The 51,143-nt window shown below is 62.6% G+C and carries 48 protein-coding genes (1 of these 48 only partly in view); 18 read left to right on the plus strand and 30 right to left on the minus strand.

Features of this window, described 5'->3' with window-relative positions; translation table 11 throughout:
- The 11 genes from pgi to dksA all read right to left on the minus strand — a co-directional run.
- A protein-coding gene (pgi, locus tag BHD08_RS21420; RefSeq protein ID WP_015275897.1) for a glucose-6-phosphate isomerase crosses the window boundary here: on the minus strand, positions 1 to 865 show its 5' portion. It extends 800 nt beyond the left edge of the window; 865 of the gene's 1,665 nt are visible here — the first part of the coding sequence; the start codon lies at positions 863 to 865; the stop codon falls past the left edge of the window.
- A 356-nt stretch (positions 866 to 1,221) separates the two neighbouring features.
- Positions 1,222 to 1,602, minus strand: coding sequence for an aspartate 1-decarboxylase (gene panD, locus BHD08_RS21425; RefSeq protein ID WP_015275898.1), 381 nt, complete (start codon positions 1,600 to 1,602; stop codon positions 1,222 to 1,224).
- An 83-nt stretch (positions 1,603 to 1,685) separates the two neighbouring features.
- Positions 1,686 to 2,546: a pantoate--beta-alanine ligase gene (gene panC / locus BHD08_RS21430; protein WP_015275899.1), complete on the minus strand. Its 861-nt coding sequence runs from the start codon at positions 2,544 to 2,546 to the stop codon at positions 1,686 to 1,688.
- Positions 2,543 to 3,343, minus strand: a complete 801-nt coding sequence (gene panB, locus BHD08_RS21435; RefSeq protein WP_015275900.1) for a 3-methyl-2-oxobutanoate hydroxymethyltransferase — start codon at positions 3,341 to 3,343, stop codon at positions 2,543 to 2,545. Before panB ends, panC begins: the two co-directional genes overlap by 4 nt.
- Before the next feature lie 123 nt (positions 3,344 to 3,466).
- A complete protein-coding gene (gene folK / locus BHD08_RS21440; RefSeq protein ID WP_015275901.1) occupies positions 3,467 to 3,994 on the minus strand; it encodes a 2-amino-4-hydroxy-6-hydroxymethyldihydropteridine diphosphokinase in 528 nt (175 codons plus the stop codon).
- Between the two features lies 1 nt (position 3,995).
- Complete coding sequence (locus BHD08_RS21445; RefSeq protein WP_015275902.1) at positions 3,996 to 5,390, minus strand: polynucleotide adenylyltransferase PcnB; 1,395 nt, start codon at positions 5,388 to 5,390, stop codon at positions 3,996 to 3,998.
- A 750-nt stretch (positions 5,391 to 6,140) separates the two neighbouring features.
- Positions 6,141 to 7,553: a sigma-54 dependent transcriptional regulator gene (locus BHD08_RS21450; RefSeq protein WP_125024836.1), complete on the minus strand. Its 1,413-nt coding sequence runs from the start codon at positions 7,551 to 7,553 to the stop codon at positions 6,141 to 6,143.
- Positions 7,554 to 7,614: 61 nt separating this feature from the next.
- Positions 7,615 to 10,569, minus strand: coding sequence for a sensor histidine kinase (locus BHD08_RS21455; protein WP_015275904.1), 2,955 nt, complete (start codon positions 10,567 to 10,569; stop codon positions 7,615 to 7,617).
- Positions 10,553 to 10,729, minus strand: a complete 177-nt coding sequence (locus BHD08_RS21460; protein ID WP_003284901.1) for a hypothetical protein — start codon at positions 10,727 to 10,729, stop codon at positions 10,553 to 10,555. The genes BHD08_RS21455 and BHD08_RS21460 overlap by 17 nt, the downstream gene beginning before the upstream one ends.
- A 108-nt stretch (positions 10,730 to 10,837) precedes the next feature.
- Positions 10,838 to 11,743 carry a tRNA glutamyl-Q(34) synthetase GluQRS gene (gene gluQRS / locus BHD08_RS21465; protein ID WP_015275905.1) on the minus strand — a complete coding sequence of 302 codons (906 nt, stop codon included), beginning with the start codon at positions 11,741 to 11,743 and terminating at the stop codon, positions 10,838 to 10,840.
- A gap of 89 nt (positions 11,744 to 11,832) precedes the next feature.
- A complete protein-coding gene (dksA, locus tag BHD08_RS21470; protein ID WP_003284903.1) occupies positions 11,833 to 12,279 on the minus strand; it encodes an RNA polymerase-binding protein DksA in 447 nt (148 codons plus the stop codon).
- A 191-nt stretch (positions 12,280 to 12,470) separates the two neighbouring features.
- Between dksA and BHD08_RS21475 the strand changes: the two genes are divergently transcribed.
- The 5 genes from BHD08_RS21475 to BHD08_RS22985 all read left to right on the plus strand — a co-directional run bounded on the left by BHD08_RS21475 (position 12,471) and on the right by BHD08_RS22985 (position 16,751).
- A complete protein-coding gene (locus BHD08_RS21475) occupies positions 12,471 to 13,643 on the plus strand; it encodes a pyridoxal phosphate-dependent aminotransferase (RefSeq protein ID WP_015275906.1) in 1,173 nt (390 codons plus the stop codon).
- Positions 13,643 to 14,350 carry a DNA/RNA nuclease SfsA gene (gene sfsA, locus BHD08_RS21480; protein WP_015275907.1) on the plus strand — a complete coding sequence of 236 codons (708 nt, stop codon included), beginning with the start codon at positions 13,643 to 13,645 and terminating at the stop codon, positions 14,348 to 14,350. The genes BHD08_RS21475 and sfsA overlap by 1 nt, the downstream gene beginning before the upstream one ends.
- Before the next feature lie 263 nt (positions 14,351 to 14,613).
- On the plus strand, positions 14,614 to 15,534 hold the full coding sequence (gene rfbD, locus BHD08_RS21485) for a dTDP-4-dehydrorhamnose reductase (RefSeq protein ID WP_125024838.1): 921 nt from the start codon (positions 14,614 to 14,616) through the stop codon (positions 15,532 to 15,534).
- A 114-nt stretch (positions 15,535 to 15,648) separates the two neighbouring features.
- On the plus strand, positions 15,649 to 16,548 hold the full coding sequence (locus BHD08_RS21490; RefSeq protein WP_125024841.1) for an AEC family transporter: 900 nt from the start codon (positions 15,649 to 15,651) through the stop codon (positions 16,546 to 16,548).
- A 41-nt stretch (positions 16,549 to 16,589) separates the two neighbouring features.
- Positions 16,590 to 16,751 (plus strand): hypothetical protein, encoded by a 162-nt coding sequence (locus tag BHD08_RS22985; RefSeq protein WP_015275910.1) that lies wholly within the window; start codon positions 16,590 to 16,592, stop codon positions 16,749 to 16,751.
- 64 nt (positions 16,752 to 16,815) lie between these two features.
- Here BHD08_RS22985 and BHD08_RS21495 read toward each other — a convergent pair whose 3' ends face one another.
- Both BHD08_RS21495 and BHD08_RS21500 read right to left on the minus strand, forming a co-directional pair.
- Positions 16,816 to 17,544 carry a VC0807 family protein gene (locus BHD08_RS21495; protein WP_305777732.1) on the minus strand — a complete coding sequence of 243 codons (729 nt, stop codon included), beginning with the start codon at positions 17,542 to 17,544 and terminating at the stop codon, positions 16,816 to 16,818.
- Positions 17,545 to 17,656: 112 nt separating this feature from the next.
- Positions 17,657 to 18,604: a YbhN family protein gene (locus BHD08_RS21500; RefSeq protein ID WP_125024846.1), complete on the minus strand. Its 948-nt coding sequence runs from the start codon at positions 18,602 to 18,604 to the stop codon at positions 17,657 to 17,659.
- Positions 18,605 to 18,879: 275 nt separating this feature from the next.
- On the opposite strand from BHD08_RS21500, the gene BHD08_RS21505 reads away from it, so the two are divergent.
- Positions 18,880 to 19,203, plus strand: a complete 324-nt coding sequence (locus BHD08_RS21505; protein WP_256678749.1) for a cytochrome P450 — start codon at positions 18,880 to 18,882, stop codon at positions 19,201 to 19,203.
- Positions 19,204 to 19,208: 5 nt separating this feature from the next.
- Here the strand turns inward: BHD08_RS21505 and BHD08_RS21510 are convergent, their stop codons facing one another.
- The 12 genes from BHD08_RS21510 to BHD08_RS21565 all read right to left on the minus strand — a co-directional run bounded on the left by BHD08_RS21510 (position 19,209) and on the right by BHD08_RS21565 (position 33,940).
- A complete protein-coding gene (locus BHD08_RS21510; protein WP_125024848.1) occupies positions 19,209 to 22,013 on the minus strand; it encodes a hybrid sensor histidine kinase/response regulator in 2,805 nt (934 codons plus the stop codon).
- Between the two features lie 116 nt (positions 22,014 to 22,129).
- Entirely contained in the window at positions 22,130 to 23,422 is a 1,293-nt protein-coding gene (gene purD / locus BHD08_RS21515; RefSeq protein WP_125024850.1) for a phosphoribosylamine--glycine ligase, read from the minus strand.
- 198 nt (positions 23,423 to 23,620) lie between these two features.
- Positions 23,621 to 25,225 carry a bifunctional phosphoribosylaminoimidazolecarboxamide formyltransferase/IMP cyclohydrolase gene (gene purH, locus BHD08_RS21520; protein ID WP_125024852.1) on the minus strand — a complete coding sequence of 535 codons (1,605 nt, stop codon included), beginning with the start codon at positions 25,223 to 25,225 and terminating at the stop codon, positions 23,621 to 23,623.
- A 76-nt stretch (positions 25,226 to 25,301) separates the two neighbouring features.
- Positions 25,302 to 25,622 (minus strand): DNA-binding transcriptional regulator Fis, encoded by a 321-nt coding sequence (gene fis, locus BHD08_RS21525; protein ID WP_003279911.1) that lies wholly within the window; start codon positions 25,620 to 25,622, stop codon positions 25,302 to 25,304.
- The gene (gene dusB, locus BHD08_RS21530) at positions 25,619 to 26,632 is read right to left on the minus strand and encodes a tRNA dihydrouridine synthase DusB (RefSeq protein ID WP_106157757.1); all 1,014 of its coding nucleotides are present in this window, start codon (positions 26,630 to 26,632) and stop codon (positions 25,619 to 25,621) included. Before dusB ends, fis begins: the two co-directional genes overlap by 4 nt.
- A gap of 197 nt (positions 26,633 to 26,829) precedes the next feature.
- Entirely contained in the window at positions 26,830 to 28,074 is a 1,245-nt protein-coding gene (locus BHD08_RS21535) for a DUF3426 domain-containing protein (protein WP_125024854.1), read from the minus strand.
- Positions 28,075 to 28,182: 108 nt separating this feature from the next.
- Positions 28,183 to 29,064 carry a 50S ribosomal protein L11 methyltransferase gene (gene prmA / locus BHD08_RS21540; protein ID WP_122098147.1) on the minus strand — a complete coding sequence of 294 codons (882 nt, stop codon included), beginning with the start codon at positions 29,062 to 29,064 and terminating at the stop codon, positions 28,183 to 28,185.
- Between the two features lie 147 nt (positions 29,065 to 29,211).
- Positions 29,212 to 30,561, minus strand: coding sequence for an acetyl-CoA carboxylase biotin carboxylase subunit (accC, locus tag BHD08_RS21545; RefSeq protein WP_015275919.1), 1,350 nt, complete (start codon positions 30,559 to 30,561; stop codon positions 29,212 to 29,214).
- A 17-nt stretch (positions 30,562 to 30,578) separates the two neighbouring features.
- Positions 30,579 to 31,037: an acetyl-CoA carboxylase biotin carboxyl carrier protein gene (gene accB, locus BHD08_RS21550; RefSeq protein ID WP_023446134.1), complete on the minus strand. Its 459-nt coding sequence runs from the start codon at positions 31,035 to 31,037 to the stop codon at positions 30,579 to 30,581.
- Positions 31,038 to 31,115: 78 nt separating this feature from the next.
- Positions 31,116 to 31,559 (minus strand): type II 3-dehydroquinate dehydratase, encoded by a 444-nt coding sequence (gene aroQ / locus BHD08_RS21555; RefSeq protein ID WP_106157760.1) that lies wholly within the window; start codon positions 31,557 to 31,559, stop codon positions 31,116 to 31,118.
- A 211-nt stretch (positions 31,560 to 31,770) separates the two neighbouring features.
- Positions 31,771 to 33,573, minus strand: a complete 1,803-nt coding sequence (locus tag BHD08_RS21560) for a protein-disulfide reductase DsbD (RefSeq protein ID WP_125024856.1) — start codon at positions 33,571 to 33,573, stop codon at positions 31,771 to 31,773.
- 31 nt (positions 33,574 to 33,604) lie between these two features.
- Positions 33,605 to 33,940, minus strand: coding sequence for a Rieske (2Fe-2S) protein (locus BHD08_RS21565; RefSeq protein WP_106157762.1), 336 nt, complete (start codon positions 33,938 to 33,940; stop codon positions 33,605 to 33,607).
- A gap of 187 nt (positions 33,941 to 34,127) precedes the next feature.
- Here BHD08_RS21565 and BHD08_RS21570 point away from each other — a divergent pair, with 187 nt between their 5' ends.
- The 3 genes from BHD08_RS21570 to BHD08_RS21580 are packed head-to-tail and all read left to right on the plus strand — an operon-like array spanning position 34,128 to position 36,774.
- Complete coding sequence (locus BHD08_RS21570) at positions 34,128 to 35,111, plus strand: iron ABC transporter permease (RefSeq protein WP_162557750.1); 984 nt, start codon at positions 34,128 to 34,130, stop codon at positions 35,109 to 35,111.
- Positions 35,111 to 35,878, plus strand: coding sequence for a heme ABC transporter ATP-binding protein (locus BHD08_RS21575; RefSeq protein WP_125024861.1), 768 nt, complete (start codon positions 35,111 to 35,113; stop codon positions 35,876 to 35,878). Before BHD08_RS21570 ends, BHD08_RS21575 begins: the two co-directional genes overlap by 1 nt.
- An 11-nt stretch (positions 35,879 to 35,889) precedes the next feature.
- Positions 35,890 to 36,774 (plus strand): ChaN family lipoprotein, encoded by an 885-nt coding sequence (locus tag BHD08_RS21580; RefSeq protein WP_125024863.1) that lies wholly within the window; start codon positions 35,890 to 35,892, stop codon positions 36,772 to 36,774.
- Positions 36,775 to 36,979: 205 nt separating this feature from the next.
- On the opposite strand, the gene BHD08_RS21585 is transcribed toward BHD08_RS21580, so the two are convergent.
- From BHD08_RS21585 to BHD08_RS21600, 4 genes are all read right to left on the minus strand, one after another.
- Entirely contained in the window at positions 36,980 to 37,777 is a 798-nt protein-coding gene (locus BHD08_RS21585) for a Crp/Fnr family transcriptional regulator (protein WP_125024865.1), read from the minus strand.
- 111 nt (positions 37,778 to 37,888) lie between these two features.
- Positions 37,889 to 38,152, minus strand: coding sequence for a TfoX/Sxy family protein (locus tag BHD08_RS21590; RefSeq protein ID WP_015275928.1), 264 nt, complete (start codon positions 38,150 to 38,152; stop codon positions 37,889 to 37,891).
- Positions 38,153 to 38,170: 18 nt separating this feature from the next.
- The gene (locus BHD08_RS21595) at positions 38,171 to 38,956 is read right to left on the minus strand and encodes a class I SAM-dependent methyltransferase (protein WP_125024867.1); all 786 of its coding nucleotides are present in this window, start codon (positions 38,954 to 38,956) and stop codon (positions 38,171 to 38,173) included.
- Between the two features lie 71 nt (positions 38,957 to 39,027).
- Positions 39,028 to 40,590, minus strand: coding sequence for a bifunctional aminoglycoside phosphotransferase/ATP-binding protein (locus BHD08_RS21600; protein ID WP_125024869.1), 1,563 nt, complete (start codon positions 40,588 to 40,590; stop codon positions 39,028 to 39,030).
- A gap of 160 nt (positions 40,591 to 40,750) precedes the next feature.
- Here BHD08_RS21600 and mrcB point away from each other — a divergent pair, with 160 nt between their 5' ends.
- The 3 genes from mrcB to BHD08_RS21615 all read left to right on the plus strand — a co-directional run bounded on the left by mrcB (position 40,751) and on the right by BHD08_RS21615 (position 44,159).
- Positions 40,751 to 43,063, plus strand: coding sequence for a penicillin-binding protein 1B (mrcB, locus tag BHD08_RS21605; RefSeq protein ID WP_125024871.1), 2,313 nt, complete (start codon positions 40,751 to 40,753; stop codon positions 43,061 to 43,063).
- A 65-nt stretch (positions 43,064 to 43,128) separates the two neighbouring features.
- Positions 43,129 to 43,839, plus strand: a complete 711-nt coding sequence (locus BHD08_RS21610) for a tetratricopeptide repeat protein (RefSeq protein ID WP_125024873.1) — start codon at positions 43,129 to 43,131, stop codon at positions 43,837 to 43,839.
- Positions 43,839 to 44,159 carry a YqcC family protein gene (locus BHD08_RS21615; protein ID WP_125024875.1) on the plus strand — a complete coding sequence of 107 codons (321 nt, stop codon included), beginning with the start codon at positions 43,839 to 43,841 and terminating at the stop codon, positions 44,157 to 44,159. The genes BHD08_RS21610 and BHD08_RS21615 overlap by 1 nt, the downstream gene beginning before the upstream one ends.
- Positions 44,160 to 44,196: 37 nt before the next feature.
- Here the strand turns inward: BHD08_RS21615 and BHD08_RS21620 are convergent, their stop codons facing one another.
- Positions 44,197 to 44,628, minus strand: a complete 432-nt coding sequence (locus tag BHD08_RS21620) for a DUF4124 domain-containing protein (RefSeq protein ID WP_125024877.1) — start codon at positions 44,626 to 44,628, stop codon at positions 44,197 to 44,199.
- A 407-nt stretch (positions 44,629 to 45,035) separates the two neighbouring features.
- Between BHD08_RS21620 and BHD08_RS21625 the strand changes: the two genes are divergently transcribed.
- From BHD08_RS21625 to msrQ, 6 genes are all read left to right on the plus strand, one after another.
- Positions 45,036 to 46,760, plus strand: coding sequence for an acetolactate synthase 3 large subunit (locus tag BHD08_RS21625; protein ID WP_125024879.1), 1,725 nt, complete (start codon positions 45,036 to 45,038; stop codon positions 46,758 to 46,760).
- 2 nt (positions 46,761 to 46,762) lie between these two features.
- Complete coding sequence (gene ilvN / locus BHD08_RS21630; protein WP_003279875.1) at positions 46,763 to 47,254, plus strand: acetolactate synthase small subunit; 492 nt, start codon at positions 46,763 to 46,765, stop codon at positions 47,252 to 47,254.
- A gap of 76 nt (positions 47,255 to 47,330) precedes the next feature.
- On the plus strand, positions 47,331 to 48,347 hold the full coding sequence (ilvC, locus tag BHD08_RS21635) for a ketol-acid reductoisomerase (RefSeq protein ID WP_015275936.1): 1,017 nt from the start codon (positions 47,331 to 47,333) through the stop codon (positions 48,345 to 48,347).
- 153 nt (positions 48,348 to 48,500) lie between these two features.
- Positions 48,501 to 49,340: a CDP-diacylglycerol--serine O-phosphatidyltransferase gene (pssA, locus tag BHD08_RS21640; RefSeq protein ID WP_125024881.1), complete on the plus strand. Its 840-nt coding sequence runs from the start codon at positions 48,501 to 48,503 to the stop codon at positions 49,338 to 49,340.
- A 55-nt stretch (positions 49,341 to 49,395) separates the two neighbouring features.
- A complete protein-coding gene (gene msrP / locus BHD08_RS21645; RefSeq protein ID WP_125024883.1) occupies positions 49,396 to 50,403 on the plus strand; it encodes a protein-methionine-sulfoxide reductase catalytic subunit MsrP in 1,008 nt (335 codons plus the stop codon).
- The gene (gene msrQ / locus BHD08_RS21650) at positions 50,403 to 51,023 is read left to right on the plus strand and encodes a protein-methionine-sulfoxide reductase heme-binding subunit MsrQ (RefSeq protein ID WP_125024885.1); all 621 of its coding nucleotides are present in this window, start codon (positions 50,403 to 50,405) and stop codon (positions 51,021 to 51,023) included. Before msrP ends, msrQ begins: the two co-directional genes overlap by 1 nt.
- The last annotated feature ends 120 nt before the right edge of the window (positions 51,024 to 51,143 follow it).

Here is a 51,143-nt window from a genome sequence, read left to right on the forward strand (position 1 = left end):
TGGCCAGGGCAATCGGCAGGCCGATCGCCGACCACAGCGAATAACGGCCACCAACCCAGTCCCACATCGGAAAGATGTTCTTCTCCCGAATGCCGAATTCCACCGCCGCCTGCTTGTTGCTGGTCACGGCGATGAAATGGCGGTAGAGCTTTTCTTCGGTACCGCCCTTGCCCAGGTACCAGGTGCGCGCGGCCTGGGCGTTCTTCAGCGTCTCGAGGGTGCCGAAGGTCTTGCTGGAGATGATGAACAGCGTGGTTTCGACATTCAGCTTGGCGGTCACTTCGCGGAATTCGCTGCCATCGATGTTCGCCAGGTAATGCGTGCGCACGCCGTGCTGGGTGAATGGCAGTAGCGCTTCGGAGACCAGTTGCGGGCCGAGGAACGAGCCGCCGATGCCGATGTTCACCACGTCGGTGATGGTCTTGTCGCTGAAGCCGCGCCACAGGTTGTTGTGAATGCGGGTAACGATATCGGTCATCTGCGCCAGGGCGGTGTGCACGTCGCGCATGATGTTCTTGCCGTCGACCATCACCGATTCACCCATCGGGCGGCGCAGGGCGGTGTGCAGCACGGGGCGGTTTTCCGAGGCGTTGATCCGCTCGCCTTCGAACATCGCGTGGGCGGCCTGCTCGACGCCGGCCTCGCGGGCCAGATTCACCAGCAGGGTACGGGTCTCGGGGGTGATCAGGTTCTTCGAGTAGTCGAGAAACAGACCGCTGCAGGAAACCGACAGGTCATCGAAGCGCGTCGGGTCGGCCTTGAACGCTTCGCGCATGCTGAAGTTCTGCATGTCCAGGCGGTGTTCTTCCAGGGCCTTCCAGGACGGCAGGCCGGTGACATCGAGCGGATGCTGGTAGTAGCTCATGGTGATGCGGCTTCCTTTGCTTTGACAGGCCGCTGAATCCTTGCGGGGGTGCATCGGGCGCGCTGGCCGCGACAGGATTCAGTGATATGTATGACCGTGCGGGCGCGCCGGCACTCGTCCTGAATGCTGCGGATGCTGGCCGAACCCGGCTTTGGCCGAGCCGGTAAAGGCACATCCTATGCCATCAGAGTCAGCTCTGACAGGGAAAACCCCTGCTGCGTTCCGGGCTATTTCTTCTATTCTGCCCGCGCAGACGCAATGCCCCAAGCATCCTGGCCGTCGCGGTGTCCGCACAACGAAAAAGCCCGAAGTGCGGACACTTCGGGCTTTCGTTCAGCGATGCCGGGTGGCTGAGGTCAGGCGACCTGCACCGGGATGGCGTTGCTGGTGTGGCTCAGTTCGCCGTCGGCACCCATGTAGAGCACGTGAGGCTTGAAGTTGGCCAGCTCGGCCTCGCTGTAGTGCGCGTAAGCGCAGATGATCACACGATGGCCAACGCCCGCCTTGTGGGCGGCGGCACCGTTGACCGAGATGATTTTCGAGCCTTCCTCGCCGCGGATGGCGTAGGTGGTGAAGCGCTCGCCGTTGTCGACGTTATAGATCTGGATCTGTTCGTATTCACGGATACCGGCCAGGTCCAGCCACTCGCCGTCGATGGCGCAGGAGCCTTCGTAATCGAGCACCGAGTGAGTCACCTGGGCGCGGTGCAGTTTGGCCTTGAGCATGATGGCGTGCATGGCAGGGTCCTCCGGGTGCGCAAGCGGCGCAGAGTTTGCCTTAAGCCTCGAACGTGATCAAGGCTGTGGGCAATTGACTGGAATCAGGCCGATGTGCGGATGTCGACGAGCAAATTATCGAGCAGTCGTGTCTTGCCGAGATAGGCGGCGACAAGGATGACTACTTCGCTGGAAGCGTCGCTCACCGGCTGCAGATCGATGGCGTTGCGGATCTCCAGGTAGTCCGGGCGCAGGCCGGCGGATTGTAGCGCGCTCAACCCCACGGCGATCAGTGCCGGATAATCGCGGCGGCCACCACGGATCGCCGTTTCGAGCTCTTTCAGCGTGCGGTACAGCACGGGTGCGGTGGCACGCTCGTCCGCAGTCAGGTATCCGTTTCGCGATGACAATGCCAGGCCGTCATCGGCCCGAACGATCGGCTCGGAAAGGATCTGCACCGGCATGTTCAGGTCGCGAACCATGGTGCGGATCACCGCCAGCTGCTGGAAATCCTTCTGCCCGAACACGGCGAGATCCGGCAGGACCATGTTGAACAATTTGGTGACTACTGTGGAGACGCCATCGAAGTGCCCGGGACGACTGCCGCCACACAAACCTTCCGATACACCGGGAACGCGCACGATAGTCTGCTGGGCCTGCCCGTGCGGGTACATTTCGTCCACGCTCGGCGCGAAGAGCAGGTGGCAGCCTGCTTCGAAGAGCTTGTCCTGATCCGCCGCGAGGGTGCGCGGATAGCTGTCCAGGTCCTCGTTGGGGCCGAACTGCAACGGATTGACGAAGATGCTGGCGACCACGAAGTCGGCACGCTGACCAGCCTTTTTCACCAGAGCGATGTGGCCAGCATGCAGGTTGCCCATGGTCGGCACGAAGCCGATGCGCTTGCCCTCGCTGCGCGCGCGGGCGACCGCGGCGCGCAGGTCGGCAATGGTCTTGACGATGTTCATGCGGAGAAACCGTGCTCGGCTGCGGGAAATTCGGTGGCCTTGACGGCTTTTACATAGCCGGCGATGGCGGAAGGGATGTCACCGTGCTCGCGCATGAAGTTCTTGACGAACTTCGGTACGCGACCACTGAGCGAAAGCCCGAGCATGTCGTGCAACACCAGCACCTGGCCGTCGGTGTCGCTGCCGGCGCCGATACCGATCACCGGAATCTGCACCGCCCGGGTGATGCGTGCAGCCAGTTCGCTGGGTACGCATTCGAGCAGCAGCATGGCCGCACCGGCTGCTTCCAGCGCTTTGGCGTCTTCCAGCATCTGCTGTGCCTGGGCTTCTTCGCGGCCTTGCACCTTGTAGCCGCCGAAGAGGTTGACCGCCTGGGGCGTCAGACCCATGTGCGCACAGACCGGAATGCCGCGCTCGGCCAGCAGGCGGATCGAATCGGCCAGCCACGCGGTGCCTTCAAGCTTGATCATGTGCGCGCCGGCTTGCATCAGCGCCGCGGAGTTGTTCAGGGTCTGCTCGGTAGTGGCGTTCGCCATGAATGGCAGGTCGGCGACGATCATCGCGCCACGGTTGCCGCGCTTGACGCTGGCGGTGTGGTAGGCCATGTCGGCGACGGTGACCGGCAGGGTGCTGTCGTGACCTTGCAGGACCATGCCGAGTGAATCGCCGATCAGGAGCATCTCGACGCCCGCGTCGCAGGCGGTCTTGGCGAAGGTGGCGTCATAGCAGGTGAGCATGACGATCTTCTCGCCCTTCTGCTTGAGCCCTTGCAGCGTGGTCAGGGTTACGTCTGGCATGAATGCCGTCCTCTTCGAGCCTCGGAGGTCAGGATTGCCGGGTGGCGCACCGCTGGGCAGCGGTCGTCAGTGGCAGAGGGCGCTTATAGTCCCGGCGGCGGCAGAGTAAGTCAATCGCGAGTGTTACCCGCACGTTACGTTCGTTACCGCGGCGGTGACACTGTCGCTGGATAGCCGCTCGAGGCCGCTGAACGGGCAGGCCGTGAGTAGATCGGCGAGCCGTCGACCGTCGGCGAAGACCAGTTCCAGCGGAGCGATCTCGGCCAATGGGTAGAGCACGAATGCACGGGCCTGCATGTGATAGTGCGGAACCGTGAGGCGTGGCTCGTCGATCAGCCTGTCGCCAAACAGCAGGATATCCAGATCGAGGGTGCGTGGGCCCCAGCGCTCGGCCTTGCGCTCACGGCCCTGGGCCAGCTCGATACGCTGCAGGGCGTCGAGCAGCTTCAATGGTGCAAGGTCGGTATCCAGCGCAGCGACGGCATTGACATAGCGTGGTTGGTCGGCTGGGCCGAGCGGGTCGCTGGCATAAAGCGACGAGACTGCTGCCAGACTGCTCTCTGAAAGCTCGGCCAGCGCTTGCAGGGCGCCGCGCAGTTGCTGCTGCGGCTCGGCCAGGTTGCTGCCCAGGCCGATATAGACGCGTTCCATCTTACTCGGCCGGGGCGGCGGTATTGTCGCCCGGAGCCCGGCGGCGACGCCCGCCACGGCGGCGCTTCTTCGCTGCGCCGGCATCGTCTTTATTGCTGAGCCCGCGAATCATGTTGCGCCGCTCGCTTTCGCTGGCCTCCTGGTAATCGGTCCACCAGTCTCCGAGCCCGCCGGTCTGCTCGCCGGCACTCTCGCGCAGCAGGAGGAAGTCGTAACCGGCACGGAAACGTGGATTTTCCAGCAGCTGGTCGGCACGCCGGCCCTGGCGCCGCGGCAGACGCTCCTGCATGTCCCAGATCTCGCGCATGGGCATGGTGAAGCGTTTGGGGATTGCGGTGCGCTGGCACTGTTCCCAGATGATGTCGTGCGCGGCCTCCTGCATCGCCGGGATCGGCGGCATGCCGCGGTTCTGCAGTTCCAGCACGCGGGCCGGCAGGGCAGGCCAGAGCAGGGCGGCGAAAAGGAACGCAGGCGTCACCGGCTTGCCCTGCTGGATCCGCAGATCGGTATTGGCCAGAGCGTTGCGGATCAGCGTGCCGGCATACTCCGGGTCGCGCTCCAGTGCTGCCGCGCTCGCCGGGAACAGCGGGGCGAAAAGGTCGTATTCGAGCAGCAGCTCGAAGGTGCGCTCGGCCTTGCCGCCGAGGAACAGCTTGAGGACTTCGTCGAACAGGCGGGCCGAGGGAATGCCGTCGAGCAGGTCGGCCAGTTCGACGATGGGCTCGGCGCTGTGCCGTTCGATCTCGAAGTCGAGTTTGGCGGCGAAGCGCACGGCACGCAGCATGCGCACCGGGTCTTCCTGATAGCGCTGCTCGGGGTCGCCGATCAGGCGGATCAGGCGATTGCGGATGTCGTGCACGCCACGGGTGTGATCGAGGATGCGCTCCGTGGTCGGATCGTAGTACAGCGCGTTGATGGTGAAGTCGCGGCGCTGGGCATCATCCTCGAGGGTGCCGTAGATGTTGTCGCGCAGGATGCGTCCGCTCTCATTGCGCGAGGCCAGATGGCTGGCGTCGTCGTCATCCTCTTCTGGATGATTGGCGCGGAAAGTGGCGACCTCGATGATCTCGCGGCCGAAATGCACGTGCACCAGCTTGAACCGTCGGCCGATCACCCGCGCGTTGCGGAACTCCGCGCGCACCTGCTCGGGCGTCGCGCTGGTGGCGACGTCGTAATCCTTGGGGTTCAGCTGCAGCAGCAGATCGCGCACGCAACCGCCCACCACATAAGCCTCGTAACCTGCCTGCTGCAGGCGCTCGACCACGCTCACCGCGTAACGGCTGATCTCGTTGCGGTGCAGGGAGTGCTGCCTGCTGGACAGAATTTCAGGTGTGCGGCGGGGATGCGGGATACGGCGCAGAGGAAGACGAAAAGACTGGAACAGCTTTTTCAGCATGGGGGGCAACTGTGTGGCGGAATGACGGGCCGGTGTCGCGAATGACCGCGAAACCTGCGCGGATTCTAGCACCGAGAGTGCTGGATGTTGAACGATGCGCGGGGAGGTGTCAAAAAGCATCTTGCGCAGCGTGACGGGGTATTGCTTGGTACGGCAGACAGGCCGGATGCAGGAGCGCCTGGTGCGCTGCAAGTGCAACGGGTTCACGGGTGGGTCGACAAAGCCCGGATAGCACAAAGGGGAGCCGAAGCTCCCCTTTGAATACTGTCGCGTGCTTTATTGTTATTAGTGGTTCAGGCGTTGCTGTTCTTGTTGTTCGCCTGTTCTCTTGGGCCGTAGCCTTCGAGAGCGCTCCTATAGTAGGAGCTAATAGCAAACGGATTTCTTTGGTCGCTGACTTTGCCTTGATCTTCGATCCAACCAGTGCGGGCCCTGCTTGCTGCAGTTTTTATTGTTCTCGGCCTGGTCGTGGGGCGAACCCCGTGGCAAGTCCTCTCCAAAAGAATCAGTTAGCTGCGCCTCCGCCTTCTTGTCGTTATTTTGCTGGAGCCGTTACGTCTTGTTCTTGTTATGGGAGCTGCTTGTTATTGTTGTTGTGCCACTTAGAAAGCATTTGCTGTGCCAGTTTATGAAAGTCATTATTTTTCAATGAGTTGAGTATTTTCCTCAGTCGCGCGGGCAAGAAAAAACCGGGAGAACGTTACCGTTGCTCCCGGTTTTTGTTACGAATCATGCTGACGCGGTAACAAACTACCCGGCCGCGCTACTCGACTTGCGCCGCGGAATGCCCAGGCGCTGGCGGCGTTCCCACAGACATTTACGGCTGATGCCCAGCTTGCGAGCCAGCTCGGTCTCGGTCATGTGGTCCTGATGCTCGAGCACGAAGTGCTGGAAATAGTCCTCCAGCGACAGATCCTCGGTCGGCTCATTGCTGCTGGCGATACCGCGGATGCTGCCGAGAGGCTCGTCGAAATCGTCGTCCAGCTCATCGAGCTCGATATCGATGCCCAGCAGCTCGGCATCGATCTCCGGGCTCTCACTCAGGATGGCAGCGCGTTCGATGGCGTTTTCCAGTTCTCGCACGTTACCTGGCCAGGAGTAATGACGGATGGCCTGTTCTGCGTCGCGGGAAAAATGCAGGTCGTCGCTGCTCATGCGCTCACCCTGGCGGGCGAGGAATGCCTTGGCGATCTCCAGCACGTCACTGCCGCGTTCGCGCAGCGGGGGTAGCTTGAGTGCGATGACGTGCAGCCGGTAGTAGAGGTCTTCACGGAACTGCCCGGTCTTGGCCAGGGTTTTCAGGTCGCGGTGAGTCGCGGCGATCAGGCGCACATCGACCTTCTGCGATTGCACCGAGCCAACCCGGCGGATCTCGCCTTCCTGCAGAACCCGGAGCAGGCGTGCCTGTGCCTCCAGAGGCAGCTCGCCGATTTCGTCGAGAAACAGCGTGCCGCCATCGGCTGCTTCGACCAGGCCGGCGCGCCCTGCGCTGGCACCGGTGAACGCGCCTTTTTCATGGCCGAACAATTCGGATTCGATCAGCGTTTCCGGGATGGCGGCGCAGTTCACCGAGATCATCGGCGCCTTGGCGCGGCGCGAGAGGTTGTGCAGCGCACGGGCGACCAGTTCCTTGCCGGTGCCCGATTCGCCCTGGATCAGCACGTTGGAATCGGTCGGGGCAACCTTGCGGATCTTGCCGAACAGGTCCTGCATGGGCGCGCAGTGGCCGATGATGCCGATGTCATCCCGACCCGATCCAGCTGGGGTGGCACTTGCACTGCGCGGGGGCTGCGCCTGTACGGCTGCACTTTGCTGATGGTCGCTGAGAATGCGTGCGACGGTCTGCAGCATCTCGTCGTGATCGAACGGTTTGGCGATGTAGTCGACCGCGCCCATTTTCATCGAGTCCACTGCCGAGCGCAGGCTGGCATAGCTGGTCATGATCAGCACCGGCGTGCCTTCGGCGAGCTTGATCAGCTCCGTGCCGGGTGCGCCGGGCAGTCTCAGGTCGCTGACGATGAGGTCGAAGCCCGGGATGCTGTAGCGCTCCTGTGCCTCTTGCACCGAGCCGGCTTCGCTGACCTCGTACTGGTTGCGTTCGAGAAGGCGTCGCAGGGCGGAGCGGATGATGGTTTCGTCTTCGACGATCAGAATGTGTGACATCAGTACTCTCTCGACGGTCTGGAGGCAGCGCCGGCACGGGGCCGGTACGGCAGTCGCCTCTTCAACTTACGGCATGGGACGCTTCGACATGCCGCGGCAGGGTGATGCGAAAACGGGTGCCGCGCTGTGTTTCCGGGTCGGCCGGGCTGTCGATATCGATCTGGCCATAATGCTCTTCAATGATCGAATAGACCAGCGCAAGGCCCAGGCCAGTGCCTTCGCCCGGATCCTTGGTGGTGAAGAACGGCTCGAACAGGCGGTCCTGAATGTCCTTGGGAATCCCGCTGCCTTCGTCTTCGACCACAAGGTACACGGTCTGCTCGGCAACTTCGCTGCTGATACGGATCACGCCACCTTGCGGCGATGCGTCGCGGGCATTGGAGAGCAGGTTGATCAGCACTTGGGCGAGGCGTTGCGGGTCGCCCTCGGCGACATGATCGGGGTGGCACAGGTTGATGAACTGCACCTCGGTGCGGTTGCGGTTGAGCGAGAGCAGGCCGATGGCGTCCTGGGTGACCTGAGCGAGGCTCACCGGATACAGCTGGTGCTGGCGCTCGCCGGCATGGGCGAAGCTCATCAGTGACTGCACGATGCGCGACACGCGTTTGGTCTGCTCGATGATTTGCGCACTGATCTCGACGATCTCGCCATCGTCTTCCCGCTCGTCCCGCAGGTTCTGCGCCAGACAGGCGATGCCGGTGATCGGGTTGCCGATTTCATGCGCCACGCCGGCTGCCAGGCGACCGATGCTGGCTAGGCGCTCGGAGTGCACCAGGCGGTCTTCCAGCTGCTGGGTTTCGGTCAGGTCCTCGACCAGCAGCACCAGACCGCTGTTGCCGGGCGCCAGCGGCTCGGCGATGGCTGCCTTGTGCAGGTTGAGGCAGCGGCGATGGCCGTTATGGGCCAGGCGCTGCTTGTGCAGGTGTTCGTCGGCTTGCTCGATGAAGTCGCTGAGCAGGCTACGCCAGGGTTCGGCGATGGTCGACAGGCGCGAGCCCACGACCTGCAGTGCCGGAATCTCGGTGAGTTCCTCGAGTGCGCGGTTCCACATGAGGATTTCCTGATCCTTGGCCAGCGAGCAGACGCCCATCGGCAGCTCCTGCAAGGTCTGCCGGTGATAGCGGCGCAGCGCGTCGAGCTCGGCGGCCAGGCCGGTCAGGCGTGAGTGGTATTCCTCGAGACGGCTCTCGATGAAGTGGATGTCCTCGGTGATGTAGCCCTCGGCGCCGTTCTTGTACGGCAGGAAGTTCTCGACGATGTCCTGAGCCACGCTTGGGCCCATCAGGCCCGACAGGTTGGCTTCGATGCGGTCACGCAGACGGCGCAGCGCATAGGGGCGGTGCTCGTCGAACGGCAGCTGCAGATCGCGCAACGCCTGTTCCACTTCGCGTTGGGCGGTCTTGGCCCCCAGCGGTTTGGCCAGCTGGGTGGCGAATTCCTGCGGCGAGGCCGCCATCAGCTCGCGCCGTTGTGGGCGTCGCACGTTCTCCACGGCGCAGGCCTCGGCAGCGCTTTGCTCCTCCGGACTGGTCTCGCTGAAGATGGAAAACAGCGAGAACGCCAGTACGTTGACCGCCAGCGAGGCGATCGCTGCCAGGTGCCAACTGGTGTCATCCAGCACATAGACGACGTTGAACAGCGGTATATAAAAGCCATCCAGGTTGCCCACCAGCGGCAACAGCATGGTCACCACCCAAACACCGATGCCTCCCAACAGGCCGGCAATGTAGCCGCGGCGATTGGCGGTCGGCCAGTAGAGCACCGACAGCACGCCGGGGAGGAACTGCAGGGTGGCGACGAACGCGACGATGCCGAGGTTGGACAGGTCCTGCTCTGCGCCCAGCAGCAGGTAGAAGCCGTAGCCGGCCATGATGATGGCGAAGATCAGGCTGCGCCGCGTCCACTTCAGCCAGCGGTAGATGTTGCCTTCGCTGGAGGGTTGGTAGAGCGGCAGCACCAGATGGTTGAGCGCCATGCCCGACAGCGCCAGGGTGCTGACGATGATCAGCCCGCTGGATGCCGAGAGGCCACCAACGAAGGCCAGCAGCGCGAGGGTCTCGCTCTGAGCGGCGAGACCCAGGCCGAGGGTGAAGTACTCCGGGTTGGTGCTCACGCCCAATTTCAGACCGGCCCAGAGAATCAGCGGTACGGCCAGGCTCATCAGCAGCAGATATAGGGGCAGTCCCCAGCTGGCGCTGACCAGGCCGCGCGGGTTGAGGTTCTCGGTAAAGGTCATGTGGTACATGTGCGGCATCACGATCGCCGAGGCGAAGAACACCAGCAGCAGTGTGCGCCAGGGGCCTTCCTGCAGCGGCGTATGCAGGGCCTGCAGCGCCGACTGGTTCTGCAGCAGCCAGATCTCCAGCTGGTGTGGTCCGCCGAAGACGACGTACAGCGCGTAGAGGCCGATGGCACCGAAGGTCACCAGCTTGACGATCGATTCGAAGGCGATGGCGAACACCAGGCCTTCGTGCTTCTCCCGCGTGGCGATGTGGCGGGCACCGAAGAGGATGGTGAACAGCATGATCATCAGGCAGTAGCCCAGCGCCACGCGCTCCTGCAGGGGTTCCAGCGTGAGAATGCCGATGGCGTCGGCCACCGCCTGGATCTGCAGGGCCAGCAGCGGCAGCATGCCGATCAGCATGACGATGGTGGTCAGGGCGCCGCTCCAGGTGCTGCGGAAGCGGAAGGCGACCAGATCGGCCAGCGATGACAGCTGATAGGTGCGGGTGATGCGCAGGATCGGATAGAGCAGCACCGGCGCCAGCAGGAATGCGCCACAAACGCCCAGATAGGTGGCGAGAAAGCCGTAGCCGTACTGATAGGCCAGGCCCACGGTGCCGTAAAACGCCCAGGCGCTGGCATAGACGCCCAGCGAGAGGGTGTAGGTCAGCGGGTGGCGGATGATCCAGCGCGGAATCAGGCCGCGTTCGCTGACCCAGGCGACGCCAAACAGCATGAACAGGTAGGCGGCGCTGATCAGGATCAGGTGGCTCAGGCTAAAGCTCGTCTGCATCACGCTGGCTCTGGAGAATGAAGGTCACCACGATCAGGATCAGCCACAGCACGTAGGGCCGATACCAGGCACCGTTGGGGTCGATCCACCAGTCCATGATGGCGGGGGAGAACAGATAGATCCCCACTACCAGGAGCAGCACCAGTCGGTAGATATACATGCCGGGTCTCGTGTCGGAAGTCAGGCGATGGTAGAGCAGCGGCACGTTGCAAGCCACCAGCGGAGGGCAAAACCGACTTTGTGCTCGCGCCTTGTTGCTGCCGGCTACTCAGCGCAGCTGTGCTTCTGCCAATGTCCGGGTGCGCGGGATGCGATCGGCATTCCAGTGCCTTACCGCCCAGGTGAGGATTTCGCCCGGGAGGGCGTCACTCAACTCATCTGCAGGCTGCTGGCCGAGCGCGCGCAGTGCGCGTAGCAGCAGCGGGCTGGCCTCATGGGGTTGCAGTGGTGGTGAGCGGTAGCTCTTGCCGAGCTTGTGGCCGTCTGGCTGGATGATCAGCGGCAGATGCAGATAGCGCAGTTGCGGCAGACCAAGCAGTTCCTGCAAGTAGAGCTGGCGCGGCGTCGAGTCGAGCAGGTCGGCGCCGCGCACGACGTCGGTCACACCCTGCCAGGCGTCGTCCAGCACCACGGCCAGCTGATAGGCGATCAGGCCGTCGCGACGGCGGATGACGAAGTCGCCGACCTCGCGGCCCAGATGCTGGCGGAACTCGCCCTGCACACGATCGACGAAGCCGTATTCTCGATCAGGCACGCGCAGGCGGATGGCGGCATCGTCGAGGCCGTTCCCGGCCGTGCGGCAAAAGCCGGGATAGGGGCCGGGGTAGGCTTCGAGCTGCTTGCGCGAGCAAGTACAGGCATAAGCCAGCCGTTGCTCCAGCAAGCGGTCAATCGCATCCCGATAGGCATCATGACGCTCACTCTGGCGCAGCATTTCGCCGTCCCACTCGAAGCCGTAGCTGATGAGCGTTCCGATGATGGCTTTCTGCGCGCCGGGCATTTCCCGCGGTGGATCGATGTCTTCCATGCGCAGCAGCCAACGACCGCCGACCGCGCGGGCGTCGAGATAGGAAGCAAGGGCGGCGACCAGTGAGCCGAAATGCAGATAGCCGCTGGGCGTCGGGGCAAAACGGCCGACGTAGCGCTCGGTGTGGGCAGATGTGGCAGAAGGCATGGCGGAGCCGGCGCGATCAGGGATGGCGGGGCGGATGAGGCGCAGCAGAGACGGAAATGAAGCGGGGCGCCGAAGCGCCCCGTTCGGGATCAGGAACCGATCTGCTTTTCCTTGATCTCCGCCAGCGTCTTGCAGTCGATGCAGAGCGTGGCGGTAGGGCGGGCTTCCAGTCGGCGGATGCCGATCTCGACGCCGCAGGAATCGCACCAGCCGTATTCGTTGTCTTCGATCAGCTGCAGCGTTTCGTCGATCTTCTTGATCAGCTTGCGCTCGCGGTCGCGGGCGCGCAGTTCCAGGCTGAACTCTTCTTCCTGGCTGGCGCGGTCGGCCGGATCAGGGAAATTGGCAGCCTCGTCCTGCATGTGGTGCACGGTGCGATCGACCTCTTCCATCAGCTCCTGTTTCCACTTGTTCAGGATGCCAGTGAAGTGGGCGCGCATCTTGTCGCTCATGTATTCCTCGCCCTTGCTTTCCTTATAGGGCTCGAAGGCGCGAATCAGTTGCTTGCTCGACGGTGTTTCTTTGGTAATGGGCATGGATGAACGCCTCTCGCTATGTCCATTGCGCAGGATGATTTGTCCCTTGCCGGCCCGTGCCGGCCCTGCGGCTGCAAGCGGGCGAACTTACCAGATCGGATCGGGGTGCGCTACTCCCGAATCCAACAGTAACTGCAGCAGTATCGGGACCTTGGGTAGAATTCACGTTTCGTTCTCAACAGGAAGGTCAGATGACCTCGTCATACAGTGCGCGCAGTCGCGCAATCGAACCTTTCCACGTCATGGCGCTTTTGGAGCGGGCGAACCAGCTGCAAGTTCAAGGCCACGACGTCATTCATCTGGAAATCGGCGAGCCGGATTTCACTACCGCCGCGCCCATCGTCGCTGCAGGGCAAGCGGCGCTGGCCGCCGGGCACACGCGCTATACCCCGGCGCGCGGCCTGCCTCAGCTGCGCGAAGCAATTGCGGCTTTCTACGCGCAGCGCTATGGGTTATCCATCGACCCCGGACGCATCCTGATTACGCCCGGTGGCTCCGGCGCACTGCTGCTGGCGGCCAGCCTGCTGGTGGATCCCGGCAAGCACTGGTTGCTCGCCGACCCGGGCTATCCCTGCAATCGGCATTTTCTGCGGCTGGTGGAAGGCGCCGCGCAACTGGTGCCAGTCGGCCCCGACGTTCGATACCAGCTCACCCCCGAGCTGGTCGAGCGCTACTGGGATCGCGACAGCGTCGGTGCGCTGGTGGCATCGCCGGCCAATCCGACGGGCACGCTGCTGGAGCGTGACGAACTGGCCAGATTGTCCGCTGCGCTGAAAGAACGCGGCGGTCATCTGGTGGTCGATGAGATCTATCACGGGCTGACCTACGGCGTGGACGCGGCGAGCGTGCTCGAGGTAGACGATGACGCGTTCGTGTTGAACAGCTTCTCCAAGTATTTCGGCATGACCGGCTGGCGTCTGGGATGGCTGGTGGCGCCGCCGACTGCGGTGCCGGAGCTGGAGAAGCTCGCGCAGAACCTCTACATCAGCGCGCCGAGCATGGCTCAGCACGCGGCGCTGGCCTGCTTCGAGCCTGCGACACTGGAGATTCTCGAAGCGCGCCGCGCCGAGTTCGCTCGCCGGCGTGATTTCCTTTTGCCGGCCTTGCGCGAGCTCGGCTTCGGTATTGCGGTCGAGCCGCAGGGCGCGTTCTATCTGTATGCCGACATCAGCGCGTTCGGCGGCGATGCCTACGCGTTCTGCCAGCACATGCTGGAAACCGAGTTCGTTGCGATCACCCCCGGACTGGACTTCGGCCGCTTTCAGGCCGGGCATCACGTGCGCTTTGCCTATACCCAGGATCTGCCGCGCCTGCAGCAGGCGGTCGAGCGCATTGCCCGTGGCCTGCGCAGCTGGCAAGCCTGATGCGTTTCGCGCAACCCCTGGAGCAGGGGCGCCTGGTCAAGCGCTACAAGCGTTTTCTCGCCGACATCGTCACGGACGAGGGCGAAGCGCTGTGCATCCACTGCCCGAACACCGGCTCGATGCTCAATTGCATGGAGGAGGGCGCGCGGGTGTGGTTCCAGCGCAGCAGCGATCCACGGCGTAAATTGCCGGGCACCTGGGAGCTGGTCGAGACGCCGCAGGGGCGGTTGGCGTGCGTGAATACGGCGCGCGCCAATCCGCTGATCGAGGAGGCGCTGCTGAATGGGCAGATCACCGAGCTGGCAGGCTTCACGATGCTCAAGCGCGAGGTGGCTTATGGTGTGGAGAACAGTCGGGTGGATTTTCGTCTCGATTACGCTGGCATTGCCGCCTTCGTCGAGGTCAAGAGCGTCACGCTTGGCTTCGCCGACACGGCGGTGGCGGCATTTCCGGATGCGGTGACCCTGCGCGGCGCCAAGCACTTGCGTGAACTGGCGGCGTTGGCGCGTGCGGGAGTGCGCGCGGTGCAGCTTTACTGCGTCAATCTCAGCGGTGTCGAGGCGGTTCGGCCGGCACAGGAGATCGATCCGGTATATGCGGCCGCCCTGCGCGACGCAGTCGCGGCTGGGGTGGAAGTGCTCGCTTACGGCGTCGATTTGTCACCCACCGAACTGCGCATCAGTGGCCGATTGCCAGTGTTGCTGTGAGCTGCCATGAACGATGACGCGATAAATTTTTTGTGCACAGCCGGGGAACAAAGTGCCTTTCGTCTGGCCTCAACGAGGCTGGAAACCACAACCATCACGTACGGGTAGGCTCTGCTCCGCCGTTTGTTACGGCGTAATGACGCGATCCTGCCGGTTTCGATGGTTTCTTCGGGCGGCCTCGCGACCTGTGCGCGTGGCGTCGTGGACAGACTTGATTTCGGACGTTCGCCTTGCTGCGGGCGTCATCGATGAGGCGACAAAGAATGCGAATCCTCGTTTGCGGTGCTGGTGGCCAGGTTGGTCGAGAGCTGGTTGAGCGAGCGGCAAGTTTTGGCTTGGAAGTGCTGGCGCCTGCTCGGGCGCAGCTGGACATTGCCAAGCCGGAACAGGTTGCAGCGGCAATGCAGCAACGCCCCGGGCTGATCATCAATGCGGCGGCTTACACCCATGTGGACAACGCTGAATCCCATGGCGAACAGGCCTATTCGGTCAACCGGGATGGTGCGCGTAATCTCGCCGAGGTCGCGGAACGTGCCGGTATTCCGCTGTTTCATATTTCTACCGACTACGTGTTCTCTGGAGAGGCCGACCATCCGTATCTCGAGAGCGATGAAACCGGGCCGACCGGGATCTACGGCGCGAGCAAGCTGGCCGGTGAAGAGGCGATCCGCGCCTGCCTGCCCGCCCATCTGATCCTGCGTACCAGTTGGGTGTATGGCGTGCATGGGCACAATTTCGTCAAGACCATGCTGCGGCTCGCTCGGCAGCGCGACGCGCTCGGCGTGGTGAGCGACCAGATTGGCTGCCCGACCGAGGCAGGGACCATCGCTTCGGTCCTGTTGGAATTGGCTCGGCGCCATGCCACCGGCGCCAAGCTCGCTTGGGGGGTGTACCACTACAGCGGCGCACCGGCCTGTTCATGGTACGACTTCGCCGTCGAGATCTTTCGCCAAGGCGAAGCCGCCGGCCTGATTGCACGGCAGCCGAGCGTATCGCCGATCGCAACCGCGCAATATCCAACGCCTGCTCGCCGTCCGGCCTGGTCGGTGCTCGATTGCAGCCGGTTCGAGTCGACGTTTGGCCTTGCGCCCCACTCCTGGCAGGATGATCTGGGCGACGTCATTGCCAGCCTGCGTCAGCAGGAGCAACGCTCCGCCGTTCGCGAAAGAACCTTTCGCGCCTGATGCGGCGCCCACGGTGGCCGCCTGGCCATCGTGCGATTTCTCCAGTCACAGGTGTATTCTTGCGCCCCCGCGCCTGGGCGCGGCCTGACGTTCGGCTCTAGGGAGAGGCGCAGCATGGTGGTGGTGTTGGCAATCCTGCCGATCTTCGGTCTGATTTCGCTCGGTTATCTGTTCGGCTGGCGCCAATGGTTGGGCAACGAGGGTGCCGCCGGCTTGGCGAGCGTCACCTTCAAACTGTTCATGCCGGCGGTGTTGTTCAGCGGAATCGCTCGTGCCGAGCTGAGCGACGGCATGTCGCCGATGCTTCTGCTGGCCTACTTCGTGCCGGTTCTGCTGGTATTCCTGCTGGTCAACGCGGTTGCCCATCAACGGGCCGGGCGGGCAACGCCGTTGGGCCTGACCGCCGCCTATTCAAATAATGTGCTGGTCGGTATTCCGCTGGTGACGACGTTGCTTGGCGCAGAAAGTCTGGTCTACGTCTTCGCCATCCTGGTGTTCCACAGCCTGGTGCTGTTCTCGTTGCAGAGCTTCTATGCGGCGCTGGGCGACGGCGACAAGGTAAGCGTGCCGGCCCTGCTGAAAAATCTGGCGAACCCGCTGATCATCGGCCTACTGCTGGGTGCGTTGCTGAATGTCTCCGGCCTGGAATTGCCCGAGCCGCTGTGGCGCGTTGCCGGATGGCTGGCTCAAGCGGCGCTGCCTTGCGCACTGATGGTGCTGGGTATCAGCCTGTCGCGTTACCGGTTGCGACCCAGCGGCTCGGTACTGCTGCTGACGCTGATCAAACTGGCGCTGTTCCCGGCGCTGGTCTGGTGGTTAAGCGGCCTGCTGCCGGGCCTGACTGCGGACGCACGCAATGTGCTGGTGTTGCTGGCGGCCTGCCCTAGCGGAGTGAATGTGCTGGCCTTCGTCAAACATTCGGAGGACACCCGGGCGGTGAGTTCGACGGTTTTTCTGTCCACGGTGATGGCGGTCATCAGCCTGCCGCTCTGGATGGTGCTGGCGTCCAGCTGATTGCACCTTATTCGTTGGCAGCGGGCCGACTCGCCGTTTGCATGTCGGATTTTGTCGAACGCCCCCGGGCCGGGGGTGTCACAAAAACACAGACTTTGGAAACGGGAGAGAACAGCATGCTGAAATTCATCGGCGGGACCGCGGGCATCATTTTCATTATCGGACTGATCGTGGTGATCGGGATATTCAAGCTGCTGTTCTGATCGAACGGGAGCAAAAAAGGGCTGCCGACGCGTGTCGAGCAGCCCTTTTTTCATGCGTGACGTTCTACTTGCTGCGGCCCTGCTCCTGCGCACCGGCCATGATGTCCTCCAGACGCAAGCCGGTCAGGCCGTGGATGGTTCGCCAAAGGTAATAGAAGATCGCCATCATCATCAGCATGCTGGGAATCGCGATCATTGGGTAGCTGAGCAGCGTCATCCGCCCGAGTTCGGCGTTGAACGCCTCGCTGCCGGCCGGACTGTTGACGATCCACTTGGCCAGTACGTAATTCATGAACGACGAAAAGAAGAAGGTGCCGCTGAGCAGGTAGGTCGCGCGGAGCAGGCGCGTCTCGAAGTGCTCGACCTGGCCGTTGTGCTCGAGCTGTTCGTGAATCTTGTCCACGTTGAGCACCTTGGGGTTGTAAAGCAAGGTGCGAATCAGCGGGTAACGAGTGCGGGTCGAGGCCAGCACGGCGATGCCGATGATGCCCGGCACGGCGGCTTCCTTGACTGCCAGCCACTGGGTATCCAACTGCAGCAGACCGATGCCGCCGGTCAGCAACACGCTGATCAGGCCGAGCAGGGCGATCCAGTTGAACTTGCGGTACTTGGCCAGTTCCCATAGCCCCCAGCCCAGCGGGAAAGCCAGGGCGACCAGCAGTGCGCCATCGGCGCCGAGGCGATCTTCGCCACTTAGCTTCATCAGGATCAGCGACGGGAGCAGGATACTGACGGCCAGGTCGATCAGCGGGCGCGGTTTGTGTTCGGCGTGGGTGTGGATGGTATCGGTCATGACATCGGGATGGTCTGGAGAGGGCTGCATGATCGCCTGTGTGGCGTCGGTTCGCCAGACCATCTTCGTCGGTCTGGGCGTTGCGCGCGTTTATTCCGCTGTTCGTATGCCTTCAACGCCGCTGCATAGCGGCTCGGCGCTCGCGCCATTGGCCGTGTTCGAATGCCAGGACGATCAAAATGGCCAGAGCGAACGGCAACAGCAGATAGAACCCGCGGAAAACAATCAGCGCCGCCAGCACATCTACCGTGGGGAGCTCCGGAAGGGCCGCAAGAAACGTAAGTTCCAGTACGCCGAGCCCACCGGGAGCGTGCGACAGCAGGGCCAATGAAAACGAAGCGAGAAATACCCCGAGTATCGTCAGATAACCCGGGTTGTTCTCCGCTGGAAGCGCGAAATAGATGATCGCCGCTGCGCAGAGCAGCTCTAGTGGCCCGGCCAGCAGTTGCCGGCCGACGATCGGCAGCCGTGGATACTCGATGTGCCACTTGCCGAGGCGCCACGGAGCCAGTTGCCGCCAGGCGCCGAAGACGTACAGCGCAATCAACACAAGCAGCCCGGAGCCGACGGCGAGCGACACCCAGCGGGCGCTGTGGACGATGCGGTCCAGCAGTTGCGGTTTGAGGATCAAGACGACACCTGCGGTCAACAGCACTCCCAGCGCGAACGTCAGGGAACAGAAGACGATGAGAATGCCGATTTCCTGTGGCGTAAGCCCTTTGCTGCGGTAGGCGCGGTAGCGCACCAGGGCGCCGGAAAAAACCGACGCACCGATGTTGTGGGCCAGGGCATAGGTGGTGAACGAGCAGAGCGCGATGAACCACCAGGATATCCGCTTGCCCAGGTGCGCTATGGCGATGCGGTCGTACCAGGCCAGCGCGACGTAGGCTCCCAGGGTCGACAGTCCAGCCAACAGCCAGCCACCGGCACCGATCGCTTGCAAGCTATCGGTGAGTTCGGCCAGCGAGATATTGCGCACCTCGTGGTACAGCAGATAGCCGGACAGCAGCACAGCCGAGATCCCGATCAGGGTCCAGGCGACGTCGCTCCTCTTCATCATTGCGTGGCTCCTTGGGGAGTGTGCAGAACGGCCACGCTCGTCGCCAGCGCGTGCCGGTCGGCCTGATCGCCGCCAGGGCTATAACCGCCACCCTGTGTCGACTCGTCCAGATAATCGGCAGCAACCGGCCGGCTTTGTTCAGTTTTCCGACTCTCGGGGCATCCTCGCGGCAACGCTCGACACTGTGCTGTCGACTGCAGACTTGGCAAAAAGTGGAGTACGCCGTCCCGGTGACGAACACCTGCAAAGCTCGCTGGCGCTGCTTGGCGAAGGTGATGCTCGACCTGTGGGGCACCAACAGGGATCCGCGGCACTGGAGTGAAGCCGACGCATTTCAGCCTGAACGCTTTATTAATTGGCAGGGCAATGCCTTCAGCTTCGTGACCCAGGGTGGCGGAGATCCTGCCGAGGGGCATCGTTGTCCGGGTGAGCGACTGGCCACTGAACTTCTGAAGGTCGCGTTGCGCAGGCTGACCCGCGAGACGGAGTACGCGGTGCCTGCACAGGATCTGCGCATCGACCTGTCGCGCATGCCGGCGAAGCCGGAGAGTGGTCTGGTGATCAGCGATGTGACGCCGCTGGCTGATGGCTACCGGTAGCGCGGTCAGTCTACGCTTTCGGCCTGTTTGACCCGGACCCAGTGATCGATCAGCTCACGCAGATGCGAAAGCTCGACCGGCTTGGCCATATGGCCGTCCATGCCAGCCTCGCGCGCGCGCTCGCGGTGTTCGCTGAGGATGTGTGCCGTCAGCGCCACCACCGGCGTGCGTGAGCGCCCGTTGCGGGCCTCCCACTCACGCAACTGCTGGGTGGCTTGGAAGCCGTCGAGCACTGGCATCTCGCAGTCCATCAGAACCAGGTCGTATGGCTGAGCCTTGATGGCTTCCAGCGCCTCCTCACCGTTGCAGGCCGTGTCCGGCTGCAGGTTCAGCTTGTTCAGCATGCCGCGGATGACCTTGGTGGAGATGTTGTTGTCTTCGGCAACCAGGATGCGGAAGTCGCTGGGAACCTCGAGTGGGGCCAGGGGTGGCGACGCTAACGCGGGGCGAAGTTGGCTGCTCTGCAGGCGCTGCGCCAGTTCATCGGCGAGCGTGGTCTTCAGTGTGTAGCCAGCGACCGGCTTGGCCAAAATGCGCTTGATGCCGGCGTTGCGCGCGATGATCTTGCTGGGGGCGCTGCCCATGCCGGTAAGCATGATCAGCAGAATGTCATGGTTGAGGCTGGAGTCTTCCTTGATCTTGCTCGCCAGTTGCATGCCGGTCATGCCGGGCATGTCCTGGTCGAGCAGCACCACATCGAAGTACTCGCGCAGATGCGCCTTGGTCCGCAGCAGGGCCAGTGCCTCCTTGCCTGATGCAACGGCACTGACTTCCAGGCCCCAGGCGCTGCATTGCTGGACCAGAACCTTGCGGCAGGTGTCGTTGTCATCGACGATCAGCAGCCGCGTGCCCTGCAGTGGCCCGTCGAGATCGGCATTGTTCTGCGCCAGCCCTTCGCTGGCCAGCGGCAAACTGATCCATAGCGTGTTGCCCTGGGTAGTTCCTGTCTGGATGCCGAAATCACCGTCCATCAGCTGTACCAGCTGGCGGGCGATGATCAGGCCGAGGCGTCCGCCATGGCGCGTAGCCGCGAGGAAATCGTGGCTGTCTACCGCGGCATTGAGCAGCGCATCGCGCTCGTACGGCTCGAGCGGCCGGCCGCTGTCCTGTACGGTGATGCGCAAGCGAGGGTTGTCCTGTGGGCCGTCTACCGCTGCGATCAACAGCACTTCGCCTTCGTCGGTCTGCTTGAAGGCGTTTTCCAGCAGGTTCAGCAAGGTCTGGCGCAGGCGCGTCGGGTCACCGGCTACCACTTGCGGCAGCTGTGGCTGGATAAAGCTGATCAGCTCGACCTTCTGCTGTTCTGCCTTGGCGCGGAAGATGCTCAGACAGTCCTCGATCAGCGCATTGAAATCGAACTGCACATCATCGAGTTCGATCTGCCCGGACTCCAGCTTGGAGATGTCGAGGATCTCGTTGATCAGGTTGAGCAGCTCGTTGCCCGAGCTGTGGATGGTCTGCACGTAATCGCGCTGCTTGGCCGAGAGCGAAGTGCCGAGTAGCAGCTCGCTCATGCCCAGCACGCCATTCATCGGCGTGCGCAGCTCATGACTGATCTTCGACAGGAAATCAGCCTTGGTTTTCAGTTCGGCACTGGTGACCGCTTCGGCCGTGTACTGGGTGCGGCTATCGCTCTGCAGCTGACGTTGCCGTTCGAGAAGCGCGAAGCTGAGCAGCAGGCCGCCGAGTGTGGCGAGGCTGAACAGCCCGCCGGTCAGCCAGCCCGGATCGAGCTGATCGAAGCCCAGCAACATCGGCATGAAGAACACCATGCCGCTGTTGAACAGCGTCAGCCCGGCCACGACCAGGCGTGCTGGTTGGTAACCCTGGCGCCAGTGATAGAGCGCGACGAATAGCACGCTGAAGGAGGCGACCAGCCCCATCGAATAGATCAGCCAGCTATACCAGGGCCATTGGCCGAGCAGAATGCTGCCGGCCAGCGCCAGGATCAGATTGAACTCGAGACCCAGCAGCCAGGTGATCCAGGTGCGACCACGGTGGTGGAAGAAGCCCAGCGTATAGCCGAGCAACGCAGTGCTGGCCAGCAACGCAGCCAGATCAGCAATCAGTGGTTGGCTATAGGTCAGCCCCGGCAGCCAGACTGCGAGCACGCCCAGGTTGGCTACGGCGCAGACCAGCAGCGCGCCGTGCAACAGACTCAGCCAGATATGGGTGTAACTGAGCGTGTAGGCAAAACGCAGCAGGTTGTAGACCATCAGCAAGGCCAGCGCGCCGAACAGGGCGCCGAACAGGTAGGCCGGCTTGGTCTGGCTGACCAGGCCGCTGTCGTCGATGGTCTTGAACCAGGTCATCACCGGATGGCTGGACTGCAGGCGGATATAGGCTTCCCGCGGCTGGCCGTCATTCGGCAGGCTGAACAGGTAGGCGCGGTTGGGCAGAGGCCTGGTGCTGAGCGGCCGCAATTCGCCGGTGGCGGTGTGCTGCTCCAGTTGCCCATCGCGCAGCAGATAGAAATCCAGGTACTGCACGCGAGGTGCAAACAGCCAGAGCCACTTGGGTTTGGTCAGCGATGGCAGGCTGACCTGAAGCCAGACCGCCCGGTTGCTCGCCGGGGCACTGTAGGAAAGTTTATCGAGCCGCTGGAACAGCGCGCGCTGAGACAGCACCTCATCAAGCGTGAGCCCGCCGGACTGATCGATGAGGATTCGCCAGTTCTGCGGCACCGAGTCAGCTTCGACGAGGACGGTGGAGGGCGACGGCTGAGCAATGGCAGCCTGGGCCGACAGCGGGATCAGGTTGATCAGCAGCAGGCCGAAGATGACAGCGATGGCGATCCGGAGCCGACCCACTAGAGAAGTCCGTTCATGAGTGTGACGGCGGATTATAGCCATGCCGCCTTCGGCCTGTAATGCGTGCGGCGGCGATAAAACCTGGCGCCGCGCGCATTCCTGGCGACTGACCGGGATTAACCCTCGCCAAGCTCCCGGGCGATGGCGCGATAACCGATATCCTTGCGATAGAAGCAGCCATTCCAGCGGATTTTTTCCGCCAGACGGTAGGCCTGCTGCTGCGCTTCTGACACGCTGCGGCCGATGGCGGTCGCACACAGTACGCGGCCGCCGGCAGTGACCACCTGGCCCTGGGCGTTCAGCGCGGTGCCGGCATGGAACACCTTGCCATCCAGCACGGCTGCATCGTCCAGGCCTTCGATCACGTCGCCCTTGGCGTAGTCGCCCGGGTAGCCGCCAGCTGCCAGTACCACGCCCACGGTCGGGCGCGGATCCCAGGTGGCCTCTACCTTGTTCAGTGCCTTGGCCAGTGCGGCCTCGATCAGCAGGACCAGCGAGGATTCCAGGCGCACCATGATCGGCTGGGTTTCCGGATCGCCGAAGCGGCAGTTGAACTCGATGACTTTCGGCGCGCCGGCCTTGTCGATCATCAGGCCGGCATAGAGGAAGCCGGTGTAGACGTTGCCTTCGGCAGCCATGCCGCGCACGGTCGGGTAGATCACCTCGTCCATCACGCGCTTATGCACTTCGGCGGTGACCACTGGAGCGGGGGAGTAGGCACCCATGCCGCCGGTGTTCAGGCCGCTGTCGCCGTCGCCGACGCGCTTGTGGTCCTGGCTGGTAGCCATCGGCAGCACGTTCTCGCCATCGACCATGACGATGAAACTCGCTTCCTCGCCATCGAGGAACTCCTCGATCACCACACGGGCGCCGGCGTCGCCAAAGGCATTGCCGGAGAGCATGTCACGGACGGCATCCTCGGCTTCTTCCAGGGTCATGGCGACGATCACGCCCTTGCCCGCCGCCAGACCGTCGGCCTTGATGACGATCGGCGCGCCCTTCTCGCGCAGGTAGGCGAGGGCGGGCTCGACTTCGGTAAAGTTCTGGTAGTCGGCGGTCGGGATCGCGTGGCGAGCCAGAAAGTCCTTGGTGAATGCCTTCGAACCTTCCAGCTGCGCTGCGGCGGCGGTGGGACCGAAGATGTCCAAGCCGCGCGAACGGAACAGGTCGACGACACCCTTTACCAGCGGCGCTTCCGGACCAACAATCGTCAGCTGCACGTTGGCGGCGGCAAAGTCCGCCAGTTGCTCGATGGCCAGCACGTCGATGGCGACATTTTCGCACTTGGCTTCAGTGGCGGTGCCGGCATTGCCCGGGGCGACGAAGACCTTTGCGACGCGTGGGTCCTGCGCGACCTTCCAGGCCAGGGCGTGCTCGCGGCCGCCGCTGCCGATGATTAGTACATTCATTTCTCTCTCCCAATGGAGGCGGGCCGGTCGCCCGCTTGGTGGATAAGCGAAGCGTTATCCACCCTACGAATTCTGAGGTCGTGATCGGGCTGGTAGATGCAAGGCGCCCGATTCTTCACCCAGCGGAGTTGCCTTCTGGCAATGAGCATGGGGGAAGAGTCGGGCAACGCCGCAGATGCCTGTCCGAATGCGGCCGATTTAGTGGCGGAAGTGGCGCATGCCGGTAAACACCATGGCAATGCCGGCTTCATCAGCCGCAGCGATCACTTCGTTGTCGCGCATCGAGCCACCCGGCTGGATCACCGCAGTGATACCGGCCTTGGCCGCATTGTCGATGCCATCGCGGAACGGGAAGAACGCGTCCGAGGCCATCACCGCACCCGGAACCGGCAGGCCGGCATGTTCGGCCTTGATCGCGGCGATGCGCGCGGAGTTGACGCGGCTCATCTGGCCGGCACCAACGCCGACGGTCTGGCGGTTCTTGGCGTAGACGATGGCGTTGGACTTGACGAACTTGGCCACTTTCCAGGCGAAGATCAGGTCATGGATCTCCTGCTCGGTCGGCGCGCGCTGGGTGACGATCTTCAGGTCTGCTTCGGTGATCATGCCGATGTCGCGGCTCTGGATCAGCAGGCCGCCGTTGACGCGCTTGTAGTCCCAGCCCGGGCTGCGTTCGGCCGGCCACTCGCCGCATTCGAGCAGGCGCACGTTGGCCTTGCTGGCCACCACGTCACGGGCGGCTTGGGAAACCTTGGGCGCGATGATTACCTCGACGAACTGGCGCTCGACGATGGCCTGGGCGGTTTCGCCGTCCAGTTCGCGGTTGAAGGCGATGATGCCGCCGAACGACGACTCGCTGTCGGTGGCGTAGGCCAGGTCGTAGGCCTTGCGGATGCCGCCTTCGTCTTCCGGTACCACGGCGACGCCGCAGGGGTTGGCATGCTTGACGATCACGCAGGCAGGCTTGGTGAAACTCTTCACGCACTCCAGCGCGGCGTCGGTGTCGGCCACGTTGTTGAACGACAGCTCCTTGCCCTGCAGCTGCCTGGCGGTGGCGACGCAGGCTTCGTCCGGCTTCTCGACGTAAAAGGCGGCCTGCTGATGCGGGTTCTCGCCGTAGCGCATGTCCTGCGCCTTGATGAACTGCATGTTGTAGGTGCGCGGGAACAGGCTGCGATTTTCGGTGCTGAGCTGCTCGGTGCTCTGGTCGATGCCGCCGAGGTAGTTGGCGATCATGCCGTCGTAGCCGGCTGTGTGTTCGAATGCCTTGAGCGCCAGGTCGAAGCGCTGGGCGTAGGTCAGCCCGCCGTTCTTCAGGTTGTCGATCACTGCCGTATAGTCTTCGGCATTGACCACGATGGCGACGTCCTTGTGGTTCTTCGCCGCGCTGCGGACCATGGTCGGGCCGCCGATGTCGATGTTCTCGATGGCGTCCGGCAGGGTGCAGCCGGACTTGGCCACGGTGGCGGCGAACGGATAGAGGTTGACCGCCACCAGGTCGATCGGCGCGATGCCATGCTCGGCCATCACCGCGCCATCCAGGTCGCGGCGGCCAAGGATGCCGCCGTGGATCTTCGGATGCAGGGTCTTCACCCGTCCGTCCATCATCTCCGGGAAGCCGGTGTAATCGGCCACTTCGACGGCAGCGATGCCGTTGTCACGCAACAGCTTGAAGGTGCCGCCGGTGGAGAGGATCTCGACCCCGAGGGCTTCGAGTTCGCGGGCGAAATCGACGACGCCGGTCTTGTCGGACACGCTGATCAGCGCGCGGCGCACGGGGAGGCGGGTGGTTTGGTCGGTCATTGACGTTTCCTAGAGGCTACAGGCTTGAGTCCGCGAAGCAGGCAGGTGCGGACAGCCGCGCCCGCCAGCTGTCGCGTCAGAGCAGGTCGTACTGTTTGAGTTTCTTGCGCAGGGTGCCGCGGTTCAGGCCCAGCAGTTCGGAAGCCTTGGTCTGGTTGCCCTTGACGTAGTGCATCACGGTTTCCAGCAGCGGCGCTTCCACTTCGGAGAGTACGAGGTTGTAAACGTCCGTGACGTCGGCACCTTCGAGGCGGGCGAAATAGTTGTGCAGCGCTTTCTCGACGCTGCCTCGCAGCGTCTGCCCCGCTTCGCTCGGCGTGTTCAGGTGCTGCTTGAGGTTCACGTTGTCACTCACGGATGTTGTTCCACTTACCAATGTTTCATTCAACAGCGTCATGCGGCCACCTCTGTTCCATCCACCGAGCCAGGCCCTGAGCGTTGTTCGGCAAAGAACTGCCGAATGCTGAAGCCCTGTGCATCCCTGTCTTCCAGATGATTGAAACGGGCACGGAAGTCCCGCGCGCCCGGTAGTGTTGCGAGATACCAACCCACGTGCTTGCGGGCGATACGGACTCCCATCACCTCGCCATAGAATTCATGCAGCGCCTGCACATGCTCCAGCAAGGTGTCTTCGATCTCTTCCAGCGTCGGCGCTGCCAGCAGCTCGCCGGTGCGCAGATAATGCTCCACTTCGCGAAAGATCCACGGGCGACCCTGCGCCGCACGTCCGATCAGCAGGCCGTCCACGCCGGTCGCCCGCAGAACCCGTGCGGCCTTTCGCGGCGAGTCGATATCACCATTGGCGAACACCGGGATCGAAACCGCCTGCTTGATGGCGGCGATGGTGTCGTACTCGGCCTCGCCGGTGTACAGGTCGGCGCGGGTCCGGCCATGAACGGCAAGTGCTGCAATGCCTGCCTGCTCGGCAATACGCGCGACGCTCAGGCCGTTCTTGTTCTGCCGATCCCAGCCGGTGCGAATCTTCAGTGTCACCGGAACGTCTACCGCGCCCACGACGGCGTCGAGGATCTCCCCAACCAGTCGCTCATCACGCATCAGTGCCGAGCCGGCCGCCTTGTTGCAGACCTTTTTCGCCGGGCAACCCATGTTGATGTCGATGATCTGCGCCCCTAGCTCGACGTTGCGCCGTGCGGCATCTGCCAGCATCTGCGGATCGCCACCGGCAATCTGCACCGAGCGCGGTTCGGGTTCGTCCGCATGGGGCATGCGCAGGCGCGATTTGCGGCTGTTCCACAAGCGCATGTCGCTGGTGAGCATTTCCGAGACCACCAGGGCCGCGCCGAAGCGGCGGCACAACTGGCGGAACGGCTGATCGGTCACGCCGGCCATGGGCGCGAGGATCAACGGATTGGTCAAGGTGTAGGGGCCGATACGTACCGCTGACATGAAGATTCCCTGCTTGGGGCCTGCTTGTTAGGTCGATCGGGACTGCAAAAAAGGGTGGGCATAATACCCGCTACGCATGACGGGTTAAAGGCTGTTTTGAACAAATTCTGAACAGCGGTCGCCTTATCGCCGGGAGTTTGGATATGACAGTTGTAGGGCGTTGATGCGCTCAGGGCGGAGCGGAAAGGGTCGAGTCGCTATTCCGGCGAATGGAAGCTCAGGCTGTAATTAACGGCCTTGGCGCCGGGGTCGAGGATATCCAGGGCGATGTGGATGGGCACCTGCGGCGGCATTTGCGAACGCCCTGCGAGCTCACCAGAAAGGTATTCGCTGGGCTTGAAACTGCGGCTGGCCAGCAGTTTGCCGTTCAGGTCGGCGAAGCGGATCTCCAGCAGCGGGAACGGTTGCGCGAAAGGGGCTCGGTTGTAGAGGATCGCATCCACCACCAGCGCGCCGGTGAACTCCGGATGGCTGCGTACCACCAGGTTACTGCTCTTGATCTGGTCGATATCGACCAGCGCAGGCAGTTCGCAGCCCAGCGTCGGGCAGATACGCTCGAACCAGGCGCGGTACTGGTGCTGTCGCGACAGCTCTTCGTAGTTGTAGGCGACATACTGTGCGCCCAGGGCAAGCACTGCGAGGAGGTTCAGTGCACCCCAGCCCAGCCAGCGTCCCCAGGGCTTCCTGCGTTCCTGCCAATCCAGTTGCAAGGGCTCGTCGTCGAGTTCGAATAGCGGCTCGCCACGCAGGTCCGGCTCTCGACGCGGTGCGGTTGAGCTGGCTGCATCATTCTCGTTATCGGGGGCAGTCGAAGCGGCAAGCGCTGGCTCAATGCGCTCGCTACGGATCTGTTGGGCCTTGGCCGTCGCGAGCGGCGCGGAGTTTATCGCCAACGGGCTTGGTGGTTGTGGCGATTCAGCCGTCACCGGAGTGAAGTGAATCGCCTCCTCGGGCGAACTGTCCATTGACGGTCCGGCGCCGCGTTCGGCGTTCAGCAGGATCTCTGCCCAGCTTTCATCGTGCTCGGAGGCGGCATTCGCGTTACGGACAATCGGCTCCGATGAGATTTGACGTTCAGATTCCAGGCTGAGCAGGTCGCGTGCGAGCTCGCGCTCCTGTTGCTCCAGCTTGGCCAGCTCCTCGTCCAGATCGAGGCTGTCGAGGTCCAGGTCGTCATGGATCCACAGGGTTTCATCGGATCTTGTGGTTGCGGCTGGCTCGGCGGTACCGGCGACTCCGGCCGTCTGAGGCGTGGCCTGCGTGGCCTCAGGGGCGCTCAGCGGCTGGGTTGGATTCAGTTCATCGCGCAGCAGACGGTGAGCTGCGTTGAAGACTTCCAGGCAGGCGCCGCAACGCACTGCGCCATGGGCTGCGCGCAGTTGGCTGCGGCCGACACGAAAGCGGGTGCTGCAGTTGGGGCACTGGGTGATGAAGCTGGTCATGCGTGTTTCCGCGCGAATGTGCCGGCTAGTCTAGCGTAAGCCAGGCGCAGAGCGGCAGTGGGTCGCGGCGGCTGGCATGCGGGGGTGCGGGCGGAGTCTCAAGCTGCCTCAGTCACGGCGAACGCCACTGATACGTACCCAGCCGTCCTTTTCAGCGGTTGGGTCGAGCTCGAACGCCTCTCTGTAAGCCGCGCGGACGTCTTCCGCTTGCTCGGCCAGGATGCCGGACAGCGCCAGACGGCCGCCAGGCTTGGCCAGAGCAGTGATGCGCGGTGCGAGCGAGACGAGGGGCCCGGCAAGGATGTTGGCGACCACTACATCGGCGGGCTCTTCCGGCAGCTGCTCGGGTAGATACAGTGCGAAACGTTCATCGGCAATGCCATTGCGCATGGCGTTGTCGCGCGAGGCTTCCAATGCCTGCACGTCGATGTCGGTGCCGACGGCGTGCTCGGCGCCCAGCAGCAGGCCGGCAATTGCCAGAATCCCCGAGCCGCAGCCGAAATCCAGCAACGACTGCCCCTGCAAGGACTGCGCATCCAGCCATTCGAGACACAGCGCCGTGGTGGGATGGGTGCCGGTGCCAAAGGCCAGTCCGGGGTCCAGCAGCAGGTTGACGGCGTCAGGCTCGGGTGCCGCGTGCCAGCTAGGGACGATCCACAGGCGGCGACCGAAGCGCATCGGCTGGAAGTTGTCCATCCAGCTGCGCTCCCAATCCTGATCCTCGATCACCTCGATCTGATGCTCGGGTAGCTCACCGCCACGCAGCAGTCGCAGATGGGCAAGCAAGGCGTCCGGATCGGTATCGGCTTCGAACAGTGCCAGCAGGTGCGTATGCGACCACAGCGGCGTGGTGTTGAGATCCGGCTCGAAGATCGGCTGATCTTCGGCGTCCATGAAGGTCACGGAAACCGCGCCCACGTCCAGCAGCTGGTCTTCCAGGGCTTCGGCCTGATCGGGGGTGATGGCGAGTCGGATCTGCAGCCAGGACATGGAAGCCTCTCGAGTGGGGTCGCGGTAAAGGCCGGCAAGCTTACTGGAGGCGGCGTGTTGCGGCCAGCGTGGGCGGTTTGGTGCCGAGCCGCAGAAACGACAGAGGCCGCCCGAAGGCAGCCTCTGTAGTACAGCGCCGAGCGGGGCTCAGTGCTTGTCCATACCCAGTTTCTTCTCCAGGTAATGGATGTTCACGCCGCCCTTGCAGAAGCCGGGATCGCGCACCAGATCGCGGTGCAGCGGGGCGTTGGTCTTGATGCCGTCGACGATCAGCTCGTCCAGTGCGTTGCGCATGCGGCCCATGGCTTCGTCACGGTTGGCACCGAAGGTGATCAGCTTGCCGATCAGCGAGTCGTAGTGCGGTGGAACCGAGTAGCCGTCGTACAGGTGCGAGTCGACGCGCACACCGTTGCCGCCTGGCGCGTGGAAGTGCTTCACCTTGCCCGGGCTGGGCATGAAGGTGCGCGGATCTTCGGCATTGATGCGGCACTCCACGGCATGGCCGCGGATGACCACATCTTCCTGCTTGATCGACAGCTTCTGGCCGCCACCGATCAGCAGCATCTCCTTGACGATGTCGATGCCGGTGACCATCTCGGTAACCGGATGTTCGACCTGAACGCGCGTGTTCATCTCGATGAAGTAGAAGTTGCCGTCTTCATAGAGAAACTCGAACGTGCCGGCGCCGCGGTAGCCGATGTCGATGCACGCCTTGACGCAGCGGGCCTGGACCTTGCGGCGGGCTTCTTCATCGATCAGCGGGGCTGGGGCTTCCTCGATCACCTTCTGGTGACGGCGCTGCAGCGAGCAGTCGCGGTCGCCAAGGTGGATGGCGTTGCCCTGGCCGTCGGCCAGCACCTGGATTTCCACGTGGCGTGGGTTGGTGAGGAATTTCTCGAGGTAGACCATCGGGTTGCCGAAGGCTGCGCCGGCTTCGTTGCGGGTCAGCTTGGCCGAGGCGATCAGATCCTCTTCCTTGTGCACCACGCGCATGCCGCGACCACCACCGCCACCGGCGGCCTTGATGATCACCGGGTAGCCCACTTCACGGGCGATGCGCAGCGCTTCCTTCTCGTCTTCCGGCAGTGGGCCGTCAGAGCCCGGAACGGTCGGCACGCCGGCCTGCTTCATCGCGTCCTTGGCCGATACCTTGTCGCCCATCAGGCGAATGACGTCGGCGGTTGGGCCGATGAAGGTAAACCCGGACTTCTCCACCTGTTCGGCGAAGTCGGCGTTCTCGGCGAGGAAGCCGTAGCCGGGATGGATGCCGTCGGCGCCGGTAACTTCGGCAGCGGCGATCAACGCCGGGATGCTCAGGTAGGACTTGGCAGAGGCGGCCGGGCCGATGCAGACGGACTCGTCGGCCAGCGACACGTGCATCAGGTCACGGTCGGCAGTGGAGTGCACCGCCACGGTCTTGATGCCCAGTTCCTTGCATGCGCGCAGAACTCGAAGGGCGATCTCGCCGCGGTTGGCGATCAGTACTTTTTCCAACATCGCTGGCTCTCCGCGGTTCAAACGATGGTGAACAGCGGCTGGTCGTATTCGACCGGCTGACCATTCTCCACCAGGATGGATTCGATGGTGCCGCTGATCTCGGCCTCGATGTGGTTCATCATCTTCATGGCTTCGACGATGCAGAGGATGTCGCCCTTCTTCACGCTCTGACCGACTTCGACGAATGCCTTGGATTCCGGCGAGGATGCACGGTAGAAGGTGCCGACCATCGGCGAGCGGACCACGTTGCCGTTCAGCTTGGGCGCAGCCGGAGCAGCGTCAGCGGCCGGGGCGGCAGCCGCTACCGGAGCGGGAGCTGGTGCGGCCGGAGCCTGGGCGTAGATGGGCTGCTGCATCGCGACCTGCTTGCTGTGGCGGCTGATGCGTACCGACTCTTCACCCTCGTGGATTTCCAGTTCGTCGATACCGGACTCTTCCAGCAGTTCGATCAGCTTTTTGACTTTGCGAATATCCATGAAGCATTGACTCCGAGGTAAGTTCAAAGGGCATTGCTGCTCGCTTCTTCAAGACACGACGCCGTGCGTGCGGGTCCCTCAGGAAGCAGCGAGTTGTTCCAGGGCGGCCTCCAAGGCCAGCCGGTAGCCGCTGGCGCCAAGGCCGCAGATCACACCCACCGCGATATCGGAAAAGTAGGAGTGATGGCGGAAAGGTTCACGCTTGTGCACATTGGACAGGTGCACTTCGATGAATGGGATGCTCACGGCCAGCAACGCGTCACGTAATGCGACGCTGGTATGCGTGAATGCCGCGGGATTGATCAGGATGAAGTCGACACCTTCACTGCGAGCGGCGTGGATGCGCTCGATCAGCTCGTACTCGGCGTTGGATTGCAGATGCAGCAGGTGGTGTCCGCGATCACGGGCAAGCTGTTCGAGATTCTGGTTGATCTGCGCCAGCGTCACTGCGCCGTAGACGCCTGGTTCGCGGGTGCCGAGCAGATTCAGATTCGGCCCGTGGAGGACCAGAAGCGTGGCCATTGATGTTCCTTGTTTTTCTGGATGCGCTGGCCGGCCAATGGCGGCTGGGTCGCGAAGGGGAAAAACTATGCCCCAAGCGAGGGCTGACTGTCCAGTCATGTCTCAATCGAGGGAAATGCCCGCATTATGTCTGAAGATTGCCGCAATCATTCCATCCGGAAATGAGCGCTTGGCTTGCCGCGGGCGAGGCGGGGGCAGCTTCGTCTGCTGACTAGAGTCCCGCGGCGGCCCGATCCAGCCGCTCGGCGAAGCCGGAGGCGTCTATTTCGCCGACTACGCGGACATCGGCCATCTCGTTACCGCTGCGATCGAAGAACAGGATGGCGGGGGGGCCGAACAGCTTGTAACGGTCCAGCAAGCTGCGTTGGGCTGCGTTGCTTTCGGTGATATCGAAGCGGATTAGACGATAGTCGGCCAGGCGCGGTGCTACCTTGGCATTGGCGAAGACTTCGCGTTCGATCACCTTGCAGCTGATGCACCAGTCGGCATACCAGTCCAGCATCAGTGGTTGGCCGGCGGCGCGGGCTGCGGCCAGCTGTGAATCGAGTTCGGCCGGCGTGGAGATCGTGTGCCAGCCTTCGCTGGCCGCGCTGCTTGGCGCTGCCCCGCCAATGGCATGCGGTAGCGGGCGAAGCGGGTCCGAGCCACCCTGCAATGCGCCGACCCAGGCCGCCAGCGCATAGACCAGCAGTACCAGGCCGGCTAGTTGGGCGAGCTTTTGCCGTGGTGTCTTGCTGGTGAGCTCAAGCGTGCCGAGAAAGACCGCGCTGCCGGCGGCCAGCAGACCCCACAAAGCTAGCGCCAGCGGACCAGGCAGTACGCGTTCGAGCATCCAGACGGCGACTGCTAACAGGAGCACACCGAATACGTTGCGCACGCTGATCATCCAGGGGCCGCTCTTGGGCAGCAGGGCACCGCCGCCGGTGGCGAACAGCACCAGTGGCGCGCCCATCCCCAGCCCCAGGGCGAACAGCTTCAAGCCTCCGCCCAGCGCATCACCACTGGCGCTGATGTACAGCAGTGCGCCGGCCAGTGGCGCTGAGACGCAGGGCGATACCAGCAGGCTCGATACCGCGCCAAGCAAGGCGGCGCCGGTGAACGAGCCACCCCGTGCATTGCCGGCGAGACGGTCGAGCCGGCTGGCGAGCGCCTGCGGCAGGCGCAGCTCGAACAGGCCGAACATCGCCAGAGCAAACGCGACGAAGAACAGCGCAAACGGGACCAGAACCCAGGGTGATTGCAGGCGCGCTTGCAGATTCAGCTCTGCCCCGAACACCCCCATCAGTGCGCCAAGCAGGGCGAAGCCGCCGGCCATGGGCAGTACGTAGGCCAGCGACAGCAGGAAGCTGCGCATGCCACCCGGCTGATCACGCAGCACGACGCCGGTGAGAATTGGCAGCATTGGCAGGACGCAGGGCGTGAAGGTCAGTCCCAGCCCGGCGAGAAAGAACAGGGCGATCGACTTCCAGGAAAGGTCACGCTGGCTGGTCTGACTGCCGATGCCAGTGGTCGCTGATGCGGCCCCGTCGCCAATCGGCAGCGACTCGGTTTCCGGCGGGTAGCACAGCCCCTTGTCGGCGCAACCCTGATAGGACACCTGCAGAACGAAAGGGCGGTTGTCCGGGTTGGTGACTGGTACGTCGATATCGACGATGCCGTAATAGGCTTCGATCTCGCCGAAATAGTCGTCGACCTTGGGTACGCCATCGGGCAGCTTCGCCTCGCCAAGCGTGACGTTCGGTTCGCTGGTCTGGAAGGCAAAGCGGTGCCGGTAGAGGTAGTAACCGTCCGCGGCTACGAAGCGCAGCGTGACCCGTTCAGGGGTTGCTTCGACCAGGCTCAGCCGGAAGGCTTCGCGCACCGGCAGGAAGTCGCCACTGTTGTTCAGTGCGCCGCCGAGGGTTGCGCTGGGCTTGCTGTCGAACAGGCCGGCGTTGGCGGGTAACACAAAGAGCAGGAGCAGCAGACTCAGCAGGCGAAGCATGGCGATCTCACGGTAAAGCTGTGGCGGCATGATAACCAAGCGCGGGTCTCGGCGCCCGCGTTCAACTGTCGCTCTGCCGATCAGTTTGCAACCAGATGCTCCCCGCCTGTTCGGCGACATCCAGCTGGCGTAGCGCCTGTCCGGCACAGGGCCCGGCCACGCACTCGCCGGATTCGATGAGAAACAGTGCGCCATGGGTCGCGCATTGCAGCAGGCTGCCACTGTCGTCGAGAAATTGGTGCGGTTGCCATTCCAGGGGCACGCCGCGGTGGGGGCAGCGATTCTCGTACAGGTACGGCTGGCCATCCCTGCGAACCGCGATCACCTTCAGGTCGCCGACAGTGAAGCCGCGACTCTGTCCTTCAAGCAGTTCGGATGTCGCGCACAATCGGATCATCATGTCCTCCCCCTGAGGCGGCGATTATCGCCCAGCTAGCTGTCATGTGCAGCCTGATCGCCTTCTCCGGGCTGGCGGCGCTCGCAGCACGCTCTTATCCTTCGCCGCTCATACCGCTTGGCGAAGCACTCCGATGGGTAGTCTGGTTTCTGCGCGCTTGCTGTTTGTCGTACTCGCTCTGTTGCTATTGATCGCAATCTGGCTATCGCTGGCCCTGGGGCCGCTGAACCTGGCGCTGGGCGATAGTCTGGCGGCTGCGTTCAGGCTGCTTGGCGCGCCAATCGAAAGGGCCGGGCTGGAGCAGGCGGAGCTGGTCCTTGCGCAGATTCGCCTGCCGCGGACGCTGCTGGGTTGTGCTGCCGGCGCGGTGCTCGCCCTTTGTGGGGTGGCGATGCAGGGCCTGTTTCGCAATCCGCTGGCCGATCCGGGGCTGGTCGGGGTGTCCAGCGGCGCAGCTCTGGGGGCCGCAGTTGCGATCGTCGGAGCCACATTCGTCCCGGCATTGCCGCTGATCTGGGAGCCCTACCTGTTGTCGGCGTTCGCCTTCATCGGCGGGCTCGGCGTTACGCTGCTGGTCTATCGCCTGGGGCGGCGCGATGGCCAGACTCATGTCGCCACCATGTTGCTTTCCGGTATCGCACTCACGGCCCTCGCGGGTGCGGTGGTCGGACTGTTCACGTATCTGGCCGACGACCGGACGTTGCGCTCGCTGACCTTCTGGAACCTGGGCAGCCTGAATGGCGCCAGCTACGCGCGGTTATGGCCGCTGCTGCTGATCACGATCGCTGTGGCGTTCTGGCTGCCGCAGCGGGCGAAGGCGTTGAATGCGCTGCTGCTGGGTGAGTCGGAAGCGCGCCATCTGGGCTTCGATGTCGAGCGCATCAAGCGCGAGCTGGTCGTCTGCACCGCGCTGGGAGTCGGTGCAGCGGTCGCGGCGGCCGGTTTGATTGGCTTTGTCGGGTTGGTCGTGCCGCATCTGATGCGCCTGCTGGTCGGGCCCGATCATCGGCTGCTGTTGCCGGCATCGGCGCTTGCCGGCGCCAGCCTGCTACTGCTTGCCGATGTCGCCGCTCGACTGGTGATTGCGCCTGCCGAGCTGCCGATCGGCATCGTCACGGCACTGCTCGGTGCGCCGTTCTTCCTTTATCTACTGCTGCGTGAGCGCGTCTGATGCTGGCTGGCAATGATCTTACGATACGGCGTGGCGCGATCACCGCCTTGCAGGGAGTATCGCTGCAGCTGCGGCCAGGGCAGGTGTTCGGTGTGCTCGGGCCGAATGGTGCTGGCAAGAGTACGTTGCTCGCGGCGCTGTCCGGTGAGCTCGTGCCATCCGCGGGTCATGTCGTGCTGCAGGGTCGGGCACTCGCTGACTGGCCGGACCTGGAGCGCGCGCGCTGTCTGGCGGTGTTGCCGCAGAGCTCGACGCTCAATTTCGCCTTCCGCGTCGCGGACGTGGTGGCCATGGGGCGTATGCCTCACCGCACCGGACGTCGGGCCGATACTGCCATTGTCGAAGCGGCGCTTGCTGCCGCGGACGCACAGCATCTGGCCGCACGCAGCTACCTCAAATTATCGGGCGGTGAGCGCCAGCGGGTCCATCTTGCCCGAGTGCTGGCGCAACTGTGGCCGGGCGGGCCGGGGCGCGTGTTGCTGCTCGACGAGCCCACCTCGATGCTCGACCCGGCGCATCAACACAGCATTCTCCAGACGGTCAGAGGCTTCGCTGCGCAGGGGGGGGCGGCTATGGTCATTCTGCATGACCTGAACCTGGCGGCGCGCTACTGTGATCGGATTCTGCTGCTCAAGGACGGCCGTCCCCATGCGGAGGGCGTGGTCGACGAAGTGTTGCGCGCCAAACCGCTGGAAGCGGTGTTCGGCCTGGACGTGCTGGTGCAGCGCCATCCCGAACGCGGTCATCCGCTGATCATCGCCCGTTGAGGAGGTGCGCCGTGCGCATTGCTCTGTTGCTGATATTGGGATTGCTTGCGGGTTGCCAGGCATTGCCGCCACTGCCCGAATGGCAAAGCCCCGACGGCCGCGATCATCCCGACCTTGGCGTGATCGTCGATCTCCGTCGCGGCATAGCAGTAACGCCCGCCCAGCTCGTGGCGAGACTGCAGACACACGAAGGTCTACTGATCGGCGAGCGCCACGACAATCCGGATCATCACGCCCTGCAGCTCTGGCTGTTGCAGGCGCTTGCGCAGGCGCGTCCGCAAGGCAGCCTGTTGCTGGAGATGCTCGAGCCCGGGCAGCAGGCACGAGTCGATACGGTGCGCGGGGATTTGGCGGAGGGTCGTGCGGAAGACGATCTGCCACAGGCGCTCGGCTGGCAGAAGGGGTGGGACTGGGAGCTGTACGGGCCGCTGGTCCGTTATGCACTCGACCAACCTTATCCGCTGTTGCATGCCAACCTGGGGCGCGAGGAGATCATGTCGATCTACCGCGCTGCACCGGCACTCTCTGGGCGCGCGTCCGCCACCGATGCGATCCGTGATGCGTTACTGGCGCAGATCGAAGTCTCCCACTGCGGGATGCTGCCCGCGACCCAGCTGCCGGCGATGCTGGCGGTGCAGCAGCAGCGTGATCGGCGCATGGCGGAGCGGATGATCGCTGCACCGAAGCCTGCAATGCTGTTCGCTGGCGCGTTTCATGTGCGGCGTGATCTGGGTGTGCCGCTGCATATCGAGGATCTGTCAGGGGAGCCGGTGGGTGTGCTGATGCTTGCTGAAGTGGGCGAGGCTGTGTCCGCCGCACAAGCCGATTATGTCTGGTATACACCGGCGCAACCGGAGCAGGATCACTGCGCACAGTTGCGCCAGTCGGGCAGGTGAAGCGGCTCGCTTTTATGCAGGCAAAAAAAGACCCGGCAGAGCCGGGTCAAAACCGTGATTAGCCTGATGAGGAGATAACCTGAAGGATCGACTGCCTGAGCCTTCAGCTATCGGCTGACCTCGCGATCAGTTGCGATAATAATAACAATTCTCATTTCTGCGTCAACAGGCTTTCGTAAAAAAATTGTGCGCGCTGCGGTCAGCATCAGACGGCAACGTTGACACGAAGGTGGGTGACTTCCTTGTTCAGCAGGTCGATGCGCCGCGCCATGCTCTCGATGAGGCTGTGCGCGATGCGGGGATTGCTTTGCGTCAGGCCGAGAAACTGCTCCTTCGGAATGACCATGACCGTGCAAGGCTCGCTGGCCACCACCGTTGCGCTACGCCGCTCGCGGGTGAACACCGCCATGGCGCCGAAGATCTCGTCCTTCTGTACGTCGCCGACCTTCTGTCCGTCGACGATCGCGTCGGCATGACCCTCGATGATGATGAATACGTTGTCCGCCTCGTCGCCCTGGCGAATCAGTTCTTCGCCCACAGCAAAATGCTTGAAGCCGGTGGACGGCCGGATCTCCGGTTGCTTGAGTCGCGCCAGAGCGTCGCCGAGTAGCGCGGTATGGCCGATCAGATACTGGGTGAACAGCTCCTGGCGATGTGCGTCAGCATGGATATGCTGAAACGCGGCGTTGCGCGAGTAGGGGATCAGGCTGATCGGCTCGTCAGTGCAATAGCGGCACTCGGGCAGGTCTCCGGACTGGCGCAAGCCGACCAGATCGCCCTCCTGGAGATAGAACAGTGCCTTGCCGTCGATCTGAGCATGCAGCAGTCCCGTTTCGATGATGAATAGTTGCTGTGCCGGCAGCTCGGCGCAAAGATCGTCGGTGTGCTTGAGTTCAAGATTTGGGCCCGACGGCTGCAAGCCTTCCAGCAGCTGTGAGGGGATTGTTTGCAGACGGTTGATCAGGCGATCGGCGTACGCCGGTTGCTCCCCGAGTAAATACATATCGGTAATCCTTGAACGAACGGGCAGGCGATTGGCAGGGTCACGTCGGCGCACAATAGGGCTTGTGACGTGATCGAGTAAATCTCGCCGAGCAGAGGATGTGAGCCAGCTCTAGTTGTCGCGTTCGTCGGACAGACTTCGGTTGAGTTGTTCCTTCAGCGGCGCGGGCAATTGTTGCCACGGCACGTCGCGCAAGGCGCCTTCGATGGCATACAGCAACACCTTGGAGGCACCAAAGCCGCGCGACTTTACCGCGCGATAGGAACTTACCGCGCCGAGCCTTCGCAGATCGGCTGCCGTATGGATGCCCGATGCGTGCAACCACTGCACCGAGGTCTTGCCCAGATTGCGGAGCGAAAGTAGTTCGTCGTGCATGGCGGCATCCTTGCGGTACTAGCGGTTGGGGAAGCCTGTCAGGAAGTGTAGCGGCCAGCGCACGGGTCGCCGCCGATCAGGTGGCCCCCAGGCCGAGGACAGCGCGGCTTCGATCATCGCAACCGGGTCCTGCCCGTGCTGCTTCTGCCATTGTTTGACTGCCGACCAGGTGCGCAGGTAGCCAACCAGGTCGGCGAATTTCCAATGTGCTTCCAGGGAAAACGCTGGGCATTCGATGGGTGCGAAAGGCGCTTGGATATCGCGATAACCGGCATCTACGCTGGCCCGGCCTGCAGGCCAGTAGCCCGCCAGGGTTTCGCCATAGAGCTTCTGGATGAGCGCATCCACCGCGGGCGTCACCTCCAGCAGGCTGTAGCACCACGCGCAGAACAAACCGTGCGGCTTCAGCGCGAGCCGCGCCTGGGCGAAAAAATCCGCTGTGGCGAACCAGTGCAATGCCTGGGCGACCACCAGCAGATCGAGCCGTCCGCTTTGCACGGGCAGGTGTTCGGCGTCGGCGACGAAGCGTTGCACGTCCGGCCAGTCATTCGCTGCGTTCAGCTGTTCGACACTGGCGTCGCACGCCAGGACACGACGGAAGTAGCGTGTCAGCGGAAAGCTGGCTTGCCCGTTGCCTGCTGCGAGGTCCAGGGCGATGTCGGTCGTCGCGCATTGGTCTGCCAGCCAGGCGAACAGCGCCTCGGGGTAGGTCGGGCGGAAACGCGCGTAGTCATCGGAGCGGCTGGAAAATAGCTGAACGCTTTCGCTGGCCGTCCCGGAGGAACGTATTTCGCTTGTAGGCATATCGGATATCCGCGATTGGATACCGGAGTATAGAAGCACCGCCGCGCTCTGCCGGCGGCGGTGCCTGGCGGTCAGAGGCCGGGCAGATGCTGACGTATGCTCGCGACCAGCTCGTCGAGGCTGCCAGCATCCTGTGTATCCACCCGGCGGCTGTGCAGTCGCTCGCTTTCGCTCAGGGCTTCACGGCTGGCTTGCTGCGCGTGAACCACCTCCATCGTCGCATCGGATGGATCAACACCTTCGGTCTGACGCTGCGCCAGCCACTGGGCGATCACCGCATCAGGTGCCTGACAGTCGAGGATGAGGAAGGGCACGCCGGTGGTTTCGGCCGCCTGCCAGGCGTCCTGGCGTTGTTGCTGTTTCAGGTACGCCGCGTCGATCACTACCGAGAAACCCGCCTGCAGCGCGGTGGTCGCGAGCTGGTGCAGATGCTGATAGGTCGCATCGCTGGCCTGTTGGCTATAGATGCCTGTATCGAGCTGGCCTTGCTGTGCTTGAGGCTGCTCCCCGTGCAGCCGCTTGCGTTCAACATCCGAGCGCAGACGGATCGCGCCGAGAGCCTCGACCAGGCGCAGTGCGACGTGGCTTTTGCCCACGGCTGAAACACCATGGGTGATTGCGAGAAAGCGCGAGGGAATGGCGCTGTAGCTCTCGGCCAGGTTTGCATAGCTGCGGTACTGGCGCACGATCACCTTGCGCTGAACGGCGTCCTGCTCCTGGTACAGGCGGAACAGGCTGACCTTGGCGCGCACCAGCGCGCGATAGGCCTTGTACAGATTCAGCAGTGCCAGCGCCGCGTAGTCGCCGGTGTGCTCCAGCCAGCCGTTGAGGAAGCGGCGCGCCTGGCATTTCAGGCCGCGATCCTCCAGGTCCATGGCGAGAAACGCAGCGTCCGAGGCGATATCGATCAGGCGGAACGGCTCATTGAATTCGATGCAGTCGAACAGGACGACATTGCCATCGATCAGCGTGGCGTTACCCAGGTGGAGATCGCCGTGACACTCGCGGACAAACCCTTGCTGGCAGCGCTGCTCAAGCAGCGGGCGCAGACGCTGGATGCTGGTTTCCGTCCAGTCCTCGAGCGCGTCCAGCTGGCGCAGGTCCGCCGCCTCGCTGAGCAATGGGCGAATCTGCTCGAAGTTCTGCCGCATCGGCGCAACGATTGCGTCGGCACTGCTCAGCGCATGACCGGCAGGTACCTGCGGGGTGCTCTGGTGAAAGCGGGCGATCTGTTCGGCCAGTGCATCGATGTGCGCGTCCGTGAGTTCCCCGCGCGCCTGCAGTTCGGCCAGCAGCTGGGTTTGCGGGAATTCACGCATCTTCAGCGCGTACTCGAACGGTTCGCCAGCGCCATTTAGCTCGGGCGCGTCTGGCGAGCCGCTGATGGGCAGGACCTCCAGATACAGGTCCGGCGCCATGCGCTGATTGAGCCGCAGCTCCTCCTCGCAGAAATGCTTGCGCGAGGCGACATCGGTAAAGTTGAGGAAGCCGAAGTCCACCGGCTTCTTGATCTTGTAGGCGTACGTGCCGGTGAGGATTACCCAGGAGATATGGGTCTCGATGACCCGAAAACCCTCGGTGGGGTGCGGGTACAGGGCAGGATTCTGCAGGGCGGCGATCAGTGCTTGGCTCACGGTCATTCCTTGTTGAAGTTCTTGAACGGGGGCGTGCGAGTCCACTGCGAAGCAGTCCACACAGTCGAAAAGTCGCAGGCATTATGGCCGCTGTGCGTTGCGCTGCAAACCGCTGAGAGGCCGTCGGTCCGTTGCAGCAAAGTGCGTATAATGCGCCGCCATGACTAAACCTCGCTCCCCTCGTACACGCTCCAGACGCCGCTCCGCTGGCGCTCGCCCCTGGTTGGGCTGGGCGGTAAAACTGTCCATTGTCGGCCTGGTGATCCTGGCTGGTTTCGCTATTTATCTCGATGCCGTGGTGCAGGAGAAATTCTCCGGCAAACGCTGGACGATTCCGGCCAAGGTCTACGCCCGGCCGCTGGAACTGTTCGTCGGGCAGAAGCTGGACAAGAACGACTTTCTCGCCGAGCTGGACGCACTGGGCTATCGCCGCGAGCGCGCAGTGAGTGGTCCGGGTGGCGCATCGGTGGCTGGTAATGACATCGAGTTGCATACCCGCGGCTTCCAGTTCTATGAAGGTGCCGAGCAGTCGCAACGGCTGCGGGTGCGCTTTTCCGGCGATTTCGTTGCCGGCCTCAGCGCGGGCAATGGCGGCACGCTGCCGGTCGCGCGGCTGGAGCCGGTGCTGATCGGTGGGCTGTATCCGGCGCACAACGAGGACCGCATTCTGATCAAGCTGGATCAGGTGCCGCCTTACCTCGTGGAGACGCTGGTCGCCGTGGAAGATCGGGAGTTCTTCAATCATTTCGGCGTGTCGCCCAAGTCCATCGCGCGTGCGGTATGGGTCAACCTGACTGCGGGCCAGGTTCGTCAGGGCGGCAGTACGCTGACCCAGCAGCTGGTGAAAAACTTCTATCTGACCAATGAGCGCAGCCTCAATCGCAAGGCCACCGAGGCGATGATGGCAGTGCTGCTGGAGCTGCACTACGACAAGCAGGAGATTCTCGAGGCCTATCTGAACGAGGTTTTCCTTGGTCAGGATGGTCGTCGTGCCGTGCATGGCTTTGGCCTGGCGAGCCAGTACTTCTTTGGTCAGCCGCTGGCGGAACTGAAACTGCCGCAAGTGGCACTTCTGGTTGGCATGGTCAAAGGACCGACCTACTACAATCCGCGCCGCAATCCGGAAAGAGCGCTGGAGCGCCGCAATCTGGTTCTCGACTTGCTGGCCGAGCAACAGGTAGTCAGCGCCGACGATGTGGCCAAGGCCAAGCAGGCGCCGTTGGGTGTGACCCAGCGCGGCAGCATGGCGGACAGCTCCTACCCGGCCTTTCTCGACCTGGTCAAGCGCCAGTTGCGCGAGGACTATCGGGACGAGGACCTCACCGAAGAGGGCCTGCGCGTCTTCACCAGTTTCGATCCGATCCTCCAGCTCAAAGCCGAGCAGGCGATGAGCGAAACGCTCAAACGGCTTGGCAAGAGCACCGAAGGTGTCGAGGGCGCGATGATCGTGACCAATCCCGAGACCGGTGAAATTCAAGCCCTGCTGGGTAGCCGCCAGCCGGGATTCGCCGGATTCAATCGTGCGCTGGACGCCTCGCGGCCGATCGGCTCGCTGATCAAACCGGCGATTTATCTTGCCGCCTTGGAGAAGCCTAGCCAGTACACGCTGACGAGCCTGCTCGAAGATGAGCCGTTCTCGGTCAAGGGCGCCGATGGGCAGGTCTGGAAGCCGCAGAACTATGGGCGTCAGGCCTACGGAACGGTCTACCTGTATCAGGCGCTGGCCAATTCCTACAATCTGTCTACCGCGCGACTTGGCCTCGATCTGGGGGTGCCGAACGTGCTGAAGACCCTGGAGCGATTGGGCGCCTCGCCGAAGTGGCCAGCTTACCCGTCGATGCTGCTTGGAGCGGGCGGTTTGCGGCCGATCGAAGTGGCCGACATGTACCAGACCCTGGCCAATGGCGGTTTCAACACGCCGCTGCGCGGCATTCGCAGTGTGCTGACGGCCGATGGCGAGCCGCTCAAGCGTTATCCGTTCCAGATTCAGCAGCGCTTCGATCCGGGTGCGATCTACCTGACCCAGTACGCCATGCAGCGGGCGATGAGCGAGGGCACGGGGCGATCAGCCTACAACCGCCTGCCGCGGTCGCTCAATCTGGCGGGCAAGACCGGGACCACCAATGATTCGCGTGACAGCTGGTTCGCCGGTTTCAGCCAGGATCTGTTGGCGGTGGTCTGGCTGGGCCGTGATGACAACGGCAAGACGTCACTGACCGGCGCGACCGGCGCTTTGCAGGTCTGGACCGACTTCATGCGTCGGGCCGATCCGCTGCCTCTGCAGATGCCGGTGCCGGACAACGTAACGTACGCCTGGGTGGATGCACGCAGCGGCCTGGGTACAGACGAACGCTGCCCCGATGCCGTGCAGATGCCCTATATTCGCGGCAGCGAACCGGCTCCCGGGCCTGGCTGCGGCATCCAGGCGCCGGCCGAATCAGTCATGGATTGGGTGCGTGGCTGGCTGCAGTAATTGCCGGCCTGAATGCATCTCGTGTTTTTCTTGTGGAGAGGTCTGAATTGGTGAACAAGCAGTGGATGGCTGTTGTTACGGCGGTGGTGCTGATCCAGGGCTGCGCCACGGTCGATCGTCGCTCGATCCCTGTGGTGGATTCGGGCGCTCCGGTATCCGAAGAGATGGCTGCTCGCCAGGGCTATCGTGCGCCACCCGCCGCGACGGTTGCGGCACCGCGGCAGCAGCAGGAGGATTCGGGTGTGGTAGTGATGGTGCCGCAAGGCAGCTCCGCACCGCTTGAGACCTTCGCAGCACCCGATGTGCCTTTTACCGGCTCGAGTGGCGCGACCGGTGCAAGCCAGCCCGCCTGGCAGCCGGCTCCGTCGATCTCGGCGCCGGCCAGCGCTCCGCAGCCGAGCATGCCCAGCGGCATTCCTCGTGCTGGAAGCGGCCTGGCTGCCGATGAGCAGCTCGACGGCCCGGTGCTCGCGCTGCTTACCACGGCTCAGCAACAGCAGGGCGGTGGTGACCTGAACGGCGCGGCCTCCAGCCTCGAGCGCGCACAGCGCATTGCGCCACGTGAGCCGCAAGTACTCTATCGTCTCGCTCAGGTTCGATTGGCCCAGGGAGATGCCACTCAGGCCGAACAGCTGTCGCGTCGCGCCCTAAGCTATGCAAGTGGACGCCCAGCCTTGCAAGCGAGCCTCTGGGAGCTGATCGCACAATCGCGGGAGCGTCAGGGGGATAGCGCGGGAGCCGCCCAGGCGCGTGAGCGCGCCAAGGTCAGCCTGTGATGGATCAGCGCCTGCCTGCGGTCGCGCAGCAGCTGCTGTTGATCGAGCGTGAACTGCGGGGGCTGGGGCTTTGGAGTCTTGAGTCTCCGGCTCCGGAGGCGTTGGCCAGTGTCGAGCCGTTCTGCGTGGATACGCTGCGGTTCGAACAGTGGTTGCAGTGGATATTCCTGCCGCGGATGAAAGCCATCGTCGAGGCGGATTTGCCTCTGCCGGCAGCCTCCGGAATCTGTGCGATGGCTGAGGTGGCTTACCGCGAGACGAAAGTGGCGGGGCTACTCGAGGCGTTGCGCGACTTCGATGCGCTGATCGAGTCGCCCTAGGCAGCGGCGGGGGCTGGCGCCGCTGGTGGACTTCTGCTCAGTTGCAGTTTTCGGCGATCTTGTCGCGAGTCTCGTTGATTCGCGATTGCCGCTCCTCCTCGGTTAGCCGCCGGGTTTCACCGTTGTCCTCGACGCGCACGCGCGGGTTGTTCTGCAGTTGCGCCAAGTTGGTGCGCATGGTTTCGCAGTAACGCTTGCGTTCGGCCTCCTGCGCGGCGACCTGCTGCTTCACCTTGCGGTCGATGTTGCTCTGGTCAGCTTCAGCCTCGTCCTGCTCTACGGATTGTGGTGTCGCCGCCGGTTTTGCAGGCGCCGTTACAGTATTGACGGTTTCCACCTGCTGGCCCTGAGGCGGTTGTGCACCGAAATGCGTAACCTTTTGAGCGTCCACCCATTTGTAGACCTGGGCGGCCATGACGTTGCCGCAAAGCGCCAGTAGCAAGCCGCCCGCAAGAAACCTGAATCGCATGCTGTTACCTTCGTTGGAATCGGAGACTGGTGATCACTATACCCAAAAGCCGGCGCGCCGCTTCTGCACCCTGTCACAGCTCAACGTTGCTCAAACACAACGGCGAGCTTGACTTGCTGGTGCCGAATCCGAACAATTCGAAGCTTGCTGTCCTGAGTCGCCTCGCCGCAAGCGATACCGGCTCAGTCTAGACAGACATGAGGTGCTACCCGCGCCGACCTGCATCACCCGCAACGCGTTACCTCGCGCTGGGTGGAGAGCCCGCGACACCAGGGTCTCTTCCAATACTGGCTCAGTCAGTGGCTGACGTAGTCGGCGACCACCGTCGCTCATGCCCTGCTGGCAGTAAACCTATTTCTGGCGGCTCCGACTTGGAATCGCTATCTGGCGTTTCAGAGGTGAACAACGTGGAACTCTTATCCGGCGCTGAAATGGTCGTCCGCTCCCTGCGTGACGAAGGCGTTAAGTACATCTACGGGTACCCGGGCGGTGCCGTTCTGCATATTTACGATGCGCTTTTCAAGGAAAAGGCCATCGAACACATCCTGGTTCGTCACGAGCAAGCCGCCACGCACATGGCCGATGGCTATGCGCGCGCGACCGGCAAGGCTGGCGTCGTACTGGTGACATCCGGACCAGGGGCGACCAACGCCATCACCGGTATCGCCACCGCTTTCATGGACTCGATCCCAATGGTGGTCATCTCCGGTCAGGTGCCCAGCACCATGGTCGGCACCGATGCCTTCCAGGAAACCGACATGATCGGTATCTCCCGACCCATCGTGAAGCACAGCTTCATGATCAAGCATCCTTCGGAAATCCCCGAAGTGATGAAGAAGGCGTTCTATCTTGCCGAGTCCGGGCGTCCTGGACCGGTTGTCATCGATATCCCGAAGGATATGACCAATCCGGCCGAGAAATTCGAATACGTCTACCCGAAGAAGGCCAAGCTGCGTTCGTACAGCCCGGCCGTGCGCGGGCATTCGGGCCAGATTCGCAAGGCGGCAGAGCTGCTGCTGGGCGCCAAGCGGCCGATCATCTACGCCGGTGGCGGCGTGATTCTGGGCAAGGCCTCGGCGCAGCTGACCGAGCTGGCGAAGATGCTCAACCTGCCGGTGACCAACACCCTGATGGGCCTGGGGTGCTATCCGGGCAGCGACCGCCAGTTCGTTGGCATGCTCGGCATGCACGGCAGTTACACCGCCAACCTGGCGATGCATCACTCCGATGTGATCCTGGCGGTCGGTGCCCGCTTCGATGACCGCGTGATCAACGGTGCGAGCAAGTTCTGCCCGAACGCCAAGATCATCCATATCGATATCGACCCGGCGTCCATCTCCAAGACCATCAAGGCTGACATCCCGATCGTCGGTCCGGTCGACAGCGTGCTCACCGAGATGGTCGCCATCGTCAAGGAAATCGGCCAGGCGCCGAATGCCGAGACCGTAGCCAGCTGGTGGAAGCAGATCGACGAGTGGCGCGGCAATGGCCGGCTGTTCCCCTACAACGAGGGCGATGGTTCGATCATCAAGCCGCAGGCAGCTATCGAGGTGCTCTGCGAGGTGACCAAGGGTGAGGCCTATGTCGCGTCGGACGTCGGTCAGCATCAGATGTTTGCCTGCCAGTACTACAAGTTCGACAAGCCCAACCGCTGGCTCAACTCGGGCGGCCTCGGCACCATGGGCTTCGGCCTGCCGGCAGCCATGGGCGTGAAGCTGAACTTCCCGGAGGCCGATGTCGCTGTGGTGACGGGTGAAGGCAGCATCCAGATGAACATTCAGGAGCTTTCCACCTGCCTGCAGTACGACCTGCCGGTGAAGATCATCAACCTCAACAACGGTGCGCTGGGCATGGTCCGCCAGTGGCAGGACATGGTGTACAACAGTCGCTACTCGCACTCCTACATGGAGTCGCTGCCGGACTTCGTCAAGCTGGCCGAGGCTTATGGTCACGTCGGTATGCGCATCACCGACCTCAAGGACCTCAAGCCGATGATGGAAGAGGCGTTTGCCATGAAAGATCGCCTGGTCTTCCTGGATATCGCTGTCGATACCGCCGAGCACGTCTATCCGATGCAGATCAAAGACGGTGCAATGCGCGACATGTGGCTGAGCAAGACGGAGCGGACCTGATCATGAGACACATCATCTCCCTGCTGATGGAAAACGAACCGGGTGCGCTGTCTCGTGTGGTCGGCCTGTTTTCGCAACGCAACTACAACATCGAAAGCCTCACCGTTGCCCCGACCGAAGACCCGACCCTGTCGCGTCTGACGCTGACCACGGTAGGGCATGAGGAGGTGATCGAGCAGATCACCAAAAACCTCAACAAGCTGGTTGAAGTCGTCAAGCTGGTGGACCTGTCGGAGAGCGCTCACATCGAGCGTGAACTGATGCTTATCAAGGTCAAGGCCACTGGCGCCCAGCGTGCCGAGGTCAAGCGCACCACCGATATCTTCCGTGGGCAGATCGTCGACGTGACTACCAGCGTCTATACGATTCAGCTCGCCGGAACCAGTGACAAGCTGGACAGTTTCATTCAGGCCGTGGGCACTGCTTCGATCCTGGAAGTTGTGCGCAGCGGTGTCACCGGGATTTCCCGCGGTGACAAAGTACTGAGTATCTAACGGCTGTAGGGCGTGTCGCCTCTCCAGTCAGTACCGTTTTATCGATGGCCCACGAGGCCGGCAACAGGGGTAATTCATGAAGGTTTCTTACGATAAAGACTGCGACCTCTCCATCATTCAGGGCAAGAAGGTCGCCATCATCGGTTACGGTTCCCAAGGGCACGCGCATGCATGCAACCTGAAGGATTCCGGCGTTGACGTAACTGTTGGTCTGCGTCCGGGCTCGTCCTCGATCGCCAAGGCCGAGGCCCATGGTCTGAAAGTCAGTGATGTGCCGGCCGCTGTTGCTGCCGCCGATCTGGTGATGATCCTCACGCCTGACGAATTCCAGGGCCGTCTGTACAAGGACGAGATCGAGCCGAACCTGAAGCAGGGCGCGACCCTGGCTTTCGCTCATGGCTTCTCGATCCACTACAACCAGGTTGTACCGCGCGGTGATCTAGACGTCATCATGATCGCCCCCAAAGCTCCGGGTCACACCGTGCGCTCCGAGTTCGTCAAAGGCGGCGGTATCCCCGACCTGATCGCGATCTACCAGGACGCTTCCGGGAATGCCCGTAACGTCGCTCTGTCCTACGCTTGCGGCGTCGGCGGCGGCCGTACCGGCATCATCGAAACCACCTTCAAGGACGAAACCGAAACCGATCTGTTCGGCGAGCAGGCTGTTCTGTGTGGCGGTTGCGTTGAGCTGGTCAAGGCTGGTTTCGAAACCCTGGTCGAAGCTGGTTACGCGCCGGAAATGGCCTACTTCGAGTGCCTGCACGAACTGAAGCTGATCGTCGATCTGATGTTCGAAGGCGGCATCGCCAACATGAACTACTCGATCTCCAACAACGCCGAGTATGGCGAGTATGTGACCGGTCCTGAAGTCATTAACGCCGAGTCCCGCGCCGCCATGCGTAATGCCCTGAAGCGCATTCAGGACGGTGAGTACGCCAAGATGTTCATCACCGAAGGCGCTGCCAACTATCCGTCCATGACTGCCTACCGTCGCAACAACGCGGCGCACGGTATCGAAGTAGTCGGCGAGAAGCTGCGCGCCATGATGCCTTGGATCGCAGCCAACAAGATCGTGGACAAGAGCAAGAACTGATCGTTCTCCTGCTCACGAAAACGCGGCTTCGGCCGCGTTTTTTCGTTCTGCCAGCCTGGCTTCTGGTATAAATCGCGGGTTTGGCCAGGCTGAACCGCAGGTCCATCGACCTGGTCGAAATCTATCCGTACCTGTTGTAGAAGGTGAATGCGCATGAGTGGACAACCCGAAGAGCCGAACAAGCCAGTCGAGCCAGAGAGCATTCTGCCGATCGACGAGCATGTCGAGGAAATCCAGGAACCCGATGGCCGCAAGGTACGCCACCGCGGCATTTACCTGCTGCCGAACCTGTTCACCACTGCCAACCTGTTCGCAGGGTTCTTTTCGATCATCACGGCTATCAACGGCAACTTTTATGTGGCCGCTGCGACGGTCTTCGTTGCCATGGTGCTCGATAGCCTGGACGGGCGCGTGGCTCGCCTGACCAATACGCAAAGCGCCTTCGGTGCCGAGTACGACTCGCTCTCGGATATGGTGGCCTTCGGGTTGGCGCCGGCGGTGCTGGCTTATGAGTGGGCATTGTCCGAGTTGGGTAACGTCGGTCTCACGGTTGCCTTCATCTATGTCGCCTGTGCAGCGCTGCGACTGGCCCGTTTCAATACGCAGATCGGCAAGGTGGACAAGCGTTGGTTCATCGGCCTGGCAAGTCCGGCTGCGGCGGGTGTGGTCGCTGGTTGGGTTTGGGCCGTTTGGGCGCTGGATGAGGTCGGCATTCGTGGCGTCGATCTGCCGCTGGTGCTGGTCATGCTGTTTGCGCTGATGGTTGCTGCTGCGGGTCTGCTCATGGTCAGCAACATCAAATACTACAGCTTCAAGGACCTCGATCTGAAAGGGCGCGTTCCGTTCGTCGCGATTCTGGTAGTCGTGCTCGTGTTTGCCGTCGTGTTCAGTGACCCGCCGCGCATTCTCCTGCTGATATTCCTTGCGTATGCGGTTTCCGGCCCTGTGCAATACCTGATGCAGCTGCGTCGGCGCAAACGCATCGAGGGTTGATTTTGACTCCGGCTCCGCGTATTGCTCCATCGGGATCAATACGCGGAGCTTCTCCATGCTCATCAAGTTTCCCGCCTCCGGCGAATGCCGCGAGTCTGACGTAACGCCCGAGGTGGCTTATCTGAGCCGCCGTCAGGTGCTCCGTGGCGCCATGCTCTCCGGCGCTATGGTCGGCCTGCCTTCTCTGGCGAATGCTGCTGAGCGCTATTCTGGCGTCACTGCTGAGCCCGCTCCGGCCTGGTTCACTGGCAAACTTGCGAACGCCCGTTGGCAAGCTGTCGTAGCGGAGGGCGAACCCATCACGCCTTATGCGGATGCCACGTCGTACAACAACTTCTACGAGTTCGGCCCCAACAAGAGCGATCCGGCGCGCCATGCTTCGGCGCTGAAGGTGGAGCCTTGGACTGTGCTGATAGATGGTGAGGTTGAGCAGCCCGGGCGTTACTCAGTCGAAGATTTGTGTTCGGAGGCTCAGCTGGAAGAGCGCATCTATCGACTGCGCTGCGTGGAGGCCTGGTCGATGGTCATTCCTTGGCTGGGCTTTCCCCTGGCAGACCTTGTGAAAAGAGTCCAGCCGCATTCATCCGCCAAGTTCATTCGTTTCGAAACGGCATACCGGCCCGAGGAAATGCGCGGCACTCGCTCCGGTTTTGCGCTGATCGACTGGCCCTATGTTGAAGGCCTGCGAATGGATGAAGCCATGCATCCGCTGACGTTATTGGCCGTCGGTATGTATGGCCACACGCTGCCTAACCAGAACGGTGCGCCGTTGCGGCTGGTGGTTCCTTGGAAATATGGATTCAAGAGCATCAAGTCGATTGTGCGCATCAGTTTCGTACGTGAACAGCCGACGACGACCTGGCAATCGATGGCGCCGGAGGAGTACGGCTTCTATGCGAACGTGAATCCCAAGGTATCCCATCCTCGCTGGTCACAAGCCCGCGAGCGTCGGCTGCCTGGTAGTCTTTTTAACGCAAATGTTCAAGACACGCTGCTGTTCAACGGCTATGCCGAGCAGGTCGCCGGCTTATACAGCTCGATGGACCTGGGTAAGGATTACTGATGCGCTACCGCTGGTGGCGGTTGGCCGTCTTCGTGTCAGCTTTGAGTGTGCCGCTGTACTGGCTGTATCTGGCCTGGCAGTTCGCTCTCGGGCCGGATCCTGGGAAAGTGCTGGTTGATAACCTGGGGCAGGGTGCGCTGGTGCTGTTGCTGTTGACTCTTTCGATGACGCCTCTGCAGCGGCTGACAGGTTGGGGTGGCTGGCTGGCGGTCCGCCGTCAGCTTGGACTCTGGTGTTTTACCTATGGGCTCCTACATCTAGCCAGCTATCTCTACTTCCTGCTCGGGGGTGAATTATCGCGCCTAGGCGGGGAGCTACTAGAGCGGCCTTATATACTCGTAGGAGCGTTGGGCTTCTCTGGTTTGGCAGCCCTGGCAATGACATCCTCCAAGTGGAGCATGCGTCGTCTTGGGAAACGCTGGAAAGCGTTGCATCGGCTGATCTACCCCATTGTGATCATCGTGCTGCTGCACATGTTGTGGGTTGTTAGATCTGACTCCGCACGATGGTTTCTTTATGCCGGTATCACAGCTGTGTTGCTGTTGCTGCGCGTTCCTGTGATGGCTACCGCTCTTGCTTCGGTACGAGGCAGAATGAAAGCCCGAACAAAACTGAAATAAACGGTTGACGTTAGTTTTCAGGCTCCTATAATGCGCACCACTTCCGGCGCAGTCCTTAAGCAAAACCTCTTGTAAATCAAAAGGTTAGCGAAATAAAAGGGTTGCACGGATGGCGGATTC

Origin of the sequence: Pseudomonas sp. SCT (assembly GCF_003864275.1) — a bacterium.
Classification (GTDB): domain Bacteria; phylum Pseudomonadota; class Gammaproteobacteria; order Pseudomonadales; family Pseudomonadaceae; genus Stutzerimonas; species Stutzerimonas stutzeri_AE.

Bases quoted from the DNA above. Each gene is read 5' to 3' on its own strand.
- prmA (WP_122098147.1), bottom strand. From the start codon at position 29,064: ATGTCCTGGCTGCAGATCCGACTCGCCATCACCCCCGATCAGGCCGAA.
- BHD08_RS21455 (WP_015275904.1), bottom strand. From the start codon at position 10,569: ATGCAGACGAGCTTTAGCCTGAGCCACCTGATCCTGATCAGCGCCGCC.
- BHD08_RS21595 (WP_125024867.1), bottom strand. From the start codon at position 38,956: ATGCCTACAAGCGAAATACGTTCCTCCGGGACGGCCAGCGAAAGCGTT.
- BHD08_RS21450 (WP_125024836.1), bottom strand. From the start codon at position 7,553: ATGTCACACATTCTGATCGTCGAAGACGAAACCATCATCCGCTCCGCC.
- BHD08_RS21620 (WP_125024877.1), bottom strand. From the start codon at position 44,628: ATGCGATTCAGGTTTCTTGCGGGCGGCTTGCTACTGGCGCTTTGCGGC.
- BHD08_RS21565 (WP_106157762.1), bottom strand. From the start codon at position 33,940: ATGATCCGATTGTGCGCGACATCCGAACTGCTTGAAGGACAGAGTCGC.
- BHD08_RS21445 (WP_015275902.1), bottom strand. From the start codon at position 5,390: ATGCTGAAAAAGCTGTTCCAGTCTTTTCGTCTTCCTCTGCGCCGTATC.
- ilvC (WP_015275936.1), top strand. From the start codon at position 47,331: ATGAAGGTTTCTTACGATAAAGACTGCGACCTCTCCATCATTCAGGGC.
- msrP (WP_125024883.1), top strand. From the start codon at position 49,396: ATGCTCATCAAGTTTCCCGCCTCCGGCGAATGCCGCGAGTCTGACGTA.
- BHD08_RS21500 (WP_125024846.1), bottom strand. From the start codon at position 18,604: ATGATGAAGAGGAGCGACGTCGCCTGGACCCTGATCGGGATCTCGGCT.
- BHD08_RS21590 (WP_015275928.1), bottom strand. From the start codon at position 38,152: ATGCACGACGAACTACTTTCGCTCCGCAATCTGGGCAAGACCTCGGTG.
- panC (WP_015275899.1), bottom strand. From the start codon at position 2,546: ATGAACATCGTCAAGACCATTGCCGACCTGCGCGCCGCGGTCGCCCGC.
- panD (WP_015275898.1), bottom strand. From the start codon at position 1,602: ATGCACGCCATCATGCTCAAGGCCAAACTGCACCGCGCCCAGGTGACT.
- BHD08_RS21460 (WP_003284901.1), bottom strand. From the start codon at position 10,729: ATGTATATCTACCGACTGGTGCTGCTCCTGGTAGTGGGGATCTATCTG.
- BHD08_RS21505 (WP_256678749.1), top strand. From the start codon at position 18,880: ATGCTCGACCTGTGGGGCACCAACAGGGATCCGCGGCACTGGAGTGAA.
- gluQRS (WP_015275905.1), bottom strand. From the start codon at position 11,743: ATGCCTTCTGCCACATCTGCCCACACCGAGCGCTACGTCGGCCGTTTT.
- accC (WP_015275919.1), bottom strand. From the start codon at position 30,561: ATGTTGGAAAAAGTACTGATCGCCAACCGCGGCGAGATCGCCCTTCGA.
- BHD08_RS21615 (WP_125024875.1), top strand. From the start codon at position 43,839: ATGGATCAGCGCCTGCCTGCGGTCGCGCAGCAGCTGCTGTTGATCGAG.
- ilvN (WP_003279875.1), top strand. From the start codon at position 46,763: ATGAGACACATCATCTCCCTGCTGATGGAAAACGAACCGGGTGCGCTG.
- pssA (WP_125024881.1), top strand. From the start codon at position 48,501: ATGAGTGGACAACCCGAAGAGCCGAACAAGCCAGTCGAGCCAGAGAGC.
- aroQ (WP_106157760.1), bottom strand. From the start codon at position 31,559: ATGGCCACGCTTCTGGTCCTCCACGGGCCGAATCTGAATCTGCTCGGC.
- BHD08_RS21495 (WP_305777732.1), bottom strand. From the start codon at position 17,544: ATGACCGATACCATCCACACCCACGCCGAACACAAACCGCGCCCGCTG.
- sfsA (WP_015275907.1), top strand. From the start codon at position 13,643: ATGCGTTTCGCGCAACCCCTGGAGCAGGGGCGCCTGGTCAAGCGCTAC.
- dusB (WP_106157757.1), bottom strand. From the start codon at position 26,632: ATGTCAGCGGTACGTATCGGCCCCTACACCTTGACCAATCCGTTGATC.
- BHD08_RS21560 (WP_125024856.1), bottom strand. From the start codon at position 33,573: ATGCCGCCACAGCTTTACCGTGAGATCGCCATGCTTCGCCTGCTGAGT.
- rfbD (WP_125024838.1), top strand. From the start codon at position 14,614: ATGCGAATCCTCGTTTGCGGTGCTGGTGGCCAGGTTGGTCGAGAGCTG.
- fis (WP_003279911.1), bottom strand. From the start codon at position 25,622: ATGACGCTGTTGAATGAAACATTGGTAAGTGGAACAACATCCGTGAGT.
- purH (WP_125024852.1), bottom strand. From the start codon at position 25,225: ATGACCGACCAAACCACCCGCCTCCCCGTGCGCCGCGCGCTGATCAGC.
- purD (WP_125024850.1), bottom strand. From the start codon at position 23,422: ATGAATGTACTAATCATCGGCAGCGGCGGCCGCGAGCACGCCCTGGCC.
- BHD08_RS21490 (WP_125024841.1), top strand. From the start codon at position 15,649: ATGGTGGTGGTGTTGGCAATCCTGCCGATCTTCGGTCTGATTTCGCTC.
- BHD08_RS21575 (WP_125024861.1), top strand. From the start codon at position 35,111: ATGCTGGCTGGCAATGATCTTACGATACGGCGTGGCGCGATCACCGCC.
- mrcB (WP_125024871.1), top strand. From the start codon at position 40,751: ATGACTAAACCTCGCTCCCCTCGTACACGCTCCAGACGCCGCTCCGCT.
- msrQ (WP_125024885.1), top strand. From the start codon at position 50,403: ATGCGCTACCGCTGGTGGCGGTTGGCCGTCTTCGTGTCAGCTTTGAGT.
- BHD08_RS21610 (WP_125024873.1), top strand. From the start codon at position 43,129: ATGGCTGTTGTTACGGCGGTGGTGCTGATCCAGGGCTGCGCCACGGTC.
- accB (WP_023446134.1), bottom strand. From the start codon at position 31,037: ATGGATATTCGCAAAGTCAAAAAGCTGATCGAACTGCTGGAAGAGTCC.
- BHD08_RS21585 (WP_125024865.1), bottom strand. From the start codon at position 37,777: ATGTATTTACTCGGGGAGCAACCGGCGTACGCCGATCGCCTGATCAAC.
- panB (WP_015275900.1), bottom strand. From the start codon at position 3,343: ATGCCAGACGTAACCCTGACCACGCTGCAAGGGCTCAAGCAGAAGGGC.
- folK (WP_015275901.1), bottom strand. From the start codon at position 3,994: ATGGAACGCGTCTATATCGGCCTGGGCAGCAACCTGGCCGAGCCGCAG.
- BHD08_RS21535 (WP_125024854.1), bottom strand. From the start codon at position 28,074: ATGACCAGCTTCATCACCCAGTGCCCCAACTGCAGCACCCGCTTTCGT.
- BHD08_RS22985 (WP_015275910.1), top strand. From the start codon at position 16,590: ATGTCGGATTTTGTCGAACGCCCCCGGGCCGGGGGTGTCACAAAAACA.
- BHD08_RS21475 (WP_015275906.1), top strand. From the start codon at position 12,471: ATGACCTCGTCATACAGTGCGCGCAGTCGCGCAATCGAACCTTTCCAC.
- dksA (WP_003284903.1), bottom strand. From the start codon at position 12,279: ATGCCCATTACCAAAGAAACACCGTCGAGCAAGCAACTGATTCGCGCC.